This is a genomic window from Acinetobacter sp. YH12200 (assembly GCF_013418175.1).
Taxonomy (GTDB): domain Bacteria; phylum Pseudomonadota; class Gammaproteobacteria; order Pseudomonadales; family Moraxellaceae; genus Acinetobacter; species Acinetobacter pseudolwoffii.
Map to the genome: position 1 here is coordinate 1 of NZ_VPCO01000007.1, position 57671 is coordinate 57671.

Consider the following 57671-nt stretch of genomic DNA (forward strand, 5'->3'; position numbering starts at 1 on the left):
CTATTAGCGCAAGGTCCGAAGATCCCCTGCTTTCTCCCGTAGGACGTATGCGGTATTAGCATCCCTTTCGAGATGTTGTCCCCCACTAATAGGCAGATTCCTAAGCATTACTCACCCGTCCGCCGCTGAATCCAGTAGCAAGCTACTTTCATCCGCTCGACTTGCATGTGTTAAGCCTGCCGCCAGCGTTCAATCTGAGCCATGATCAAACTCTTCAGTTTAAAATCAGTAGTGCCTAAAGGACACCAATCTTGGCTCATCAATTTTCTGACAAATATTTCTCAAATAAACTTCGAGTCATTTCTACCATCAATCAATGAAAATAATTTCGATCGATCAACCAGTAAAAATCCACACAAGTTGTTCTTCATAAGCTCTTAATGATCTTCTTGCTGATTCGTCACCAGCAAGCTAGGTCGGCTATATTACACTGAATTTCTAAAGTGTCAATCCGTAATTCAAATTAATTTGAACTTAACCAACAAAACCCAATCTTAACACCTCGTGCTAAGTTACTGTTTTATCAGAAGTTTTAATCTTCATCACTGCCGATGGATGTGCATTCTACAGCATTTCAGAGCGCTTGCAACACCTTTTTCAAGAAAATTATTTTGCATGTACATTTTTTACTCTTTTTGTGTATTTTCATTCATTTTTTATACAAATTTGCTTAAATGATGTCTATTCGTGAATATAACGTTTATTATTTTTATACTAATAAGTAGTGCTCCTTACTCAGACAAGGCCTCGGGTTTCCTTATGCATCGTTCTATTTACTTATCTATATGCTTATTTTCTCTAGTATCAAGCGTACATGTTTTCGCAGAGGTCAACACGGATGTGGAAAATGAATCTTTGAAAACGCCACTCAGAACCAAAATATCGGCCAAGGCACAACAATTACAGACACAGCTAAAAGTCGATGCCAGTGCAGCACAGGCTGAAGAAGTCAAAGATCCTTTCCAACCGTTAAATAGAAAGATTTATCAGTTTAATGATGCGATTGACCGTACTGTGGTACGTCCTATAGCTGTTCAGTATGTTGAGAAAGTTCCACAGGATGTCCGCGGTAGCTACACCAATTTCCGTAATAACCTGGGGGAACCCTGGAATGTGGTCAATCAGCTGATTCAGGGTCGTCCGACCCGCGCAGCAAAATCCTTGGGACGTTTTACCATTAATACTTTAACGACCTTAGGTTTGGCTGATCCGGCACGTCGCCTTGGTTTAAGTCATGAAGACGAGAGATTTGGAACTACTTTGGGTTATTACGGTGTTGCGTCTGGTCCTTATATTATGTTGCCATTTTTAGGCCCAAGTTCAGTGCGTGGGGTGATTGGTACTGCTGTAGATAGTCAAACCCGCCCACAAAAATATCTTCTCGAAGATGAAGATGGGCTTTACTGGACCGACCAGTTCTGGCGTGCCATTGATAACCGCTCGGAAATACTGGATGTTGAAGGGGTGCTGACCGGTGATCGTTATGCCCAGATTCGGGATATTTACTTGCAACGCACCAATTACGCGATTGCTGAAAAGAAAGGTACAGAACAAGATACCCTATTCCTAGAAGATGACTTCGAAGAAGATAGTTCTGAAGATGTACCTTTTGATGAGAACAATATTGAATCTTCAGAAGAAGATCTTTAAGTTCATGCTTGATGTATGATTGCTAGTGAAATCTGTTCGCTAGCAATACCTTGCTTGTTATAGTACATCTTATAACCAACCCTGAGATCGAATCACTTTTTTATGTATTTCATTCAACCGACTCGTGATATTCCCTATTTAGATCAGGTACTTGATACGCTTCCGCATATTCAGATGATCTATCTGGATGATCATGAGCTGTATGATTCTACGATTATCGCAATTGCAGATGTACATGACTATCTGAAATATAAGTGGAATCTGCCTACCATTGTGCTGGCCTTAGAGCATGAAGGCACAGCGTTGGCTCAGGCTTGGGAGCAAGGGGCGCTGGCAGGCTGGATCTGGAATAAACTTCCTGAAAATCCTGACCTGGCGCTGCAAAAAATTGATGCGCAATATAAACGTAACCAGGATAGCCGTGATCTGCCTTCTGCGGCAGAACTACAAAAAAGATTGTTACCCAACCCGATTAAACTGACCAATTATGAGGTCGAAACTTATTTTCAGCCTTCAGCCTATCTTTCTGGAGATTGGTATGATTACTGGAAAATTAGCGACAAAGAAGTGATTTTCTATTTGGCCGATGTATCTGGACATGGCGTCACCAGTAGTTTACTCACGTCCTGGATGGCTGCTTTTCACGGTCGCTCCAAAACGCCGCGCGAGCTGATTAAAAAGCTTAACGGCATGCTAATGCAGGAAAATATTGAAAAGCACATCACCATGATTGCCGGGATTTTAAATCTGGAAACCCATGTATTAAAATGGTCCAGTGCCGGACATTATCCCCCACCGATTATATTTGAACCCAATCAAGAGCCTAAGATTTTCTCTACCAGCAGCTTCCCTTTAGGTCTGACCGAAGAGCTTGAGGTTGAAGAAAACGAATGGGTATTAAGCCCTAATGCCCGTTTTATCATCTGTTCAGATGGTGCACTGGAACCCTTTGATGGTGGATTAAATGAGCAATTTTCGCAATTATTACATCACTTGCAGAATGAGTCATTTCAGGCTCCAGAACATGTGGCCGACGATATCGCCTTTTTAAGCTTTATCCGCGTAAATTAGCAGTATATTTACAGACTTTATAAGCACTTAATTTGATTACCACTTTCAGCTACTTGAGTATCAATACACCCTATGGGATAATTTAATATCCTTCTCTGCAAATGGCATTTATATGTCAACAGGTCATGTTGAATATGCAAGTCTGAATGGAACGCATATTTTTAAGCTTATCGGCGAAGTGCGTGCCCAATCTTGTATTAGTCTAGACAAATTACTGAACAAAATTGAACAGCAGGACAACGTAGTTGGCGCTATCGTTGATCTCACCGAAACCAGTTTTATTGACAGTACCGTACTCGGTGTTTTGGCCAAGTTAGGACTGAAACTCAAGCAAGTACATAATATTCAAGCTGTTATGCTTTCTACCAATTCCGACATTACTACTTTGGCCAACAGTATGGGACTGAGCCAGGTGTTTGTGATTCTGAATTATTGTGGCGATCCGAATGTCTGCACCCGTGCGCTGATGGAAGAACATGTGACGCATCAAAATATGCTCAATACCGTTCTGGATGCGCATAAAACCTTGATGAAGCTAAATCAAAGCAACCAGAATATGTTTGAACCTTTAGTCAAACAGTTACAGAAAGAGCAAGACAATTTAGATAAAATCTCCGAGCAAAAGGTATAACGACTATATAAGAGGACCGCATGACTTTACTTTCTGTTGCACAAATGAATTCTCAAAATGAAATTGACGCCAATTTTGTGGAGATTGAGTCTTTAATTCAACAAAGTAAGGCCAATGGTGCTGAGTTAATTGTTTTCCCGGAAAATTTCGTCTGTTTCGCAGCAGGCAAACAACGCGAAACTGCTGCACAATTTGAAGTCATTCAACAACGTCTGGAACAACTTGCCCATCAATATCAAACCTGGATTGTGGCCGGGACTTTGCCCTGCCCTTATCGTCCGGATGGTTCAATCATTCAAGATGGCCGGGTGCGTACTGTCAGTCTGTGTATCAGTCCTGAACGAACCGAAGCGCGTTATGACAAAATTCATTTGTTTGATGTACAAGTCGGCGATGCTGTCGGTGGTTATCAGGAGTCCAAATTCTTTGAGCCTGGTACAGAGGTGGTCGTCGCGAAGACTCCTTTTGGCAATATCGGCTTGATGGTCTGTTATGACCTGCGCTTTCCAGAACTGGCTTTAAGCTTACGTGCTAAGGGTGCAAACCTGCTGACTGCGCCTTCTGCATTTACCTATACCACGGGTGAAATGCACTGGCAGTTATTGCTGCAAACCCGTGCCATGGATAGCCAGTGTTCGGTACTTGGCGCCGCTCAACAAGGCTGGCATGGTGAAAAACGTCAGACTTGGGGGCATGCAGCTGCCACCAATAGCCGCGGCCAACTTTTGAATATGATCCATGCTGATGGCGCACATTTGATTACGGTGGACTTTGATTTAAGTGAACAGCAAAAAATCCGTGAATCCATGCCTTTAATGCAACATCGTAAACTGCTACAACTTTCTTAAGAAACCTGCCCGGATACTTGCATAAATTAACAAAATCCCTGCTTATTCTTCAGGCAAAATCGCCGAGCATAGAAGCTCCATGAACAATAAATAGGGATTAAGCTCATGTCATTAGAAAAAGCCGTCTATACCGCACATGCCAAAGCCACAGGTGGTCGTGATGGCCGCGCCACCTCTGACGATCAGATTTTAGATGTACAATTGGCCGTGCCCAAAGAAATGGGGGGACCTGGTGGTGGAACCAACCCTGAACAGCTCTTTGCCGCAGGTTATTCGGCATGTTTCTTGGGTGCGATGAAATTTGTTGCCAATCGTGACAAACTGAATATGAGTAAAGATGCTTATATCGAGGGTGATGTAGGAATTGGTCCAATTCCGACCGGGTTTGGTATTGAGGTGACTTTAAATATCCATCTTGAAGGTATGGATCAGCAAGAAGCGCAAAAACTGGTAGATGCCGCGCATATTGTCTGTCCGTATTCAAATGCAACCCGCAATAATATTGATGTGAACTTAAACGTCATTACTTAATTTTTCGATTCAACCGCTATCCTGAAAAAATGCTTCAGGATAGCTAGAGCGCTATTATAAAATTTTAATCGCTGCATCTTCCCTTAAAGGCCAATTCTATTTTCAAAACAAAAGCAAAAATCTTAATACTTATATATAATGATTCTTATTTGCAATAATTTATTTTAAATCACCTTATGTTTAAATTATTTATTTCTAGTTCTCTCCTGTTCAGCATTGCGACTGCCTCTTTTGCAGAGCTGCAAATTTCAGAAAAAGTTCGCCCCCAAGTAAAATCTGTAGTTAATGCCGAGATTGAACGTCTGCCTATTCCTGCAACACCCAACAATATGATTCTGCCTGAATTTGGTAAAGGTATCATTGGTTGGGGTGCTGGCCCCAAAGATGCCGAAGTCCGTTTCCAGCGTGTCACCACAGCCGATGTTGAAAAAATGAAACAGGATGGGGTTACTTTAGAAATGGCGCAGGCCTGGCAGACCTTCTATGAAAATGAAACTCAGCGGAATCCGGGCAATCCGACTGCACCTTTTCGGGCCCAACTGATGAAAAAAATCGTCAGCCTCTGGTAAATATCCAGATATCCTGAGGATAAGTCATTAAAAGCAGCAGATTAAAAAATTATTCTGCTGCTTCATTGGTGACCCGTAATACTTCTTCAATGGTAGTTTTCCCTGCCAAAACTTTGCGCAGACCATCATCCCGAATCGAACCGGATTGCTGCCGTGCATAACTTTCTATTTCGTATTCGGCCGCATTGCCATGAACCAGACGGCGCATATGATCATCGACGGGCACAATTTCATAAATCGCAGTACGCCCACTAAAACCAGTATTGCCACAGCGTTCACAACCCTGTGGTTGCGGCAGTCTTAAATCCTGTGGATGTTCAATATTTTCAAACAGTTTCTTTTCAAAAGCATCTGCTTCATACCAGGTCGCGCAATGCGGACATAACGTTCTGACCAGACGCTGGGCAATTACCCCAATCAGGGAACTTGAAAGCAGGAACGGCTCAATGCCCATATCCTTCAAACGCGTGACAGCACCAATCGCGGTATTGGTATGCAGGGTCGACAACACCAGATGCCCCGTCAAGGAGGCCTGCACCGCAATTTCTGCGGTCTCCAGATCACGAATTTCACCCACCATCACCACATCAGGATCTTGGCGCAGCATGGCTTTTAAGGCACGTGCAAAGGTCATATCCACTTTGGTATTCACCTGGGTCTGACCAATACCTTCCAGTTGATATTCAATCGGATCTTCAGCGGTGAGGATGTTTTTGGAACCATCATTCAGGTCAGAAAGTGCGGCATATAAGGTGGTGGTTTTACCCGAACCGGTGGGGCCAGTGACTAAAATAATGCCGTGTGGACGATGCACCAGAGTTTTCAGTCGATCATAGTCATTATTCATCAAGCCCAAATGGGTCATATTTAAACGACCGGCCTGCTTGTCCAGCAGACGCATCACCACACGCTCACCATGAGAGGATGGCAAAGTAGATACACGGACATCGACTTCACGTCCGGCCAGACGCAAGGAAATACGACCATCTTGTGGAATGCGCTTTTCCGCAATATCCAGTTTGGCCATGACTTTAATCCGCGAGACCAAAAGCGGCGCAAGTTCACGGCGCGGCTGGACAATTTCACGGAGCTGGCCATCGACCCGTAAACGTACCGACAGTTTTTTCTCAAAAGATTCAATATGAATATCGGAAGCCCCGACCCGAATCGCTTCAGACAATAATGCATTGATCAGTCGTACAATCGGCGCATCATCTTCCTGATCCATCAGATCTTCAGCTTCAGGTACGGAATCGGCCAGACTGAGTAAATCCGGATGATCTTCCAGACCCGCAGCCACCTGTTGTGATTCGCCGCTATCTCCGGCAAAACTGGAGCTGAGTAACTGGTTAAATTCCTGTTCGCTGCACAGCTGAAAATGAGCCGGATAACCGAGCAGACGGCGCGCTTCCTGCAATGCAAGCATCGAGGTATTGTCACGACGCAGAATAAAGGCCTGATCTCCCTCATAACGCAACAGCACACCATGGCGCTTGGCGAAGCTATATGGGATTTGTAATTGTTTAAGTACTTGCATCGCGGATTATAATAATGATGAAAAAATTTAAATTGAGTGTACTCTAAGCATATGACAGCGTGAAGTATGTTTTCAAAGATTTAGCAAGAAAGGGTGCCAACATTGCCGCAAGATAAAGATGAATTAATCCCGAATACAGCGAAAATGCGCTGGTGGGGAGAACAGATTTTTGAAATAAATCAATCCAAAGCCTGGCAGTTTGGTTCCTTGCTGTTTCGTCTGACTCGAGGCATTCAGGAATGGCGACTGGAATACTATCGTCCTGTGGTGCAATATGATTATGAGCAGCAATGGCATCAGATTGATGATCCGAACTTTGCCTTTCCAGCGCCGGTGCACATTGAACGTTATATGTTCAAATCCACCCAAAATAAATTACAGTTGATGCCACGTTTAGCAAACCGTTCGGTGGTGATCAAGCCGGTTGATCCGATTTATATTCCTGCCGGACAACGTGGTACGCTTTATATCAGCACGCCCTTATGGATTGCCGGTTTTGTCGAGGGTCAGCGCGAACCAATTTTTGATCTCCCTGTGATCTTGCCAAAAGACACTTGGTTTGGGCCCAATCATCGCTCAGGTGAAATCTGCTATGCCACTGCAGTCGATGGCAGAACTGAACTGAAACAATTGCATCCACGCGCTTTTCGTGCGGTTACACCGATTGAATTTCACAATACCAGTAACCAGCAATTGCGCTTTGACCGGATGAATGTCCCGGTGCCTGCCCTGCCGTTATTTTACAGTGAAAGTACCGGGCGCTTATGGACCTCGCAAATCCGGGTCTTGCATGAAGGTTCGGACCGCCCACCGCGTATTCGGGTGGAGAACCGTACCCCGCCAAATGCCGGTGAAGTCGCCTATCTGCATCCACCGCGTGATCCGGCGGGCGCTTTATTTAATATGTTTGATTCATTTTTCTAAGGGCGTCTGATGCCAAGTTCAAATATTCCGACCGAAGTCACCAACAGCCTGAAGGGAGTATTTACCAATATCAATACCGACCGTTTAACCGAAATTTTGGTCGCGGTGGTGTTATGTTTTATTGGTTTCCTGATTGCGCGCTTTATTTCCAATACCTTTATTCGGACCATTGGTGTACGTTTTAATGCCCATCAGAAGCTGGTCTGGCGCCGCGGGATTTTCTATTTTATTTTCCTGCTGTTTGTAATGGCCAGCCTGAAAGAAGCCGGTTTTAAACTGAGTGTCTTCCTTGGCGCGGCCGGGATTCTCACCGTAGCCTTGGGTTTTGCGTCACAAACCTCGGCATCCAACCTGATCAGTGGTCTGTTCCTAATTGGTGAAGGTTCATTTGAAGTCGGTGATACTATTCAAATCACCTTGATTCGTGGGCATACCATTGAAGGTGAAGTGATTTCGATTGACCTGCTTTCAGTCAAACTCCTCACGCAGGATAATATCTATGTACGTTTGCCGAATGAACAGCTGATTCGGGCACCGGTACAGAACCTGTCAAAATTTCCGATACGGCGTATTCCGATTACGCTGGCGATCAATTTCCACGAAGATATTATTAAAGTACGAGAAGTGCTGCTGGATGTCGCCAATAAGTATCCATTAGTTTTGGCTGACCCGAAACCTGCAGTCACCGTTACCGCCTTTCGTGAATCATCCATCGAGTTGTTATTTGCGATCTGGTGCCAGCAGGAAAATTATCTGAAAGTACGCGATGAAATGCAGGAACGGATTCGTAATGGCTTTGTCGATAATCAGATTGAAATTCCAGTGCCGAAAATGGGCTTTGTCGACCATCCATTATCTCGCCCCTTAGAGAATGTTGATATTGACCAATATGCCAATGACAAGGCCCTCAAAAGAGAGCCTGATCTAAAATAACCCTTCGATTCCCTCTTCTTTTTAAAGGAGAGGCTTAGGGAGAGGATTCAATCAGTTTTCTCTGGCATCGGCGCAATATAAGCAATCAGCAGCATCACCCCACCTGCCAGCAAGAAGGAAATGACTCGCGTCAGGGTGCCAATATGCGACAGGTCAAAGAGCACCAATTTTAAGGTCACAACCACCAGAATACTGCCGCCTAAAATCCACATCGGCTTCAGGTTTTTTAAGGTTGCCGTCCACATGGTGATCCAGGCCAGTAATACCCAAAGTACAGTCAAGCTGAGTTGCACCGTCGCATTACCCCATAGCTCCATATCATTAAACGGCGTGTGTAAATACACATGTAAAGCTCTTAAAACCATATAACTGGAAAGCCATAACAGGCTCAACACCATCAAGACTGCGATCATGCCCTTATCACGGCCAACCTTAATCTGTTGCAACAGCATCCAGATAAAACTGGCAAACATGGCGATACTGATCAGGTCAAAAGGATTCAGAATCGGCAACCAGTAATACTGGAATGCTTGCTGACTAAATAACTGTGAACATACCAGCCAAGTGGCCATCAGCAATAAACAACACTTGGTTTGCCAAAGCTGCTGCCAGCCTGATTGCAGGTCCTGTCGATAGCACCACAGGCAAAACAATAAAGGTAAGATCACCATACTGAAATAAGGCATGCTCGGGATCAGACACAGACTGGCCAAAGCCAAACTGCTAAAAACGCCCAAACTCATCCATTCTTTGGATAGCTGCAAACCAGCCAGCGGTCTGAGCCACAGAATCGCTAATAGCATCGCCGAAAGGGCAAAAACCCCGCGCTCCAGACCGCTATCCCAGACAATCACCGCATTTTGACTGCGATCCAGTGTCAAAATCACTGCAATGACCAGCAAGGGTGAGATACCACTCCACTTCGGTAGCAACCAGGACCATTGCTGATTTTTGCGCAGAATCATTTCATTCAACAGCACATAGCCCAGTGTGATGATGAATAAACTCAACACATAGGCATGCTGACTCGAAAATTCATCTTCCAGCAAAGCAAAGAGCATTAAACTGGCTGCAACACTTAAACTACTTAAAAAACTGATACTCAGACTATCCAGTTGCTGCTGGTATTTTTCTTTGAGCTGACTGATCGCCACCACTACCACATAACACAGACTCAAAATCCAGAAAATCATCCGCGGTGTGGGATTGATTTCGACCAGATAATACAGGCTGCTAAATCCGGCCATCAACAATAAGCCCATACTTAAATAATGCGCCACCCGGACATTTTTCTCTAAGGCCCACAGATAAATTAGTACCCCTTCCACAGCCCAACCAACCACACTCCATTGTTCGGTCAATAAGATCGGTGGCACCAGTGCCAGAAAAATCAGCATCAGACTCAGATAACTTTGTGAAATAAGCTGAATCGTTTGTTTTTGGCGCAATAAAGTCCAACAAGTGGCAAAGACCCCTGCGAACAACAGACTTAGACCGGCTTGCCAGAGTTTTTGATCGGGCTGATTAAAGTGAATCAGATACAGAAAAATATAAGCAGTAATCGGTGCGGCAAAAATCAAGGCCAAGTCGAGTACCGGTTTTAGCTGAAAACGGGACAAATCCTGTCGTGCCAGCAACTGGCTAAAACGAAAACCCAGCCAGATAAACAGCGCACTATGCGCCAGAATCAGCGCAGTCATGGCATAACGCTCATGAGTATCACCATGAATCAGGCTATACATTCCACCGACAATCGCCGTAATTAAAAAGGCAATCTGATTGAGAATTTTCCAGGGGCGGAAGCTGCTCAGCACTGCCACCCCGACATTAATCAGCAAGTAATAACTGATCAGCTCAACAGCGGAAGCATCTCGGATTGGCAAGGTAAACGGCGCCAGATAAGCAATCAGCAAAGCCATTATGGCCAGTTCGATACTTTCCTGTTTCAGACTTAAATACAGCGTCATTGCCAAAATGATGATAAATACACATGCTGCCAGCGGTAGTGTTGGAATCACCAGATTGTAATAGGCAAAGAATAATGTCAGAAACAAACTCCCTAAACCTAATCCTTCCAGCGCCAGAGCAAAACTGCGGTTTTTAGGAATCAGCCGATAGCCCAGTCCTGTTACAAACAAACTGGCAAGCGCAACCAGACCTAATTTAGCAGCCAGACTCAGCTGCCAGTGCTCGGTGGCAAAACGCAGCAACAAAATAATCCCGATCACTAAAATACTAATGGCGACTTTTAAGACCGGATTGCCCTGAAAGATCCAGCGCTGCACTTGATCGATGAGATTAGGCGTGGACTGAGAATTTAGAGCCGGTTGAGCAGTCACAGGTGCAGCATCAGACCAGTTCGGTGGTGTCGAGGGTGGTGGATCGGCAGAATAAGATTGCGACTGTAACTGTATCAAGCGCCCTTCCAGACGTTGCAGCCATCGGAGTAAAAAGAACACCCAGGCGGTAATCCCGATGCCCATCAACCAGTCAAGCTCGGCCAGCCCACCGACAATGGCAATAATTGAAGAGACATATAAAGGAACTTTCGAATTGCGTTCCAGAGACCTCTGCTGCTGTGCAGCCAGTTGCTGTAGCGGGGCTTCTACTGCGCTGACATATTGCATCACACTGAAGAGAAAACCCACACCACACAGATAAGTCACAATCTGATAATCCAGATACCAAGCACTGATCCCAACAATTAGCAGAGTAATCAGCCAGATCATGCGTAACTCATTGCGTCCTGCAGCCATTCTTATATTTCTCTTTCCTGAATCATTCCATCATACAACAGCTTGTGCTGCTTATTTCATCTTCAGCCGATATTCGCTAAGCTGTAAACTCAGACTCGCCTCAGCGAGCGTAGTAAAAATCACGTACAATAGCGCTGTATTTTGAATAAGGAATTGATTACATGCCACCATTTGTCTTGGTCGATGGCTCTTACTTTTTATTTCGTGCCTTTCACGCACTGCCACCATTAACCACGTCAACCGGTTTACATACCAATGCAATTCGTGGTGCGATTTCTGCTATTCAAAAACTGATGCGTCGGATCCAACCGACCCATATGGCGGTGATTTTCGATACGCCAGAACCGACGTTCCGGCATGAGCTTTCACCGATTTATAAAGGTGACCGCCCGAGCATGCCGACGGAATTATCCGAACAGATTCCTTATTTGCATGCCTTGATTCGTGCGCTGGGTATTCCCCTGCATACCTTACCGGGTGCCGAAGCCGATGACATTATCGGGACATTGGCCAAACGTGCCGAAGCCCTGGGACATCAGGTGCTGATTTCGACTGGTGATAAAGATATGGCGCAATTGGTCACAGACAAAGTGACCCTGGAAGACAGCTTTAAAGAAAAGCCGCTGGATGTCGATGGCGTGTTTGAAAAGTTTGGCGTATGGCCAAATCAGATTATTGATTACCTGACCCTGATGGGCGATGCTTCTGATGGCATCATGGGCGTGCCAGGTGTCGGTGCCAAAACTGCGGCAAAACTGCTGACCGAATATGGTTCGATTGGCGGCATTTTGGAAAATGTCGACAAGATCAAAGGCAAAGTCGGTCAAAATATTAAAGAGCATGTGGATGGCATTGCACTGGACCATCAACTGGCCAGTATTGTGATCGATCTGGATCTTAACTTTGGTTATGACAATTTAAAACTGGGTGAGCCGAATGTCGAGACCTTACGTCATTTGTACACCGAGCTGGAATTTCGTAATCAGCTACAATCCTTAGATCACCCAAACAACCCGAATCATTCAAATTATAAACAGGCGGCAAGATCCATTACCGCCAAACCGGCAACTCTGCCAGACACCACAGAAGATCATGCTTCTGTGACCAGTGGCGATGATCAGCTGGGTCAAGCGACCTATCATAGCGTGTTAAGCCAGCAGGACTGGGACAAGCTGTTTGCGCGCTTAAGTAGCGAAAAACGTTTTGCCTTTGATACTGAAACCACCAGTCTGGATTATCGTATCGCGCAGATTGTCGGCTTCTCGGTCGCCTTTGATGCCAACGATGCCTACTATGTTCCTTTGGCCCATGATTATGAAGGCGCACCGGAACAGCTCAATCGTGAAGTCATCTTGGCACAGATCAAGCCGATTCTGGAAGATGACAGCGTACAGAAGATTGGTCATCATCTGAAATATGATGCGCATGTACTGGAAAACCATGGCATTCATTTGGCAGGCTGGTATTTTGATACCATGCTGGCATCGTATGTGCTGAATTCTGTGGCAACCCGTCATGGTATGGATGATGTGGCGCGTCTGTATTTGAGCCATCTGACCACGACCTATGAACAAGTTGCCGGTAAAGGAGCCAAACAGAAAACCTTTAACCAGATTCCGCTGGAAACCGCCGCACATTATGCTGCTGAAGATGCTCATGTCACTTATCGTCTTTATGAAGTTTTGGATGAAAAACTCAAAGTCCATCCTGAATTAAGTCAGCTTTTGCATCGCATTGAAATGCCGGTGGCACGTGTATTAACGAAAATGGAAGAAAATGGCATTCAGTTAGATGTGCATTTCCTTGACCAGCTCAGTGAAGAATTTGCACAAACCATTCAGAATCTGGAAAACCAGATTATTGAATTAGCAGGCCAAAGTTTTAATGTCAGCTCACCAAAACAAGTCGGTGAAATTTTGTTTGATAAGCTGGGCCTCAAAGGCGGCAAGAAAACCTCGACTGGCCAATACAGCACCAGTGAAAGTATTTTAGAAAAACTGGATCATCCGATTGCCGCATTGATTTTGGAATATCGTGGCCTGTCTAAACTGAAAAGCACCTATACTGATGGTTTATGCAAACAGGCCAATAATGACAGTGGCCGCGTACACACCAGTTATCATCAAGCACTGACTGCAACGGGTCGTCTATCTTCAACAGATCCAAATTTACAAAATATTCCCATTCGCGAAAAAATTGGCCGTCAAATTCGTAAAGCTTTTGTAGCACCGAAAGGTCGTGTGCTGCTCGCTGCCGATTATTCACAAATTGAATTACGCCTCATGGCGCATTTTTCCCAAGACGAAGCCTTGGTACATGCCTTTAATCACGGTCAGGACGTGCATCGTCGTACTGCAGCAGAAGTTTTGGGCATCGCTTTTGAAGAGGTGACAAATGATCAACGTCGCCAAGCCAAAGCCGTGAACTTTGGTCTGCTCTATGGCATGTCTGAATTCGGTCTAACCCGTCAGTTGGGCTTTACTCGTCAAGAGTCACAAGAATACATTAAACAGTATTTCCATCGTTATCCGGGGATTTATGAATATATGCAACGCACCCGTCAGGTGGCACTCGATCAAGGTTTTGTCGAAACCGTTTCTGGTCGTCGTTTATATACACCGGATATTGATGCTCGTAATATGATGGTGCGCAAAGCAGCAGAACGTGCTGCAATTAATGCTCCGCTACAGGGTTCGGCTGCAGATATCATTAAAATGGCAATGATTGAAGTCGACAAGATGTTGCCAAAAGATCAGGCCAAAATGCTGTTGCAAGTCCACGATGAACTGGTGTTTGAAGTCGATGAAGCTATTGCCGATGAATTGGCACCGAAACTGGCTGAAGTCATGCAATCGGTATTGCAGATTTCTGTACCGTTGCTGGTTGAAGTCGGTAAAGGTAAAAACTGGGATGAGGCGCATTAATGCGCCTTTAAGCCCCTTCCTCCCTATAGGAGATGAGGCATATATTCGGCAAGGGGATGCAGGTTGGTTTTAACCCCCTCTCCCCCTTGCGCAGCAATGCTTCTCATCCCAAAGGAAGAGAAAATTTCATTTACTTATTCCTATGCCTTTCTTGAAGTCCATAATTTTGAGTTGGAAGATGTAAGGTAAAGCCCCTCTTTGAAAAAGAGGGGTTTGGGGAAATTTAAACCCCTCCCAACCTCCCTTTAGAAAAGGGAGGCGCAAATAAAAAGGACGCCTCAGCGTCCTTTTTATTTGAATCCGATTAAAGTCCGGTCAACAATACAATTGCCACCTGATTCATGATCATTTCAATGATGATCAAGGTTAAAATAGCAAAAATTGGAGAGAGATCGATCATCCCCATATTTGGCATAATCTTACGGAAAGGTGCCAGCAATGGTTCAGCCAACTCCTGAACCACTTCAATATACGGTGAACGAGACTGGGTAAACATCACCACCCAACTTAAGATAATCGTAGCGAAAATCAAATAACGACAGAAACGGATCAAGTCCTGCATCATGGTGACAAAGGTCAAAATCAGTAAATGCACAGGACCATTCGGCATGCCACCAGAGAGATACATCATGCCGAAAATTTTCAGCAAATACAGTACCACCAATAATGCCAAAGCGGCAGTATTGACACGGCCTTTGGCCAAAGTTGGGAAAATTCGACCAAACACATCTACAATTTTAGTGGCTTTTACAGTCGAAAGAACCACGGGATTGTAGGGGCTGACAGCAGCCAATTGCATTAAAAATCGGAAGAATACGAGCAAAATCGCGACGTTAATGATAATGCCAAAAATTAGCGCAGAATTTGCACCCATACTTGAACGTTCCTAAAAATTAAACTGAAGATTTGCTGCTTTCACTGAGCTCTTGTGCCAGTTCTTGACTGCGTTTTTGTGCAGCGGCAAGTGCGGCCTGAATATTTTGAGAAATCTGGGCGCGATCGAAGACTTCAAGGGCTGCCTGTGTCGTTCCATTTGGAGAGGTCACATTTTTACGCAGCTCGGCTGGGGTGTTCGAACTGGTGATCGCCATTTGTGCCGCACCTAAAGCCGTTTGCAAGGTCAGCGCCGTAGCCACTTTTTCATCCAGCCCTAAATTTTTGCCCGCACGAATCATACTTTCCATCATATAGAAAAAGTAAGCCGGCCCCGAACCCGATACAGCAGTCACCGCATCAATTTGCGCTTCTGAATTCACCCAAATGGTCAAGCCCGTAGAGGCTAAAACCTGACTGGCCAAATCACGGTCACTATTTTCTACATCTTCATGGGCGTATAGACCATGCGCCCCGGTTTGTACCAAGGCTGGCGTATTCGGCATGACCCGTACAATACGCGCTGTCCCCAATAAGCTTGCCAATGTCGCTATTTCCGCACCGGCAACAATGGAAATAATCAGCTTATCATTGACCAGACCTTTTAAAGGCTGTAACACTTGTGCCAAAACTTGAGGCTTTACCGCAAACACCACAATATCTGCATCCTGAATTGCAGCGCTATTATCATCGGTCACATTGATTTCTTTTTCCGCAAGTAAGGCACGGACTTGTTCGACCGGATCAGAAACTGTAATACGTGTTGTTGGCAAACCACGCGAAATCAGGCCGCCAATTAAGGCTTGGGCCATATTACCGCCACCAATAAAACTAATATTACAATTTAAAGCTGCACTCATGTTTAATGCTCGTTGTTGAGTTCTAAAGTTGAAGAAACCGAAATCGGCAGCCATCCCCCTGCTTCACAATATGCAGATTGGGCCAACCAAAATCCTTTAGGGGTAAACACGCCTAGCATAACATTATCTGTGCTTAATATTTGAATAGTATGCCGAACCCAAGGAAATATTTGCGCTTCCTGAATGGCTTTTTTCAGCGGCCAGGCGCCAACACGACCATAGAGATGGATCTTTTCACCCCCCTGACGCTGCTGCAAGTATAAGGGCTGCTGCAATAATGCTGCGGATAAACCCACCTTTGCAGATTCAATGACATATTTTCCGGACAAGACCTGCACATGATCTTTTAACGCAATTTTCAAGGTTTTTAGGCCAGTTTGAAGCTGTTGCTGCTCGGCCAAATAAACCTCTTCTGTCAAACGATATAGTTGCTGCTGATAGCGTACATAGTAATAATCTTTCCAGTGTAAGGCCGCCTGCGCATCGGGTTTGGCATGAATTACCTCGCGTTGCAGACGCTCGACCATATCTAAAGAGGGGCGATACTGCGCTTCGCCTTTCATCCAGGCGGAGAGTAACTGGCGTTGCCGTGATCTTGACAGTTGTAGAAGTTTAGACAAATCAAGTTGCGTATCGGTTCCACACGCCTGTAAATCTTGTTGTAATACTTCTTGCAAAATTTCCTGGGCATCTTGCATCAGTTCACTGGTGCGTACCAGCGCAGACTGCATTTTCGGATAACGTTCACTCAAAACTGGCCACAAGGTCTGGCGTGCCCAGGCCCGGTCATAATGGGTATCAGCATTGCTCGGATCTTCAATATTTTGAATATTTAAGTGTTTTGCCCATTGGCAAATCTGCTCACGGGAAATATCCAGCAGTGGCCGCCAAATGGTGAGATTTTCACGTACATCAACCTGTTTCATGGCCGCCAAACCATCCACGCCAGCACCAGACAATAAACGTAGCATTAAGGTTTCTGCCTGATCCTGTTGATGATGCGCCAACACCAGAATTTCATCCGTTTGCAAATGTTGTAAATAAGCCTGATAACGGCAATGACGCGCTTGCTGTTCCAGATTGCCATTTTCGACCTGAACCGGCTGGATGATGCAGGGAATACTCAGTTGCTGGCATCGATCTGCCACGAACTTGCCCCAATCTGCACTAAAAGCTTGTAATTGATGATCGATATAAATCGCCCGAACTTTTTCCGGGCATAAAAAAAACATCAGATGCAGTAGCAGCATAGAATCTACGCCGCCACTGCACCCGATGAGAAATTTTGTCTCTGCAGGAAAGCCCTGCAGCTGTTTTAAGAAACCAGACCTAAATTGTCGCTGCCAAACTTCATTAAACGTTGGTAACGTGCTTCGCATCGTGCTTGCGCTTCCATTGGTTGCAGTTCATTCAAAGCTTCTTTTAACACTGCTTTCAAGCTGTTCATCACATGATCCGGATTTAAATGAGCGCCCTCACCTTCATCTACCACATATTCTACAATGCCCATTTTCTGCAATTTTTCTGCAGTCAGCGCCAAGGCTTCACTGGCCTGTTCGGCTTTTTCGGCAGTTTTCCAAAGAATCGATGCACAGCCTTCAGGTGAAATCACTGAATAGATACTGTGAGACAGCATCACCACACGGTCTGCCACACCAATACCCAGTGCGCCACCTGAACCGCCTTCACCGAGTACAGTTGCAATCACCGGTACTTTCAAATTAGAAAGCTGCGCCAGACTGGTGGCAATGGCTTCTGCCTGACCACGTTCTTCTGCACCAACTCCCGGATAAGCACCCATGGTATCAATAAAGGTGAAGACTGGCAGATTAAAACGTTCAGCCATATCTAACAGACGCTGCGCCTTACGATAACCCTCAGGGTTACTCATACCAAAATTATGCTGTAATTTTTCACGGGTACTACGACCACGATGCTGACCGACGATCATCACCGGTTGACCATCAAAACGAGCCAGACCACCAATCATCGCACCATCATCACCATATAGGCGGTCACCATGTAAAGCATCAAATTCAGTGAATATTTCACCCACATAGTCCAGAAATTGTGGACGTTCCGGATGACGTGCAATCTGCACTGTCGCCCATGCTTTTGATGGAGTCGCTTTATTTTTCATAGGTTAACCGTTTTCATCCCTATAAAGGTATTAATTAACAAACTGTTCGGATTGAATCGAGAGTTCAATCTCCCAATTTTTAAATTGCTGCTGTTCATCATGCAGTTCAGCCACCAGCAATGGCCATTGTCGGGCATCACCAGACACGCTGAGCTGCCATTGTTGCGCATTTTCAACCTTGAGTTCAATGGCAGGAAGCATCTCATCACTACGACTGTGATTGACCAAAACCGACAGACGAAGCAGCAAACATAACCATAAAAGTTTCGATCCACCGACTTTCATCACATCATGCTTGGCATCAACGCGCAATTTGCGGCGATGGTGTGCGACCAAATGTGACAAATGATTTTGGTCGACTTGTGAGAAACCGGCAATATCGGAGTGTTGTAATAAATAGGCACCATGACGATGATAACCACTATGGCTGATCGCCAAACCAATCTCATGCAGATAGGCAGCACGACGTAACAGATCGCTATCCTCTATCGTCAGGCCCAGTTCATGTTCCACGTCATTAAACAGTTTTTGTGCAGTCTGGACCACACGCTCGGCCTGTTTGGCATCGGCATTATAACGACCAATCAGGGCATGTACGGAACGATCACGGATATCTTCATGCTTGAAACGGCCCAGCAAGTCATACATCACGCCTTCACGCAGCGCACCATCCGAATAAACCAGATGATTAATTCCGAGCACATCAAACACAGCATAGAGAATGGCAATCCCAGCCGGCAATACCGCGCGGCGGTCTTCTTTGAGACCTTCGAATTCCATATCCGAGACATATTTATATTTGAGCAGTTTGTCTTTGAGTTTTTCCAGGCCTTCACGGGTGAGCTGTTCTTTGTCATTGCTCCAGCCCATATTGATACAAATCTGACGACAGGCCTTGATCGTGCCACTGGAACCGACCACCGCATCCCAGCCGGCTTCTTTATAGGTATTGGCAATTCCGGAGATTTCTTTACGCGCCGCAGTAACCGCTTTATCAAAAGCTTTGGCACTGATCTCACCATCCTGAAAATAAGCCTTGGTAAAGGCGACACAGCCCATCTGCACCGATTCAGTATGAATCGGCTCGAACTCTTCACCAATAATCAGCTCAGTCGAACCGCCACCGATGTCAACCACCAGACGACGACCACTGTTGGCCATGGTATGCGAAACCCCGAGATAAATCAGACGGGCTTCTTCACGGCCGGCAATAATTTCGATTGGCTTGGGTAGAATTTCTGCAGCTTTTTGAATAAATTCATGCCCATTTTTGGCTTGACGCAAGGCATTGGTCGCCACAATCCGTAAACGATTTGGCTGAACTGCACCTAAACGTCCGACAAAACGTGCCAGACAGGCCAAACCCCGTTGCTGTGCAGCTTCGGTTAAATTTTTATTTTCATCGAGTCCGGCGGCAAGCTGAACTTTTTCTGACATTGATGCCACTTTTTTAACTTCGCCATGATCTACACGTGCGATGGCCAAATGAAAGCTATTTGATCCCATATCGATGGCGGCAAGTAATTCTTCATCAATCAAAAAGTCAGACATTCCGGAAATAAACCTTTAACGAATTGTGCTTAGAGTAATTCACATGCATGCAATTTAAAAGCCATTTGTAGCGACAATTTGATGCATGATTCTTTTTATATCGGGAACAATAGTAGGACACGATCATCACTATCGTGATCATCCATTAGACAAAATAACATTAAGCATTGAAAATTTACAGATTCCCCTACATTGTTAAAGATGGCTATGTAATACTAATAATTAGTTATCTTTAAAATATTAATCTGGAGCACATTCCATGTCTGGCAACATCGTAAACACTACTGACGCAAACTTCGAAGCAGACGTTCTTCAATCAGACGTACCTGTACTGGTCGACTTCTGGGCGGGCTGGTGTGCACCATGTAAAGCAATTGCACCCGTACTAGAAGTGCTTGCTGATGAATACCAGGGCAAAGTTAAAATCGTGAAAGTTGACGTAACTTCTTGCGAACAAACTGCCGTAAATTTCAACATCCGTAATATCCCGGCTTTGTTGATGTTCAAAAATGGTGAAGTTGTTGCAACTCAAGTGGGTGCTGCGCCAAAATCTAAACTGACTGCGTTTATTGATGACAATATCTAAGCCCAGCATTTTCAGTAAAAAATACGCGACTGACAATCGCGTATTTTTTTCGGCTATAAATTGACAAAGCCGACATTTTCTCTTATATTTGCTACTCAAGAGATAAAGGATCTTAAATCCTGCCAATTTCTTACAAGACACATTACATAAGATGCCGCTCGGCAATAGAAATTGTTTTTCACATTTTTCTTTGAAACACTCAAACAGATCTCTGAATTGTTCTTTTGCAAATTCAATTGCTTTCGTTTGAATGCTTGTATGCGGCCGAATCTTACTCCCTTTCTAACCTGTACCTCAGAACTTTGATTCTATCTGACCACCTATGAATTTAACCGAACTCAAGAAAAAACCGATTGGCGAACTCATCAAGATTGCCGAGTTTATGGGCCTTGAAGGTATGGCGCGTAACCGTAAGCAAGACATTATTTTTGCCATCTTAAAACGTCATGCAATGAATGGCGAAGAGATTTTTGGTGATGGCGTTCTAGAAATTTTGTCAGATGGTTTTGGCTTTTTACGCTCAGCCGCAGGTTCTTATTTAGCAGGCCCTGACGATATCTATGTCAGTCCTTCTCAAATTCGTCGTTTTAACCTACGTACTGGCGACACCATTACTGGCACTATTCGTCCACCAAAAGAAGGCGAACGTTATTTTGCCTTACTTAAAGTTAATCAGATTAACTACGACACCCCTGAAAATTCACGTAATAAAATCTTATTCGAAAACTTGACCCCATTGTTCCCGACTGAACAGCTGGTGATGGAACTCGGTAATGGTACCACTGAAGATTTAACCACACGTGTGATCGACTTGGTGGCACCGATTGGTAAAGGTCAACGTTCAATCATTGTGGCACCGCCAAAAGCCGGTAAAACCATGTTGCTGCAAAGTATTGCGCAATCGATTGTTCGTAATAACCCAGAAGCTATTCTGATTGTGCTTCTCATTGATGAACGTCCAGAAGAAGTCACCGAAATGGAACGTACCGTTCGCGGTGAAGTGGTTGCGTCGACCTTTGATGAATCACCTGCACGTCATGTTCAAGTCGCTGAAATGGTGATTGAAAAAGCCAAACGTCTGGTTGAGCACAAAAAAGATGTGGTGATTCTACTGGATTCGATTACCCGTCTGGCACGTGCGTATAACACGGTGATTCCTTCATCAGGCAAGGTTTTGACCGGTGGTGTAGATGCGCATGCATTAGAACGTCCTAAACGTTTCTTCGGTGCTGCACGTAATATTGAAGAAGGTGGTTCACTCACCATTATCTCTACTGCCCTGATTGAAACAGGCAGCAAGATGGATGAAGTGATCTACGAAGAATTCAAAGGTACAGGCAACCAGGAAATTACTCTGGATCGCCGTATTGCTGAAAAACGTGTCTTCCCTGCGATGAATATCAAGAAATCTGGTACTCGCCGTGAAGAACGCCTGATGTCAGAAGACAATCTGCGCAAAGTCTGGATTCTGCGTAAGCTGCTGCATACTCAAGATGAATTGGCAGCGATGGAGTTCTTACTGGATCGTATGAAAGAAACCAAGACCAATGATGACTTCTTTGATCAGATGAAACGCAAAGCCTCGAATTAAAATTTCAAATGAAAGGTCACCTAAGCGGTGGCCTTTTTTTAGGTTGACATAAATTACACAATGAAACAATCGAGCCTCATTTATGTAAACTTATTTTTAAGTTTTTGATTAATAAAATAATCAAATTAAAAATTGTATAACTTTTAAAAACTTAACAAGCCTTTCTCCAATCTAAATGTTTCATTCCATTGTTATTTTCTGTTAAAAACTTATGATTTTTTAGCATTTTTCAGTACTTTTTTGAGTCTTGCTAGTAGCAATTAAAAAGGCGCAGTGATAGCATATTTGCAGACCAGTTAGACTGCTCCTGCGTTGTTAGTCCCTAACACAATTAGGAACAATAAAAGCACTTAACAGACTAACTTAGGTTTTTTTTAATCTCAATTTTTAGAGAGTGATGCCATGTTATTCAAAAAAATCGCTATTGCTGCTGCAGTTGCTACTACTCTAGCTTTCGTTGGTTGTGCTAAAAAAGCTGACGACGCTGCTGCTGACGCTAACCAAGCTGCATCTGAAGCTGTAGAAGCTGCTTCTGAAGCTGAAGCTGCTGCTGACGCTGCTGCTGTAGAAGCTACTTCTGAAGTTGCTGCTTCTGAAACTGCTGCTGTTGCTGAAGCTGACGCTGCTGCTGCTGTTGCTGTTGACGCTGCTGCTGACGCTACTGCTGCTTCTGAAGCTGCTGCTCAATAATCTTTTAGATTATTCAGTATAAAAAAAGAGAGCCTTGGGCTCTCTTTTTTTATTTTAAAAACTGAAATTTAGAAAAATAACAGAATTTAAAAAAAGCAGATCAGTTGATCTGCTCATTTCCCACACGTTGACGGAACTTCTGTCCCGCACGGAAGGTCACCACACGGCGTGCAGAAATCGGAATTTCTTCACCCGTTTTAGGATTACGGCCTGGACGTTGACGCTTATCACGCAACTCGAAGTTACCAAAACCCGAAAGTTTTACTTGTTCGCCTGAGATCAGCGCTTGGCTGATCTCATCGAAAAACAACTCAACCATTTGTTTTGCTTCACGACGGTTTAAACTCGTGAGCTCACTTAAATGATCAGCCATTTCTGCTTTAGTTAGTGCTGTCATGAAGCCCTCAATGTCGCTTGGTAAGTGTTTTCTAACACTTGAAGGATATTATCCATACCTGATTTAATTTCAGCATCTTCCAGTGTACGGCTTGGATGCTGCCAGAGAAGTGCAAATGCCAGTGAGCGTTTCCCTTCTTCTACTCCTTGTCCAGTGTACACATCGAATAACCACGTCGAGTCTAAAAGCTCCCCACCTGTTTTTTCGATAAGTCCCTGAATTTCGCTAACATTAATCTTATCACTAATTAAAAGCGCAATATCACGTCGAACCGATGGAAAACGTGATAATTCTGTAAAATTAGATACATAAGTTTGCAAAACAGCCGTTTGATCCAATTCTGCCACCCAAGTCGTTGCCAGATCAAGCTCGTCTTCCAGAGAAGGATGTAGACGCCCTAGGTAACCAATTGATTGACCATTCACGAGAATTTCTGCGGATTGACCTGGGTGTAACCAGCTACGCTCTGAACGTACATATTCCACTTTGACACGGCCGGCAGCCAGAATTTCTTCTACATCACCTTTAAAGTCAAAGAAGTCCATTGCAGCAGGTTTAGCATGCCAAGATTCAACATGACGTGAACCGGTTGCAATCAGCGCAAAGGTTGGAATCTGTTTTAAATCATGAATGCTGCTGGCTTCCTGATAGTCAAAACGTAAACCCAGTTCAAAGAAGCGTACACGGCTTTGCTGACGGTTAACATTGTACTGAACACAAGGGATCAGACTAGACAATAAGGTAGAACGCATGACAGCCAAATCACTTGAAATTGGATTTGCTAATGCTAATGGATTCACACCGGAATTAAGTTGCTTTTCAAGCTTCAAGTCAGCGAAGCTAAAACTGATCGCCTCTTGATAGCCTAAAGTCACCGCCGTTTGACGTAATTGACCCAGTTCAAACTGATCCTGGTATTTCGCCAACTTCACATCAATCACAGGCAGACTGATTTGAATGTTGTCATAGCCATGAATACGTGCAACTTCTTCAATCAAGTCCTGATAAATCGCCATATCATAACGATGTGATGGCGGAACTACAGACCATTCGCCTTCTGCTTTTACCGTCACCGTGCAACCAAGGCGTGTCAATGCATCAGTAATAAAGTCGCTTTCAACTTTATAACCTAATAACTGATCGACTTGAGCTTGGTTTAATTCAATCGCATCACGTTTTGGCAAAAGTTCAGCTTTTTCCGCCACGGTGATTGGTCCGAATTCACCGCCAGCCAGCTCAGAAATAAGCTGAGATGCACGGTGCATTGCAATTAATGGCAATTCAAAGTCCACACCACGTTCATAACGTTGTGAGGCATCCGTATGTAAACCAAAGCTACGGGCACGACCGGCAATATGTAATGGCGCGAAGAAAGCAGATTCCAGGAAAATTTCAGTGGTTGCATCACTGACTGCTGAAGACAGGCCACCCATGATACCGGCAATCGCCAATGCTTTTTCGTCATCCGCAATCACCATCACGTTGTCAGAAAGCTCAACGTCTTGCTCGTTTAAAAGCACAAGTTTTTCGTCCGCAGTGGCTTGACGTACATGGACTGCGCCTTGCACTTTAGCAGCATCAAATGCATGTAGCGGTTGACCCAGCTCCATCAAGACATAGTTGGTAATATCGACCAGAATACTGTGCTGACGAATACCTGAACGTGCTAATGCGCGTTCCATCCATACAGGAGTCGCTGCCTTGGTATTGACGTTTTTGATCACACGACCTAAGTAACGTGGACAGCCTTCAGTGCTGACTACAACCTGCTTTTCATCAGCAATGGTTGCAGTCACTTCTTTAATTTCAGGCGCAGTCACTGGCAATTGGTTAATCACACCAATTTCACGTGCGATCCCGCGAATGCTGAAACAGTCACCACGGTTCGGCGTGATACTGATGTCAATCACATTGTCATCAAGATCCAGATATTCACGAATGTTGACACCCACAGCTGCGTCGTCTGGTAGCTCTAACAGACCGTCAATTTTATCTTCGAGATCAATCTCAGAAGCGCCGCACAGCATCCCTTGAGACTCAATACCACGTAGCTTGCCTTTCTTGATTTTGAAATCATCCGGCAATACCGCACCAATGGTTGCTACAGGCGCTTTCATACCTACACGTACGTTTGGCGCGCCACATACGATTTGCAAAGGCTCAGCTGTACCGATATTCACAGTGGTCACACGTAAACGGTCTGCATCTGGATGTTGTTCTACTGTCAGAACTTCACCAACCACTACGCCTGTAAATGCTTTTGCTGCAGGAGCAAGTTCATCAACTTCAAGACCCAACATGGTCAATTGATCAGAAAGCTTGTCGCTATCGATGGCTGGGTTGACCCATGTGCGTAGCCAATTTTCGCTAATTTTCATTGATATAAAACCTGTAATTCAAATCTCTAGAATCCCCCTCTGACTCCCCCTTTTCTAAGGGGGAGAACCCCATTTATTTCGTGGAGTCCCTCTCCTTTCTTAAAGGAGAGGTTAGGAGAGGATTAAATAAAAAGTTTTAAGCAAACTGGCGTAAGAAACGCACATCATTCTGGAAGAACATACGTAAGTCGTTCACACCGTAGCGCAACATCGCAAAACGTTCTACGCCCAGTCCGAAAGCAAAGCCTTTGTATTTCTCAGGGTCAATGCCGGCAGCTTGTAGCACATTTGGATGCACCATACCGCAGCCCAAAACTTCTAACCAGCGACCGCGTTCATCCATGATATCCACTTCAGCACTCGGCTCAGTGAACGGGAAATAAGATGGACGGAAGCGTACTTTCAAATCTTTTTCGAAGAATTCATTCAGCAGGTTAATCAACAAACCTTTCAGTTCTGCGAAGCTGGTATTTTCAGCCACATACAAACCTTCGATCTGATGGAACATTGGCGAATGGGTTTGATCCGAGTCACAACGATAGACACGGCCCGGACACACGATCTGGATCGGTGGCTGTTGTGTTTCCATGGTACGGATCTGTACACCAGACGTATGCGTACGTAGCAAATGATTTACATCGAAGTAAAAGGTGTCATGCATGGCACGCGCCGGGTGATGCCCCGGAATATTCAGCGCTTCAAAGTTATGATAGTCATCTTCAACTTCAGGACCAGTGGCCACCGTAAAACCGGCTTTGGTAAAGAACTGACAAATACGCTCTTGTACCTGGGTTACAGGGTGGATACTGCCCACCTGTTGACCACGACCGGGCAAGCTAATATCAATGGTTTCGCTTGCCAATTTTTGTTCTAACGCCGCTTTATGCAGTTCAGCTTGACGTGATGTTAATGCAGCGGTAATGGCTTCACGCACAGCATGGATTTGTGCACCGAAGACTTTACGTTGTTCAGGATCCATTTTACCAAGCGACTTAGATTGTTCCGCGAGCTGGCTTTTTTTCCCCGTAAATTGCACTCGTACTTGATCAAGTGCAGCAAGGTCTTCTGCTGCTGCAATCGCAGCGAGCGCTTCAGTGGTCAGGGCTTCCAGTGACATAGTAACTCTCAAAGCAACAGGTTAAAAAATATTTTAAAACCCCACATTCTAACAGTTTTTAGACACTTTGATGAAGATACGTTTTAAGGAAAATTAGATTGGCATGATTAAATATAAAAAGTATAAGATAAACACAATATCAATCAGATCAAATCACTATGGCACTCGATCAAATTTGGAAACAGCAGCTGACCTTGGTCACTTATGGCAATGAGTATCTGACTCAGGACCTGAGTTTCAATCGTTGGATTCAACATTCCATTTTTAATCAGCATCAGTTTGCCTTCCGGGATCTGATGTCACAGCACCTATTGGCCCAGCATTTTCAGATTTGGCTGGAAGGACTGAAAAAACAAGGGGTTCGCCGACTGAGCTTGCATCGCTCGGATTTACTGGTTGATGAAAAAAATCCGAATGCCAATGTCGAGCTGCTACCTCTGGCGCATTTTATCGTCAGCCATGGTGCCAAAGCCAAAACTGCCTGGATTATTGGCAAAGAATTGCCGGAATGGTATAGCGCGGACAATGATTACGAAGCGCCTAAATCGCAGCAGTCCCCTTTACGTCATGAAACATTCTGGTGTTATGAGCTGAATCCCAAACTGGCCAAGCGTATTGACACAGATCTGGAAGCACCGAACTGGGACGATATCCAGGCTTATACCAATTATGAGTTATTTGAAAGCAGCCTAGCTCAAGATTTTATAGAACCGGCGTATACCAATCTTCCATACTACGGCACGATACCGGCAATTCAGGCAGATACAGAAAGTCATTTGGCCCTGATTCCGACCGACTATTCAGCTGATTATGCGCATCAGACTTTATACCGGCTAGATGCCTTAAATGAGTTTATTCAAACTAAAATTCAACATCCCTATACGTCAGATGGTGAAGTCCTGAGCCCAGATCAGCAGCTCAATTTACGCCACTTTTCACAAAAAATTGATGATTTAAGTGCCAAATTCATTAGCAAAGTTGCCAACCACTATAAAACTGCACAGCTCACCCCAAAAGTTGCGCCTGACCCATTTGTGGGTATGAGTACCGAACACCGTTCGCCCAAAATATCTAAAGCGGAAAAACCTCAAGATCCTGGCAAATCTAATTCTGCAAATGTACTGACCTTGATTGTGATTACCGTGATTATCTGTCTGATTGGCTACTATCTTGGTCTTTAAGATTTCAGCAAGAAAATATTAACTTCTTGGAGAAAACTTAGCCGAATCCAGTGGATATATTGATATTCGACAGCAGAGATGAGCTTGAAATAATGCTGTCGGTTTTCGCGATGAGTTTTGATCATTCATCAAACAATTGAATTTCAACTCAACCAGGGTTTGATATTTTTTCGATTATTTGAATTTAACCGCAATTATTTTTTACTCAGCGCTCGAGATAATGCTCTTTTTATTGCTCAGTAAAGATGGAAATAAAAGGTTAAATTCAAGCAGATTACAGTATTAGTTTCAGCCCATTTTTCTGAAATAGTATCGGTGTCGTTATTCGCAAACTTAACTTTTTTTAGTCTGATCGATGGGCGACCATATTTCACGAAAATCGCGCATTAGCTATTTCCCATTTTTCAGGCAAAAAAAGACCGCCAAATGGCGGTCTTTTTTCAAGTCATAAAGACTTATGCAGCCAACGCATCTTTTGCTTTTTGAGCAATCGCAGCAAACGCAACTGCGTCATGCATAGCGATGTCAGCAAGAACGCGACGGTCAATGATTACTTGAGCTTTTTTCAAGCCAGAAATCATGCGGCTGTATGACAAACCGTTTTGACGTGCACCAGCATTGATACGTGCAATCCACAAAGCGCGGAATTGACGTTTCTTCTGACGACGGTCACGGTATGCATATTGACCAGCTTTGATTACCGCCTGGAACGCTACGCGGTAAACGCGTGAACGAGCACCATAGTAACCTTTAGCGCGAGCAAGAATTTTTTTGTGACGGCGATGAGCCTGTACACCACGTTTTACACGAGCCATTTATAATCTCCTTAGATGTACGGGCACATACGACGAACTGAAGCAACGTCACTTACGTGAACCATTACACAGCCGCGCAATTGACGAATACGCTTAGCAGATTTTTTGGTCAAAATGTGGCGTTTGAACGCTTGTTTACGCTTAAAACCGTTAGCAGTCGCTTTAAAGCGTTTAGCTGCACCACGGCGAGTTTTCATCTTAGGCATAACAACCTCTTTTGAACACCTGTTCGGCTCGTTTGCACCATTACAAAACGACCTGCAGGTAAGGGAGCGAGTATTCTAAAGCATCTTTGTTTAAAACAAAAGCATCTTCATCCAATAAGCGAATTTAAACAGGATGGTTTTATGATTTCACTTTAAAAATAGTGCGCAAAACAGAATCAGAAAAATCGCTTCAGGTTTAGAACAGGGCAAAAGCCGCATAAATAAACAGATAACGTCCAATTTTCGCCAGGCTGACAATGAACAAAAATCGGGCAAAGTTTTCTTTCAGTAGTCCTGCAATTAAAGTAATGGGATCTCCAATAATAGGCACCCAGCTCAGCAGCAAAGACCAATAGCCATATTTCTGATATATCATTTGTGCCTTGAGCATCTTGTCTTCTGACACCGGAAACCATTTTTTATTTTTATAATGCTCGATTTTGAGCCCCAGATACCAGTTGACACAGGAACCCAGAATATTCCCCAGACTGGCCACCGCAATTAACAGTGCCACACTATGGCTTGCCTGTACCAAAAGACCAAGCAGCACAGCTTCAGACTGTAAAGGCAGTAATGTCGCTGCACCGAAGGCTGATAGAAAGAGCAGAAACAGGCTCATGCCAGTATTAATGGCTTAAACGCAGTTTTTTCTTGGCTTTGCTATATTCCCAGCTGGACCACAGTACTGCTGCCACCATTGCCATGATCCGTCCCCATTTATACTGCTGAGTAATGGGTTCAATCGCTGCACGCAAAATCTGCTGATCTTTGGTATTGAGAGCAGCAATTACCTGATCAATATGTACAATTTCAGCAATATAAAGCACTAAACATGCAGCAATACCGAAGAGAATACTCCAGTAAATTCGGGTATTGCTTTCAACAATCTTGGTAAAATTCAGAAGAAAATCGTTCATATATCCATCCAATAAAAAACCACCTTAAGGGTGGCTTTATTTATTTAAGGCTATTTTAGCATAAAGGCTGCAGCTTAACTGACCTGTATGGCGAGCGCTTTCTGAACTGCAGGACGTGCATTCAAGCGATCGATATATTTAGCCACTTCAGGATAATCTGCCAGGTTAATCTGCTGCCAGTCGTGTCGCAACAACCACGGGAATATCGCCATATCGGCAATCGAGTATTCACCAGCCACATAATCCTGCCCGACCAGCTGCTTGTTTAGCACGCCATACAGACGTTTGCTTTCATTGACATAACGCTCGGTGGCATAGGCGATACGCTCAGGCGCAAAACGGCTAAAGTGATGATTTTGCCCAAGCATCGGGCCTAGTCCACCCATTTGCCACATCAGCCATTGTTCTACCTGAATACGTTTGATTTCATCTGTCGGATAGAACATGCCGGTTTTACGACCTAAATACTGCAAAATCGCACCCGATTCAAAGATTGAAATCGGCTGGCCATCTGGCCCTTCCTGATCGACAATCGCCGGAATTTTATTGTTAGGAGAAATAGCCAGAAAGTCAGACTGGAACTGGTCATTTTCCAGAATATTAATCGGAAAAATTTGATACTTCAGCCCCATTTCTTCCAAAGCAATGCTAATTTTATGGCCGTTGGGGGTGCCCCAATAATATAAATCGATCATTTTTTTAATACTCCCTGCACTTTATCTATGCCATGATGCATTCAACATAGAGGATTCAGCCAGAAACAACAAGCCTGTATTTCAAAAATATTTTTATATAAATATCATTATCTTAATAAAAATTCATGTATTTTTTTATTTTTTATCTTGAAAATTTTTACAGCAGACACATATTTATTTGTGCATAAGGATTGCGTCAATCTTATGTACTGTCGATGTCTGACATGACAGATCTTATTTTCTTGTTTTTATAACTTTGCTTAATCGAGAAGGTTCTAATCATGAGCAACTTAAATCTTCATCCTCTGTTTCGTCGTAGTATCGGTTTTGATCGCTTGAATGACTTTATTGACTATGCCATGCAAAGTGATGCGCCGAATTATCCCCCGTATAATATCGAAAAGCATGGCGAAAATAATTATCGGATTGTGGTCGCAACTGCGGGTTTCCGTCAAGAAGAACTCGACATTCGTCTGGAAAATAAGTTACTGACCATTTTAGGTAAGCCTGAAAACCAGAGCAATGACCATACCGAATTCTTGCACAAAGGCATTGCACGACGTACATTTAAATTGTCTTTGCGTCTGGATGAATATATTGAAGTACAACAGGCAGATTATGAAAATGGTCTATTGATCATTGACTTGCAACGTATCATTCCAGAAGAGAAATTGCCGCGCCAAATTCCGATTGGCAATAAACTGCTGATCGAAAATGATGAAAAATCAGTTGAATAAGCTGGATTTGACTTAAAAGAAGGGCCCAAAAGGGCCTTTCTTTTTGACTCCAGATTCTCTAAGCTCATTAAAATAATACGCTTTATGATCATAAAAATAAGCTATGAACGCGTCAGAAAAAATCCTGTTTCATCAGAGTAGTCCGATCATGCGCGCTATCGGATATTTACTACTCTGTTATCCGGTTGGCATATTCAGCATTTTTTATTTAAGCAGTCTGCGTAGCAATTCCAGCTTTCTGCAAGGATTGTTATTTTTATGGCAGGAGTCGCCTGGCTTTTATGTTTATATCGGCGGCTTTCTTGGTCTTTCGCTGCTCATGCTGGGAACCAAACTAAAAATAACGTCTCAGGCAATTTATTATACTTTGGCCGGTTTCCGGATCAGCCTCTGCTTAAAACGACACTCGGTACACTATAGCTTTCTGAATCCGCGATACGATTCTCTCAAAGCCCATCTCAAGCGCTGGCTGAGTAGAACTCCAGCGCATCTCATCAGTCAACGCGATGGCACGCTAGATTTTAGATTATGCCAGCCTGATCTGATCAATCAAATCTGTCTCGGATTTTTCCGGATTCAATTGTCAATGTTTTCCCGGCAACAGGCTCAACAGATTATGCAGGCCATACAAACTGCCTGGAATTTTAGGGCATAAAAAAAGCCCTGCATCTGCAGGGCTTTTTTCGCTTCATGAGTGCTTACTTTTTCTTTTTAGGACCAAGCAGCATACCCATTTGACGGCCTTCCATTTTCGGCATCTGTTCAACAGTACCGAATTCAGCCACGTCAGCTTCAATTTTTTGCAATTGAGCCAGACCCAACTGTTGGTGCGCCATTTCACGGCCACGGAAACGAAGGGTGATTTTCACCTTGTTACCTTCTTCAAGGAACTTGATGATTGCACGTAGTTTTACGTTGTAATCACCAACATCAGTACCCGGGCGTAGCTTGATTTCTTTCACCTGGACTTGATGTTGTTTTTTCTTCGCTTCTTTCTGCTTTTGCTTAAGATCAAACAAATGCTTGTTGAAGTCCATGATCTTACATACTGGTGGCTCAGCATTGGCTACGATCTCGACAAGATCAAGTTCCACACTTTCTGCTGCGCGCAGGGCTTCAGCTAAGCTTACAATCCCTTTTTGCTCACCATTTTCGTCTACAAGACGGACTTCTTTCGCACGAATTTCATCATTCAAGGCAGGACGGTTTGATTTGTTACCGCCCTGTTGATTACGGTCAGGCTGTTTAATCGCTGTTACTCCACAATGTACCGGCCGCGTTCGGCAACGGCTGCTTTTACTAGGTCAACGAAAGCATCGATTGACATAGTACCCAAATTTTTTCCTGAGCGGGTACGGACGTTTACTGTACCTTCTTCAACTTCCCGGTCCCCAAGTACCAGTAAGTAAGGAATACGCTCTAAAGTACGTTCACGAATCTTAAAGCCGATTTTCTCATTTCTCAAGTCAGAAATTGCACGAATACCGTTTTCTTTAAGTTTTGCGACAACTGACTCACATGCTTCTGCCTGAGAATCGGTAATATTCATCACACACGCTTGCATCGGCGCCAACCAAGGTGGCATGAAACCTGCGTAGTGTTCAATCAGTATACCAATAAAACGTTCAAAACTGCCAAGAATTGCACGATGTAACATTACTGGCTGATCGCGGTCGTTATCTTCTGTGACATAAGACGCATCTAAACGTTCTGGCAAGTTAAAGTCACACTGAATGGTACCACACTGCCAGACACGCCCCAGACAGTCTTTCAGAGAGAATTCAATCTTTGGACCATAGAATGCACCCTCGCCCGGCTGAAGCTCCCATTCAAGACCCGCAGCATCTAAAGCATCTGCTAAAGATTTTTCAGCCATATCCCAAAGTTTGTCATCACCGACACGTTTTTCAGGACGTGTTGATAATTTCATTTGTACTTCTTCGAAGCCAAAATCTTTGTATACGTCGAGTGTCAATTTGATAAAGTCTGCAACTTCAGGCCCAATCTGTTCTTTGGTACAGAAGATATGCGCATCATCTTGGGTAAAGCCACGTACACGCATAATGCCGTGTAAAGAACCTGATGGCTCGTTACGGTGACATGAACCAAATTCTGCCAGACGTACCGGAAGATCACGGTATGATTTTAAACCCTGGTTGAACACTTGTACGTGACAAGGACAGTTCATTGGTTTAACCGCGTAGTTACGGTTTTCAGAATGCGTGGTGAACATGTTGTCTGCATAGTTGGCAGCATGTCCTGATTTTTCCCACAGCGTGAAATCAACCACTTGCGGGGTACGGATTTCTTCATAGCCGTTGTCTTGCTGAACTTTACGCATGTATTGTTCAAGTACCTGGTAAATGGTCCAGCCGTTCGGATGCCAGAACACCATACCCGGTGCTTCTTCTTGCATATGGAACAAGTCTAGCGCTTTACCAATTTTACGGTGATCGCGTTTTTCTGCTTCTTCAATACGTTTTACATAAGCTGCAAGCTGTTTCTTGTCTGCCCACGCTGTACCATAAATACGTTGTAATTGTTCGTTTTTCGCATCACCGCGCCAGTAAGCGCCCGAGATTTTAGTCAGCTTGAACGATTTTAAGAATTTGGTATTTGGAACGTGCGGACCACGGCACATATCCAAGTAATCTTGATGGTAGTACAAGCCCATTTGTGTTTCTTCAGGCATGTCGTTGATCAAGCGTAATTTGTATTCTTCGCCACGCGCTGTGAATTCTGCAATCACTTCGTCACGCGGGGTCATTTTTTTCACAACATCATAGTCTTGATCGATGAGCTTTTTCATACGCTCTTCGATGGCTGCCATGTCGTCTAATGTGAATGGACGTGGCATCCAGATGTCATAGTAGAAACCTTCTTCAATGACCGGACCAATGACCATCTTTGCTTCTGGGAACAGTTGCTTAACCGCATGACCCACCAAATGCGCGCAAGAGTGACGAATAATTTCGACACCGGCTTCGTCTTTAGGCGTAATAATTTGTAAGGTTGCATCTTCAGTGATGAGATCAGACGCATCCACTAAACGGTCATTTACACGACCAGCAACGGTATTTTTTGCAAGACCAGGACCAATGCTGAGTGCAACGTCCATCACAGATACGGCTTGATCAAACTGTTTTTGATCGCCATTTGGCAAAGTGATAATTGGCATAAGAAATCCTTAAGGAGTGATGCCCCGTACCATGGAGCATGTCACCGCGAGATTATGATCGAGGAAAACCTCAAAAGATAAAAACGGTGGATAAATAAAATCGATTCGAATTTTACACGGCTTGGCCGCATGATTAAACCTTTTCCCCAATAAAAATCAGATTTACCCCCAAATCTTTCCCTGATCTTTAAAGACTTAGGCTCATCTCTTAATTCAAAATGTGGTTATTCCCGGAAAGTCTGCCACTCAATAAATGTTCTCTCACGATAAACATAGAGCTGGGCAAATTGTGGAATGATGGCTTCACTTTGTGTCGGCCTTAAAAACACATAATCATTGACATGAATATTGCATTGCCTAGGTACCTGAAGCATTTCCTGATTACTACTGCGACCATACAACAGATGCGGCCGGCTTTTTTCAGGATAAATATAATCTGCCTGCCAATAGCCACCATAGATAAACAGTGCTTTATGCCGATGCGGCAAATGATTCAGCATTTCCAGACCCGGAATCTGGCTATAAGACAATACCTTCAAAATCGGTGTGGCAATCCAGAGCGCACATTTTAAAGCGGATAAATTGTCCAGATCGAAGTCACTGGGTTTGAGCAGCATCGAGCCAAAAGCCAGATCATTACAGACACTCTGCTGGCAATGCTGCATAAAGGTCGGACTGCCACCACCGTTAAAACACAAATCTGCCCGCCATAAATCTGGGAATTGCTGCTGAATAGTATTTTTATATTGTTGATAAATCTGCTGCGATTGCTGATAACTTTTTTCGGGGCTTTTCAAAATATTCGGCAATTTGGCGACATGTGCATCATAGCCCATCAACCCCGAAAGCCTGAGAGCGTCGGGATGTTGCTGAATGAGTTTGAGTAAGGCTATTAACTGTTGCTGGCTACTCACCCCACCACGATGTAAGCCGACATCAATTTCAATATTGATATTTAACTGAAGATTAGATTCTTGAGCGAATTGCAGATATTGCTTCAAGCGTTTTATGTCATCGACCAGCCATTGAATATTGCTTTGATCATTTGCTTTATTTTGTTCAGGAACGTTTTGATAAAAACCTTGTACCGCATGAATCGGCATTGGCTTACCTAGCAAGATATCGGCCTGTTCAAATGCTCTCATCATTTCTAAAAGATGGGGTAAATGAAATACCATAAATCGTCGGGTATTCAGCTTTTCACTGGCCAGTTTGAGTAGCTGGATACTGGCTAGAGACTTCACCACCAGACGCGGCTTGAGCTGCGCAGGGATTTTTGCCTGTACAATCTCCAGATTCTGCTGATATTGAGCCAGATCCAGAATCAGTTGCGATGTACCAGTTCCCTGCTGCTGCAAATCTCGGGTCAGTTGCTGAAAATACTTCGATTGCATAATTCGCTCCTGCTATTCAGACAAAAATAACTGCTGTAAATGCGGATTAAGCCATTTTTGCTGCGGATCCAGTTGCTGCCGCAATCTCATAAAATAATCCCATTTTGGGTAAAGATCACACAGCGAAGCGGCTGTCATGCTGTGCAACTTTCCCCAATGTGGCCGTCCCTGATATTTCTGAAAAATCGGCTCGACCAGATCGAAAATAGCTCGGCAATCCTGTTTATAAAATTGATGAATCGAAATCGAAACCGAATCACGCTGATAAAAAGGACTCAGCCAGATCTCATCGCCTTTAACATAACGGAATTCGATCGGGAAAAACATCGGCACATTCTGCTTCCTTAAGGTGGCTAAAACCTCCTGCAGACATTGCAAGCCGGAATCGACCGGAAGCTGATATTCCATTTCATTAAATCTGGTCTGACGCGGAGTCGGAAAAATCCGGGATGACCAATCTACATAACAACTCGGTTTAACAAAAACACCCAATAATTTTTGCAGATAAGGATTAGATGCAGGAATAAATCGGGTCAATTCAGAACACAAAGTCAATAACGCATCTTCAGATGGCCAGTTCTCCTGCCTTGGCTGAATTTCATCCTCCGTTTCATCCAGGGTTTTTAGCATGACCTGATCGGCATGCAGAAAAGCCCAAAATTCAATATGCCGGTGCTGATGTTTCCATTGATCGATATGCGCAAATACTTCTTTTAATGGACACAGCCGAATCTGTTCTTTTAATTTATAGCGCGGACGATTTTGCAGGGTAATTTTGGTCAATATCCCCAGACTACCTAACGCCACACGCCCCGCTTGAAATATCTCGGTATTCTGCTGATGATCACATTGCAACAGCTCTCCATCTGCAGTCAGCAATTCAAAACCGTCCACAAAAGCAGATAAACAGGGTAAATCGATGCCGGTGCCATGCGTTCCCGTGGAAATCGCTCCCGCCAGACTTTGCTGATCAATGTCACCCTGATTGGGTAAAGCTTGATTGATCGGGGCAATATATTCACCTAAATCATATAAACGCGTACCAGCGTGCACGGTACATTGAACTTTTGCCTCATCCAAAGCCACCACACCTTTTAAATGATCGAGATGAAGCAGCACATCATTGGTTTTAGCCAAAGCACTAAATGAATGCCCCGCACCTACTGCACGAATCTTTGCCTGTGACTTCACCAAACCTTGTAATTCGCTTATTTCTCTGGGCTGAAAAACTTGAGGAGCGCTGTGCTGACTCCCTGACCAGTTTCGCCAGACTGCATTCGCCTGTTGTATTTTCATTATTATTCTCTGGCTCATATTATTTTACTGACTCAATTAGAGTAAAATACCTAAAAAATCAAATATGGGAACCCACGGGTTCAAAAAAATCAAATAGGGCTAAATATTTTAATTAATATTCAATGACTTAAAATTTATATTAATTTACTCGACTAAAGCATAAATGCAAGATTTCGAAGAAGTGCATATCTTTTCAAAAGGATATGAAAATAACGATACAACGGAGTTTTACCATGGTTAGCGCATACGATGAATTACCGCGTACCCCCGCAAATTTTGTAGCCTTGTCACCTTTACGCTATCTAGATCGTGCAGCTTATATCTATCCGAATCAAAATGCGATTATTCATGGTCAGCGCCGCATTACCTGGCGTGAAAAATACAATCGCTGCCGTCAGTTTGCCAACCAACTCCAAAAATTAGGCATCGGTAAAAATGATACCGTGTCTGTCCTGCTGCCTAACGTCCCTGCCATGATTGAAGCGCACTTTGCTGTGCCGATGGCAGGTGCGGTACTCAATACCTTAAATACCCGTCTGGATGCCAAGACTCTCGCCTTTATGCTGGAACATGCTGAAAGCAAAGTCTTATTGGTCGACCCTGAATTTACTGCACTTGCGACCGAAGCACTGGCGCTGGTTTCACAAGAGATCTATGTGATTGATGTGGCCGATGCAGAGTTTGAAGGTGAAGACAGCCGTATTGGTCAAATCGAATATGAAGACTGGATTGCCCAAGGCGATGCAAATTTTGACTGGCATTTGCCTCAAGATGAATGGGATGCCATCAGCTTAAGTTACACCTCTGGAACTACCGGCAATCCCAAAGGTGTGGTTTATCATCACCGCGGTGCCTACATTAACGCAGCCAGTAATATCATTGCTTGTGGCATGATGCCGCGTGCCACCTATTTATGGACACTGCCACTGTTCCACTGTAATGGCTGGTGCTTCGCCTGGACTATGGCGGCCAACGGCGGAACCAACGTCTGCCTGCGTAAAGTCGATGCCGAACTGATTTTCAAACTAATTGCTGAACATAAAGTCGATTACTTCTGTGGCGCACCGATTGTCCTGTCAATGCTGATCAATACCCCTGAAGAGAAAAAGACCAAAATTGACCATCGGGTCGAAGTGATGGTGGCCGGTGCTGCACCACCGGCTGCAATTATTGAAGGCATGCGCAATATTGGCATTAATGTGACGCATGTCTATGGCTTGACTGAAACCTACGGTCCTTCTGCCCTGTGTGCGTCACAAGCCGGCTGGAGCGATCTGTCTATTCAAGAACAGGCGCAGCTGCATTCCCGGCAGGGCGTCCCCTATCCGCTACAAGATGGTATGAAAGTGCTTGATCCTGACACCATGCAGGAAGTTCCGCATGATGGTCAGACCATGGGCGAGATCATGTTCCGTGGCAATATCGTGATGAAAGGTTATCTGAAAAATCCGGAAGCGACCGCAGAAGCCTTTGCCGGTGGCTGGTTCCATACCGGCGATCTGGCCGTGTGTCAGCCTGATGGCTATGCCAAAATTACTGACCGATCTAAAGACGTGATTATTTCCGGAGGGGAAAATATTTCCTCACTAGAAGTCGAAGAAGTGCTGTATCAGCATCCTGCCATTTTAACGGCAGCTGTTGTGGCCAAGCCGGATCCACGCTGGCAGGAAGTACCATGTGCCTTTGTAGAACTCAAAGCAGGACAAACTGCAACAGCGGAAGAGATTATGGAATTCTGCAAACAGCATCTGGCACGTTTTAAAGTGCCTAAAGATGTTGTGATTACCGAAATTCCAAAAACCTCGACCGGAAAATTGCAGAAATTTGTTTTACGCGAATGGGCCAAAGAACGCGCGCAAAGTGAGTTTTCTTAAAAGATTACACTCCTCCCGAATAGATCTATAGATTGTTAAGATCAATCGGGAGCACGCGGGTTTATTCATTTAAAGCTTATCCAATAAAAAATCGTGCCAGGAAGACCTGGCACGATTTTTTTATTTATCTCTGGTGAGATTCAACCTCTCCCAAACCCTCTCCTAAAAGGAGAGGACTTAAGGAAATTACATCTCAACCATTTCCACGCCATCAATACGCGCTACAGTCATCAAGTCCTTATCACCACGACCTGAAACCGTCGCAATAATAATTTGATCCTTGTCCATGGTCGGTGCAAGTTTAGACACATAGGCCATCGCGTGCGCACTTTCCAGTGCAGGAATAATCCCTTCAATCTTGGTCAAGTCACGGAAGCCTTGTAGGGCTTCATTGTCCGTGATCGGTACATAGTTCACACGTTCCATATCTTTCAGGAAGCTATGTTCTGGCCCCACACCCGGATAATCCAGACCGGCAGAAATTGAATGCGTTTCAATGATCTGACCTTCTTTATCAGACATCAGGTAAGTTCGGTTTCCATGCAGTACACCGACATGACCGGCATTCAATGGCGCTGAATGTTTACCGCTTTCAATACCCAAACCCGCGGCTTCTACACCGTACATTTGCACATCTTGATCGTTCAGGAATGGATAGAACAAGCCCATTGCATTGGAACCACCACCAACACAGGCTACCAAGGCATCAGGCAGACGACCAGCTTGCTCCTGAATCTGACGGCGTGCTTCACGGCCAATAATCGACTGGAAATCACGTACCAGCTGCGGATATGGATGTGGGCCTGCCACGGTACCAATCACATAGTAAGTTGAATCGACATTGGTTACCCAGTCACGCATGGCTTCGTTCATGGCATCTTTCAAGGTTTTAGAGCCACTTTGTACAGGCACAACTGTCGCACCGAGCAAACGCATACGGTACACGTTCATGGCCTGACGTTTGACATCTTCAGCGCCCATAAATACCACGCACTCAAGACCTAAACGTGCTGCAATTGTGGCGGTTGCTACACCATGCTGACCGGCACCTGTTTCGGCAATAATACGCTTTTTACCTGACAATTTTGCAAGCAAGGCCTGACCAATAGTGTTGTTGACCTTATGCGAACCGGTATGGTTCAGGTCTTCACGTTTCAGATAAATTTGCGCACCACCCAACTCTTTCGACCATCGTTCAGCATGATATAAAGGACTCGGACGACCGACGTAAAACGCCAGATCACGGTCAAATTCTGCCAAAAACTGTGCATCATCTTTCATACGGAAGTAGAGCTTTTCCAAGTCTTCTAAAGCCGCCATGAGTGTTTCTGACACAAAACGTCCGCCATGAATACCGAAATGCCCGCGTTCATCCGGGAATTGGGTATAGTCAACTGCCTGACTGTTCTGGCTAGTACTTTGCTGATCCACGATGGACTCCTTGCATAAAGCGTTCTATGAGTTGTTGGTCTTTAATACCTTTTGCGGACTCGACACCGCCACTCACATCTACGGCATAGGCCTGTGTGGTGAGAATTGCCTGTTCGATATTGTCAGGATTTAAACCGCCTGCCAAGATCAAGGGAATATCAAGTTTGGGAAATGTCTCCCAATCGAAGCTGTGGCCCGTACCACCTTTCAGATCAGGATGCCATGCGTCTAACAGCACTGCACTCGCGCCAGCATCTTGATAACGTTGAATTTCTACAACTACGTCAAGATCAGGTTTGACCTGAATGGCCTTGTACCAGCGGCGTCCGACCTGTTGAGCGATTGTCTGACATTGTTCCGGCGTTTCATCACCATGGAATTGCACAATATCAAGATGAACCGTTTGCAAGATATCCTGAATCTCATTAGCTGAATGATTCACAAACAGTCCAACCACTTGCACATAAGGTGCAATGGCTTGAACCAGTTGAGCAGCTTGAGCGGCTGTAACAGCTCGGGGACTCGGTGGATAAAATACGAATCCTATCGCATCTGCACCTGCGTTCACCACAGCATGAACATCTTCGACTCGGGTGATTCCACAAATTTTGGCACGGGTTCGCATATTATTCTGGCTCTAGATCTACCAATGTCTTGAACAATCTATAAGATTGGGGCAAATCATTGTAATGCAATTTTTCCGGCTTGCGTAAAGTTCATCCGGATTATTCTTGCTGTAGATTGTGTATAAGGCATACAAACTTTATACTGCGCCCATCTTGCAACGAGCCAAAGCAGCCTCCTGCTTTAGGGAAGCTGGTGTAAATCCAGCACTGCCCCCGCAACGGTAAAAATGAAACGTCTATCAAATAAACCGCTTCGGTTTACACCACTGCATCTTGATGTGGGAAGGTGGATAGACAGCAAAGCCTGTACTTTGCACATTTAAGTCCGGAAACCTGCTTGTTGTGTTCTATCACCCAATCATTCACGGGGAAGTGAATGTATGGAGCATTTCATGTCTATTCAATTTCAACCTACTGCCTTGGTAGGTGCGATCGCACTTGCGTTGGGTACCACTTCATCTGTTTTTGCTGCCGAGCAAAAAGTTGCAAAAGCATCTTTGGATACCATTGTGGTGACTGCTTCTCGTAGTGAACAAAATATCAAAGATGTACCCGCGCGTATTTCGATTATTGAGCCTGCAATTCTTGAGCAATCTCCCTTAGCCTCATTACCACACTTATTAAGTAATGAAGCATCTCTAAATATGGTGCAGTCAGGTGGCTATGGTCAACAATCATCTATTTTCCTAAGAGGCACAAATTCAACACACACTCTTGTTTTACGTGATGGTGTGAAACTTAATAGTGCAACAAGTGGTGTTGCATCTCTAGCATATATTGATACAACAGACCTCAAACAAATCGAAATACTTAAAGGTCCTGCTTCAGTTTTATATGGTACGAATGCTATTGGTGGGGTCGTACAGCTTGTTTCTAAAACTCCTGAAAAAACAGGTGTATTTGTTACAGGTGAAGTTGGTGAAAATAAAACTTATAAATCTATTGTCGGTGCTGACCTCGCTGAAAATGGGTTTTATGCCCAAATTCGTGGTCAACGCCTAGAATCAGATGGAACTCAAGTGACCAACGCTGAGCAATCTGATATTAAAACTGGTGATTTCGAACAAAAAGGTTTTAGTACTAAATTTGGTTTTGAAGATGAGCAAGTCGCTCTTTCTTTGGATTATGCACAAAACGAAGGTCAATCCACTTATGTTTCAAGTGTTTTTGCATCAGCTCCCTCTTATGCATTTTTAAATTTAAAAAATAACGCTGTCGATTTCAAAAATGAAAGTATCAATGTGAAAGCAAAATATAAACTTTCTGATCAACTTGAATTAAATGCACGTTTATCTCAATTTAAAGATGAAAGTGATCAATTAGATTCAAAAGATTTTGTAAATAGTAAAACCCAAGAAGCTGACCTATACACGAAAGTCATTTTACCAGCTCACCAAAACATCCTATTAGGTACCACTTTCCAAAATACCAAAGCCGATGCTATTTCTAGCGGATCTCCATATAAAGGAGACGTTGATTCACAAGGTTATTATATTCAGCACCAATACAGCAATCACGGTTTAAATACTCAAATTGGTATTCGTGTAGAAGACAATGACCAATTTGGCACGCATACCGTCGGTCAGGTGGCAGCTCGCTATCAAATATTGAAAAACACAAGTATTTACACTAATTGGGGCACAGCATTTAGAGCACCTAACTTAAATGAGCTCTATGTTAACTATTATGGCAATCCAAATTTAAAACCTGAAGAAAGTGCATCTTTTGAATTCGGTATTGATCAGAAGCTCCCTCTTGGATTTACCACTGGTTTGTCTGCGTATACTAACCAAGTGAAAAACCTCATTGATTATAATGATAAAAATGGCTACATCATTGACAACGTGAGTAAAGCAAAATTTGAGGGTATCGAAAGCTACGTTCATTGGGAACAAGATCAACTGTTTGCAAAACTTTCACACAACTATGTGAAAGCTACAAATGAAGAGATTCATAAGGAATTAGCTCGTCGTCCTCGTCAAAGCCTAACCTTGACAGCTGGATTACAAAATTCAGTTTATGGCATTAGCACATCGGTATCATCCAAATCAGCACCTAAAGACAATTCAAAAGTTGCTGGTTACGCAACGATTGATTTGAATGCGTATTGGAATGTAAATCCATCTGTCAAACTTTTCACTAATATCGACAATATTGGTGATGTAAAATTTGAAACCGCATCATACGGAGATGATCTTTTCTATATCAACGGCGGTCGCCTCGCTTCTGCCGGTGTAACCTTTACATACTAAGTTCAGCGTTTCAATAAATACTTTTGAGCATCATGTCATGCCTATGGCATGATGCTTTTTATTTACAGCATTTAAAAATCAAGGAAATCACATGGGTCACCGTTTAAGTAAGATTTATACCCGCACAGGCGATTCAGGCACCACAGGTTTGGGTGATGGTTCTCGCGTTGCCAAAGACGATTTACGTATTGATGCGCTCGGTGATGTGGATGAACTCAATGCCGTGATTGGTGTATTACGTGCACAGATTTCAGCAAGCACGATTGAAGATAAAGCCACTTGGGACAAATCTTTAAGCCTGATTCAACACTGGTTATTTGATCTCGGTGGTGAAGTGTGTATTCCGGGTTTTAATCTGGTACAACCTGTGTCGATTGATTTTTTAGAAAATGATATCGACCGTATGAATGAAGCCTTGCCAATGCTCAAAGACTTTATTCTGCCTGCTGGCACTTTAGTCTGCAGCTTTGCCCATCAGGCGCGCGCAGTCTGCCGCCGGGCAGAACGTAGCGTGATGTCAGTCCACTCTCGCGACCAGAATATTCAGGCAGCGTCGCTACAACTGCTGAACCGTTTATCAGACTGGCTATTTGTAGCATCGCGCACCTTGCAACGCAGCGAGGGCGGTTCAGAAGTGCTGTGGCAAAAAAATATCAATGACAGCATCGAAAACTAGAATTATTTCTTGATTCTAAATCTAAAAATACGCGTCAGATGTATCTTGATTTTACAGTGCATCTGACGACAATAAGCCTTATCATCTTTTTGTCACATAGCACGCATACAATGAAATCAACTTCTCAATTTATGGGCAGTCTATGCGCATAATTGGTCATCGTGGTGCACGTGGCGAAGCCCCTGAAAATACCCTAGGCGGTTTTCAATATATTCAAGACATCGGTATTCGCGCCGTTGAGTTTGATGTGCGTCAGCTCAAAGACAATGCCTTAATCATCATGCATGATGATGATTTTGTGCGAACCACAGGTTTGCAAAAGCATTTATATGAATGCAATCGTCAAGATCTTGCACACTATAATCATGCTGTGACCTGGTCAGACTGGAATAAAGTCGAAGCCACTCCCCTTTTAAATCAGACCTTAAATGTCATTCGAGACTTTGAGCATATTGAAGTCGAAATCAAAAGTGTCGATTCCGAAGCTGCGGCTGAGAAAATTGCACTGGGCGTTGCACAGCAACTGCAAGGCTATGAGCAGGCGGCCATCATTACCAGTTTTGATGCCAAAGTCCTGCAAGCCTTCAAACAGCAAAATTCCCGGCTAAAACGCGGTTTACTCATCGAAACCGACCTAAAATATCAAGCGATTGATCAGGCGCTAGAACTGGATTGCTGTCATATTGGCTGGATGAATGAGCTGGCCAGCAAAGACCTGATTCAGGCCACCCAGGCTGCTGAATTAAATATCAGTGTCTGGACGGTCAATGATGTGAGCCGAGCCAAAGAGCTGCGTGATTGGGGAATTCAAGGGCTAATTACCGATTACCCAAAACTGATGCTGCAGCAACTCTAAAAAACACCCTGATTATTGATCAGTTCAAATCGTTTTATTTAAGACAGCTCGATTTCATGTCAAGCTATTAAAGCGTGTCTGACTTTTAGATTGATTCGACTTGAATGTTAAATTAATTTTCTATGAGATATATTCTGCAAATTTTCTGGCAATATTGTAGAAATGATGAACAGTTAAATCGCTTAATATTAGCCCAATTAAATAGTCTAAAAGACCGATAATCCTCAGTCACTTAGTCGGAAATCAAGCCCCGTCTAGACTGGCAAAATGGTCGTTTTTGCCCTACTTATCCTGTTACTGACAAGTACAATACAACCGTACAATAATGCTAGTGATGCTATAGGCCACATGCTAATATAAACAAGATAGGCTGCTGTTAAAATCAACAGTGGTTTCTGCTTTTTGTTAAACCTTCCGAGGTTCTAGGAGTGCTGTTGGAGATGAATGCTCCCTTACCCAAAGCCCCCATTAACTGGATTGCGGTGTTTGCATTGGTGTTATTACCCATTGTCGCCCTGATTGCAATTCCGTTATATGCGTATCACCATGATTTTAGCGCCGCCGCTTGGATCAGCATGTTTGTTTTACTGGGCGTAAGCAGCCTTGGCATTACAGCAGGATACCATCGCCTGTGGGCACATCGTGCTTATGAAGCCACTCTACCATTAAAAATCATCTTAATGATTATGGGTACATTTGCTGTACAGAATAGTATCTTGTTCTGGGCATCTGGTCACCGTACTCATCATCGTCATGTCGATGATGTGGATCAAGATCCGTACTCGATCAACAAAGGTTTCTGGTATGCACATATCGGCTGGATGTTACGTGATTATCCATCAGGTGTGGCAAACTATAAAAATGCGCCAGATCTGTTAAAAGACAAAGTCGTCATGTTTCAGGACAAATACTATATTCCATTAGTGATTGCCGTTCATGCTGCTATTTTGCTTCCAATTGGCTGGGCAGTCGGCGATGTCTGGGGAGTCTTGCTGCTGGGTGGATTAGTGCGTTTAATCCTAAGCCATCATGTGACTTTCTTCATCAACTCGCTGTGTCACATGTGGGGCAATCGTCCTTATACCGACGAGAACACTGCACGTGACAACTTCGTACTTGCGATTGCCACCTGGGGTGAGGGTTATCATAACTATCACCACATTTTCCAGTACGATTACCGTAATGGCGTGAAATGGTGGCAATACGATCCAACCAAATGGTTGATCTGGACCTGTTCTAAACTGGGTTTAGCCAAAAACTTACGTCGTATTCCTAGCTTTAATATCAAAAAAGCGGAACTGGCAATGAAGTTTAAATATGCTGAACAGGATCTTGCGGTCTATGGCCATGATGTTTCTGAAGACATCATTACTGTGAAAACCAAGATTGCACAGGAATATGATGCCTTTACCCAAACCTTAAATGACTGGGCCAAACTAAAAGAGCAAGAAATTCAGGTGAAAAAGGCTTCTATGGCAGAAAAAATTCACCAGATGGATGACAAACTGAAAGTTGAATTCCAGCTGGTTGAACAGCGTTTATCCCATCACCGGGCAACCTTGAATTTACTGGTTCGTAATTTGAAAAAATCAGCAGTATCTTAATAAAACTGCTCACAAAAAAGCCCCAATCGGGGCTTTTTTTATGTCTGAAAGATAACTTGAACTCTCGTTTATACAACAGTTTTCTACAGGCAACTTTGTTATAGTCAAGGTATTCCAAGCCTGTACTAAGTGCCATGTATTTTAACTCTCGTTATCAAACCCTTCCTGCTGCCCTTTACCACCATCAAGTTCCGCTACCGTTGAAAGGCACAAAAGCCGGGCATTTTAACGTAGCTTTGGCAGAACAACTGCAATGGTCAGATGAAGACAAAGCGCAATGGGTCGAGATGTGTAGTGGTCAGAAAGTCTTTGCTGAGTTTCAACCCTTGGCCATGGTCTACGCAGGTCATCAGTTTGGTCAATGGGCTGGACAATTGGGAGATGGTCGCGGCCTGTTAATTGCACAGATCCTTGATCAGGAAGGTCAGACTATTGACCTGCATTTAAAAGGTGCGGGTGCAACGCCCTATTCGCGTATGGGTGATGGGCGTGCAGTGCTGCGTTCAGTGATTCGTGAATATCTGGCGGGTCATGCTTTAAATTCTTTGGGTGTAGCGTCGAGCAATGCGGTTGGCTTTACTTCCTCAACGCAAGGCATTCAACGCGAAAAGCTCGAACCCGGTGCAATGATGTTACGTACCTCAGACTGTCATATTCGTTTCGGGCATTTTGAATGGATCAATCAGTATCAGTCGGATCTGCTGGCTGAATTTACCCAGAAATGTATTGAATGGCATTATCCGGAATGCCTGCAAGCCGAACAGCCGATTCTGAGCTTTGCCACCAAAGTTATTCAGCGCACTGCCGTCATGATTGCCAAATGGCAACTGGTTGGTTTTGCACATGGCGTGATGAATACTGACAATCTGAATATTACCGGCTCGACTTTGGACTTTGGTCCTTATGGCTTTATGGAACGCTTCCGTCCGAACTGGATCAATAACCATTCGGATTATCAGGGGCGTTATACCTATCAGCAACAACCAAGTATCGGGCACTGGAACTTGTGGCAATGGTTAAACAATCTGGTTCCCCTCTGCCCTGTGAATTATGACAAAGAACAATGGAAACAGGATCTGGCCGGCTGTCTGGAACATTATGAGCCGACATTCTTGGAACATTACAAACACGGTTTAAACCAGAAAATGGGTTTACCAGGTTTCCATAAAGACAGTTTTGACTGTGCGATGGCATTTTTACGAATCTTGCAAAGTGAGCAACTGGATTACACCCAGAGTTTTATCCGCCTGCAAAATAAAGACTATGACGCTATTAAAGATGATTGTCTGGATCGCCGTCAGTTTGAAGCTTTCCTGACACAATATGAAACTATTCGTGCACATCAGGATATTGAAGAACTGGATGCCGCCATGAAGCAAGCCAATCCGCATTACATTCTGCGCAATCACATGGCACAGAAAGCCATTGAACGGGCAGAGCGTGATGATTTTTCCGAAGTCGATCGTTTGTTTAAATTGCTCAGCCAGCCTTATCTGAAACAGCCAGATCTGGAACATGCTGAAGATTTAGCACCATTGCCAAGTGATGTACCGGAAGTGATGGTGAGTTGTTCGTCTTAATTTATTCACATCAAAAACAAAAACTGTGGATAATTTAAGCGTTATCCACAATCTAAACAACATACTATCCTCTGAATGCATCATAATTTTGAGCAATATTTCGTATAACAGCCATTATATTAAATTTGGCAAGGATCTCTAAGAAAATCAGTATAGTGTTAATATTTATTGATTAAAAAAGAGAGTTAAATTAGTGAAATACTCAAAAGAAAAAATAGTAAAAGCGTTATTACTTGCTCCGCTACCATTACTTTTCTTTGCAGCATTGTTCTTTATCATAATGAATCGTGAATACAGCCTATATTCAATTTTTGTGATTTTTGTAGGACATGCTCTTGTTTACTTAGCTTATTGTATTTTAACTGTACCTTTCAGCTTCATGTTTTCAATTCTTTTAAATCGCTATAGCCTCCTTAACTTGCTGACCATCTGTATTAGTTCTCTAATTATTGCTACACCATTTTTTGTTCTTTTAGGGTGGAGTCATACAGGAGAAATTTCGAAAGAATGGTGGAAGATGTATACCGATACTTGGACTATTCTTATGGCTCTATTTCCAGGTTTGTCTTATTGGTTATTTTTAACTGATTTCAAAGTTAAAGAATTTTTTATGAAAAAAATAATCTATTTTAATTGTTTAGCATTTATTTTGACTTATTTATCTTTGTTTTATCAGAAATATATATTGGTTGAACGCACAGGAATAGATGAAGTTGCAAAGGTTAAAGTCATAGCCGGAGGATTTCCTCTACAGTTCTTAGTAGATGGTGAAATATCTCCAGTCGGTAGTATAGCCATCGATCCTTTAAATATTCTTATAGGATTAGATCAATTTGTTTTTTTCAATTTTTTTATTGATTATTTGTTTTGGCTTGGGTGTCTCTTAGCCTGCTACTTATTTTTTCGAAAGATGAAAGTGAAATGACAGGATCTAGAATATTTATAAAAATAGGAATCTTGCTTATATTTCTATGCTTTTTTTTAGGCTTGATCTCGTATAAACAAAAAACTGTTCATGACAAAGAGGTGGCTAAACAGACAACAGTTTTTTTCTTAAATTCGCTTTCCATGGGAGATTTGAAATCAGCACTAAAGAATGTTTGGCCTGATAGACAACTATATTTGCAAATGCAAAGTCCTAAAAGAGTCCACTTTTTCAAAGAGGCAAAAATTTTAGAAATTATAAAAGTTGACTATGACTCAGCAAAATATAGACCTGAATACTATCAACAATTCTATAAAATTATTTCATTGATGATTAAATTAAAAATAGTACATACGGATGATGCCGGAAATCCGCCCGGAGACTATATTTTCTTTATTAATATTATGCAAAAGAATCCTAACTCTAATTGGCTCATTACAGAATTAGGTAGTGGGCCTTAAAGTAATAATTATTTATTTTCCCTAAAATTAACACAATACACCCTATATGAAATCATATTTTTTATTTATATAATTCAAAATTTTAAGTTTATTTTAAAAACACTATCACCATTAATTAGGTTTTTTAGTGATTTTTACCGTTTCATGCTCATTGATTAAGCAATGTTCCACGAGTTTGTGTAGCCAAAATTATTTTCAAAGTATAAAAAAGCGAACCCTTCCGGATTCGCTTTTTTCATTGCCTTAGACTCAGTCTTCAGGATATTCAAAACGGTAGCCAACACCATAGACCGCCTGAATCCACTCATGACGGTTGCCGGTTTCAGCAGCATCCGAAATTTTACGGCGCAAATTCTTGATATGACTGTCAATCACGCGATCCGCGACATCAAAACTGTCTGGATTGATATGATCCAGCAATTGCGCACGTGAATAGACCTGCCCGACATGTTCCAGGAATAACTCCAGTAAACGGAATTCAGTCGGGGTCAGATTCAAGGCCTTTTGTTGATACCAGATACGCTGTTGGGATTTATCCATACGGAACAGATCATTACTTTCCGGTTCTGATTTACGGTCCAGACGACGTAAGACTGCCTGTACCCGTGCAACCAACTCTTTTGGACTAAATGGTTTACACAGATAATCATCTGCACCCATATTCAGACCCAACACACGGTCAATTTCTTCAGTACGCGCGGTTACCATAATAATCGGCAAGTCTGACTGTTCACGTACCTTACGGCAAATGGTCAGGCCGTCCATACGCGGCACCATCAAGTCCAGAATCATCAGACTTGGTTTACGCTGGGTAAAACTGTTATATGCTTCCTGCCCATCATGAAACATACTGACCTCAAAACCAGCAGCTTCCAGATAGTCTCGCACCAATTGTGCAAGTTCGATTTCATCTTCAACCAGCATGACATGTTTCATCAATATATTTCCTTTAGGGTTTCATTTGTTTAGGAAAACTCAGTTTGCAGCGTAAACCACCGAGTGGTGAATGCGCAAAGCTTAAGCTGCCACCCAGCGCCTGCGTAATTTTACATGATAATGCCAAACCAAGCCCAGTTCCGCCAGTCGCCCGGGTACGCGAATCATCGACACGGTAGAAACGCTCGCCAATCCGCGCCAGTTGCTCATCGCTCAAACCAAATGGACTGTCATCGACATATAAGGTCCATTCTTTCTCATCCTGCGTGCTATGAATATGCACCTGCCCACCCGCTTCAGTATAGCGAATACTATTACTCAGCAAGTTGGCCACAATCTGTTTAAAGCGGTCCAGATCCAGATTTAACTCAGTATCTTCGCCATTTGCGGTGACCGTCAATTTAGCCTGTTCAAAGTTTGGCTGGAAGTTGATCAGTTCCTGCTGTACCACCTCCCACGGATTCACCGTCGAGAAGTAAAATTGCAATTGCTGCGCATCGGCCTGTGCCAATGCGGCCAGATCCTGTGTCAGTTTTTTCAGGCTGGTGACCTGCGCCAGCATGGAAGCAAAATGTTCAGGGGTGGGTTTACGAATCCCATCCTGCATCGCTTCAATCTGTGCCTGTAAGACTGCTAGTGGCGTTTTCAATTCATGTGAGGTATCTGCCACCCATTGACGGCGTGAGGTTTCATGCTGATCCAGAATCACAGCCAAGGCATTTAATTCATTGGACAAATCACCCAATTCATCATTGCGGTTGACTTTGACCTGATACTGATAATTGCCTTGGGTCAGAGCACGCGTACCATTCAGCAAACGTTGAATTGGTTTCTTGAAATAAGTCGCCAATAACAAGGAGGCAATCAGACTGGCCAAAATACTGAGCGCATAGACCAAAAATAAATAACGCTTTTGATTACTAAAAAAATTAATACTTAAGGCATCATCCTGATCCAGAACCGGCTTTAAGCCCAAATAGCCGACAATCTGATTATTCACCATAATCGGACGATAGGAAATCTGCTCATCTGAAGCCTCACCGACCACAAAACGACGTTTTGCATCATACAGCGAAAGACGTGAACTGAGACCAAGACGGTCCGGCATCTGGATAAACTGCTTCTTGCCGGTCGGCTGCTGTGCTGCTTGTTCGCCATTCTTACGGTCAGTTCTAAACAGATTCTGATTGGAACTCAGCGGGAATTTTAGGCCTTCAAAGGGCTGAAACTGCGAGGGTAGATTGGAAGCCAGGAGGCGTAACTCTTCTTCATTGACCTGACGCGGTGGCAAAGCCGGATCGACCATACTGGGTGCGACTTGAACCAGGGTCTGTTCCTGAAAATAGCGCTGCTGCAAGGCAATATCATACTGACGGCGTAGCCACCAGCGTGATAAACGGTCATAATCATCTGGCGCAGCCTCCCCTTCCATTTGTAGAATCTGGGCCTGAATCGCATTGCCCCAGTCCTGATACACCGCATAGACATCCGCCAGATTTTTAATCACATAATCCAGTTTCTGCATTTCGACATCAGCCACATAGCGGGCGAAATTACGCTGCATATTCAGATGCAGTACACCCAGACTCACTGTGGTAATAACCAGCGTGGTCAACAGTACAGTCAAAAATAGACGTAATGCAATCGGAATACGGCGAATGTTCAAAACAGAAATCTCAATTTTTCTTCTATATTCATTATTGTAGCGAACATGGCATCAAAAAACTCTTCATTGTTTCTTCATCTTTATTGTTTAATCTTTACCTGACATAAAATCAGGTTCTTGACGGGAATAAATACAATGCAAGCCATGACAAAAATAGCCTTAATCAGTGCCAGTGTTCTTTCTATGGGTGCTTTGACTGCCTGTCAATCTACCAGTAATGTACCGAACAATGAGCATCGCCAAATGATGAAACATCATCATGAGGGTAAAAAACAGCATCATCTTTCACCTGAACAGCGCGAGCAGTTTAAAGCAAAGCGTGCGGAACGTCTGCAATTTGCCAAACAGCTGCAACAGGCCTGTGACAATAAAGCCGTAGGTTCAGCGGTTCAAATCAAGGCCGGTGATAAAACCATTGATGGCAGCTGTACTATCGTTTTTAAAGCCGATCGTAAAAACATGCAAGGCCAGCGCGGCGAACACCGCGGCATGAAAGGTGAACATCGCCTGATGCGTGCCGATGTCCGTGGCGGCATGATGCGCGGTGAAGCATTAACTGATGCAAAACGTGCAGAATTGACCAAACAGTTTGATCAACGTCTGGCTCAGCGTCAGGCACAACAACAAGCGATGCTGCAAGCCTGTCAAGGCAAGAAAGATGGTACTGCTGCACAGATCAAAGCAGGTGAACAAACAGTGAATGGTCAATGTCATGTTCGTTTCCAGCCCAAAACATCTGCCTATTAATGCATAGGAATCAATGATTCACGACAAGCACCTTCGGGTGCTTTTTTATTGGGTGCTATTTACCCTGGATAGTTGACTATTCGTATCATACAAAATATGACTAAAGCCTTTATACTCAATATGTTTAATACGTCATGCATATTAATCTTTGACTTTACAGTCACCAAGAAATCCCCCTGAAAAGCTTGTACCGCAGGGGAAGATGTTGCAGGATTAGAATCATTCCAAACCGTGTCAGTGAAGATACGTTTTTAGTTCATCTAAGATTATAACGCTGGTTAAACCAGTATTGAGGAAACCGATATGCCACAATACAAAGCGCCTTTACGTGATATGCAATTTGTGTTGCATGAATTATTAAATGCTGAACAACACTATGCAAATCTCCCTGCATTCCAAGAAAACGTAAGCCGTGAACTGGTAGATCAGTATTTAGAAGCTGCGGCTGATTTCTGTGAAAATGAACTCTCTCCGATTAACCAGGCGGGCGACCGTGAAGGTTGTACCTGGAATGACGGCGTGGTGACTACACCAACAGGCTTTAAAGAAGCGTATCAAAAATACATCGAGCTTGGCTTCCCTTCACTTTCTGCTGAAGAACAGTATGGCGGTCAAGGTTTACCAAATTCTTTAGGGATTACCATTTCTGAAATGGTCGGTACTGCGAACTGGGCATGGGGCATGTACCCTGGCCTGTCTCACGGTGCAGTTCGTACTTTAGAACACCACGGTTCAGCTGAACAAAAAGATGCTTACCTGCCTAAACTGGTTTCAGGTGAGTGGACGGGTACCATGTGCCTGACCGAATCGCATGCAGGTTCTGACCTGGGTATTATCCGTACCAAAGCCGAGCCACAAGCAGATGGTAGCTACGCCATTTCTGGCGAGAAAATCTTCATCTCTGCGGGTGAACACGACATGGCTGAAAACATCATCCATATCGTACTGGCACGTTTACCGGGCGCACCGAAAGGTACCAAAGGTATTTCATTATTCATCGTACCGAAGTTCAACCTAAATGCCGATGGCTCTATTGCCGATCGCAATGGCGTACGTTGTGGTTCAATCGAACATAAAATGGGGATCCACGGTAACGCAACCTGTGTGATCAACTTCGATAACGCGAAAGGCTTCCTGATTGGCCCTGAAAACCGTGGTCTGAACTGCATGTTCACCTTCATGAACACCGCACGTATCGGTACGGCAGTACAAGGTCTGGCAGCGTCTGAAGGTTCTTTCCAGGGTGCACTTGCCTACGCAAAAGACCGTCTGGCGATGCGTTCACTGTCTGGCCCTAAAAACCCGGAAAAAGAAGCAGATCCAATCATTGTGCATCCAGCTGTACGTAACATGCTGCTAACCCAAAAAGCATATGCAGAAGCAGGTCGTGCACTGGTTTACCTGTTGGCGCAATATGCGGACGTGGTTGAACATGCTGTAGAAGAAGCCGATCGTAAATTTGCAGACAATATCCTGTCTCTACTTACCCCAATCGCAAAAGCATTCCTGACTGAAACCGGTTCTGAAGCTGCGAAACACGGTGTGCAGGTCTTCGGTGGTCATGGCTTCATTTCTGAGCATGGCATGGAGCAAATCGTACGTGATACACGTATTGCCTGTTTGTACGAAGGTACCACTGAAATTCAGGCGCTGGACTTGTTAGGTCGTAAAGTGTTGGGTACTCAAGGTGCGATGTTGAAAGACTTCACCAAGATGATCCACAAATTTGCTGAAGCGCACAAAGACAATGCTGCAATGAAAGAATTCGTTGAGCCATTGGCTGCCTTGAACAAGGAATGGGGCGACCTGACCATGCAAATTGGTATGCGTGCGATGCAAAACCCTGAAGAAGTCGGTGCAGCTGCGGTCGATTACCTGTACTTCTCTGGTTATGTCACCCTGGCTTACCTATGGGCACGTATGGCACTGGTTGCTCAAGAGCAACTGGCTGCTGGCACCACTGAAGTTGACTTCTACAATGCCAAAGTGACCACTGCACGCTTCTACTTCAAGAAAATCCTGCCACGCGTTCGTTCACATGTTGACGTGATCGCAACAGGTGTAGAGCCATTGATGAACCTGGATGCAGAACATTTCGCATTCTAAGTTAGAATCAGACTAATCGCATCACAGAAAAAGGACGGTCAATGAACAGACAGTCCTTTTTCTTTATAACGAGTTACAGAATTAACCTTTAGTCGTCTAACATTCAGATTTTGAGTGTTTTAGACTGATTAAAACTTATTTAATCAAACAATAAACAGGTGACACACCATGCCAATTTATAACGCGCCACTTGCCGATATGAAATTCATCCTCAACGATGTCTTTAATGCAGAACAATTCTGGCAAGCCAATGAAAATTTAGCGCACCTCGATGCTGCAACAGCAGAAGCTATTCTGGAAGAAATGGCGAAATTTGCGCAAAACGTGACCCTGCCACTCAACCGTAGCGGTGATGAAGAAGGCGCAAAATATGAAAATGGCAATGTGACTACCCCTGCTGGCTTTAAAGAAGCCTTTAAACAATATGCCGAAGGCGGCTGGATCGGGTTGGGCGCAGATACCGAATGGGGCGGCCAGGAAATGCCGAAAATGCTAACGGTACTTTCTGATGAAATGCTGTTTGCCACCAACCCGTCTTTCATGCTGTATCCGCTGCTGTCTGTCGGTGCAGGTATGGCCTTAAACAGCTATGCTTCACAAGCGCAAAAAGAAACCTATTTACCTAAAATTTATTCGGGTGAATGGTCGGGCACCATGTGCTTAACTGAACCACATGCCGGTACTGATCTGGGGATTATCAAGACTAAAGCTGAACGCAATGAGGATGGTAGCTATAGCATCAGCGGCACCAAGATTTTCATCACTGGTGGTGACCACGACCTGGCGGAAAACATCATTCATTTAGTTCTGGCCAAAACACCAGATGCACCTGCGGGTTCACGTGGTATTTCCCTGTTCATCGTACCGAAATTCCTGGTCAATGAAGATGGTTCTGTTGGCGAACGCAATCCTGTAGGGCCAGGTTCTATCGAACACAAAATGGGCATTAAAGCTTCTGCGACCTGTGTCATGAATTTTGATGGCGCTAAAGGTTATCTGGTGGGTAAAGAAAACGAAGGTCTGGCTGCGATGTTCGTGATGATGAACTACGAACGCCTGTCCATGGGAATTCAGGGCTTAGGTGCTTCTGAATTTGCTTATCAAAATGCTGCACAATACGCGACCGATCGTTTACAGGGTCGCAGTGCGGCTGGTGTTCAATCACCAAGCAAACCGGCGGACAGTATTCTGGTGCATGGTGATGTACGCCGTATGCTGCTGAATGTACGTGCCAACAATGAAGCGTCTCGTGCCTTTGCAGTCTATGTCGGTCAGCAACTGGACATTACCAAGTTCTCTACCGATCCAGAAGCGGTGAAAAAAGCCAATGACCGCGTGGCACTACTCACGCCAATCGCAAAAGCCTATTTAACCGATACTGCCTTCCAGGCAACATTAGATGCGCAAATGGTGTTTGGTGGTCATGGCTATATCCGTGAATGGGGCGTGGAACAATGTATCCGTGACCTGCGTATTTCCCAGATCTATGAAGGCACCAACGGCGTACAGTCACAAGATTTAATCGGTCGTAAAACCATTAAATGTGGCGGTGAATATATCTCTGAATATATCTCTGAAATCCGTGACTTTGCCAACAGTCTGGATGCAGACCTAAACTTCATTAAAGACGCCACTTTGGATGCAGCGACTGAAGTCGAATCGGTGACTCAGTTTATTCTGGAAGCAGCAAGAGAAAGTCATGATTTCCCGAACTCGACCGCGGTCGACTATCTGCACGCTGTCGGTCTGCTCAGCTTCTCGTATATGTTCGCGCGTATTGCCAATGCTGCGAAAAATAAAGAGGGCGAGTTCTATCAAAACAAACTGGCTTTGGCGAATTATTTTGTGCAACGCATTCTGCCTGAGCTGGCTCTACGCATCACCAAAGTAAAATCAGGTTCTGACCTGATCATGAACTTCTCTGAAGATTACTTCACGACTCAAGCTTAAGCTGAAACAGCCATAATCAAAAACGCCTGCTTGATGCAGGCGTTTTTGATTGCAATTCGAAACTTAAACTTTCTGAATCATTAAAGAATCCGGTTGATTATTGCTTTTCGGATTCAGATGTTTATTCACAATTTTGATATTCCCCTCTGACTCTAAAGACTCGCAGAGTTCCACCACCTTTTGCATATCTTCAGCCTTAATGCCTACGCCGAGGATTAATTTTTTTCCGGCTTCTAATTGGTCAATTTTTGTTTGAATTTTATCTAACACTTTTTTCTCCTATTTATTCAATGTACCACCCATACAATATAGCAATTTAGTCTAAAAAAAGCGCAAAAGTTCAAATAATTTAATCTTTATTTTTCATCCAATCATTCTGTGCATAATTTTTGCAGGTTATTCTATAAGTATTGTTTATATCACATAAAAATCAGGAGGATCTTATGCCGAAACCCCATCCCAAAGTTGAAAAACTTGAAGCCCTCCTCGACCGTTTTGGTAATCTTGCTGTAGAAAGTTTTCATTATATTGCGCTGTTTATTATTGGCTGTATGGTGATCTGGTCCGCTGGCCATACCGTCATCGATATTCTGACCGTGAAACAGTTCGCCACCATTGACGATATTCTTTTACTGTTCATCTATCTCGAACTCGGTGCCATGGTGGGGATCTATTTTAAAACCAATCATATGCCGGTACGCTTCCTGATTTATATTGCCATTACCGCACTGACCCGCTTGCTCATTGCGGACATTCAGCACACGCATAAAGCCAGTATGGATCTGGTGATTATTACCGGTTCGATCCTGATTATGGCATTTGCCATTTTAGTGGTGCGCTATGCGTCATGGACCTATCCATCGGTAATTCGTGACAAACACAGCGAGAAACCAGTGCCACAAGGCAAAACGCCTCGTCCGGAAGATGATGAGTTGGCTTGATATAAAAAATCCCCCTTGAATAAAGGGGGATTTTTAACTTAACGATTCGGCACCAGCACATAAC

At 43.8% G+C, this 57671-nt stretch carries 52 protein-coding genes, 1 rRNA gene, 1 pseudogene and 1 riboswitch (1 of these 55 running past the window's edge); of the genes and pseudogenes, 28 read left to right on the forward strand and 26 right to left on the reverse strand.

Annotation, left to right across the window (positions count from 1 at the left end; all coding sequences use genetic code 11):
* Positions 1-221: ribosomal RNA gene (locus tag FTU90_RS06185) — 16S ribosomal RNA — on the reverse strand; the annotation flags it as partial.
* Positions 222-759: 538 nt separating this feature from the next.
* On the opposite strand from FTU90_RS06185, the gene FTU90_RS06190 reads away from it, so the two are divergent.
* From FTU90_RS06190 to FTU90_RS06215, 6 genes are all read left to right on the forward strand, one after another.
* Positions 760-1650 carry a VacJ family lipoprotein gene (locus FTU90_RS06190; protein ID WP_005095841.1) on the forward strand — a complete coding sequence of 297 codons (891 nt, stop codon included), beginning with the start codon at positions 760-762 and terminating at the stop codon, positions 1648-1650.
* A gap of 102 nt (positions 1651-1752) precedes the next feature.
* Complete coding sequence (gene gigA / locus FTU90_RS06195; RefSeq protein ID WP_005095839.1) at positions 1753-2721, forward strand: RsbU family protein phosphatase GigA; 969 nt, start codon at positions 1753-1755, stop codon at positions 2719-2721.
* 112 nt (positions 2722-2833) lie between these two features.
* Entirely contained in the window at positions 2834-3352 is a 519-nt protein-coding gene (gene gigB, locus FTU90_RS06200; protein ID WP_004647542.1) for an anti-anti-sigma factor GigB, read from the forward strand.
* A 20-nt stretch (positions 3353-3372) separates the two neighbouring features.
* Positions 3373-4200, forward strand: coding sequence for a carbon-nitrogen hydrolase family protein (locus tag FTU90_RS06205; RefSeq protein WP_074384078.1), 828 nt, complete (start codon positions 3373-3375; stop codon positions 4198-4200).
* A gap of 105 nt (positions 4201-4305) precedes the next feature.
* Positions 4306-4731, forward strand: coding sequence for an organic hydroperoxide resistance protein (locus FTU90_RS06210; protein ID WP_005095836.1), 426 nt, complete (start codon positions 4306-4308; stop codon positions 4729-4731).
* A gap of 176 nt (positions 4732-4907) precedes the next feature.
* Positions 4908-5300: a DUF4951 domain-containing protein gene (locus FTU90_RS06215; RefSeq protein WP_005095834.1), complete on the forward strand. Its 393-nt coding sequence runs from the start codon at positions 4908-4910 to the stop codon at positions 5298-5300.
* A gap of 49 nt (positions 5301-5349) precedes the next feature.
* Here the strand turns inward: FTU90_RS06215 and gspE are convergent, their stop codons facing one another.
* On the reverse strand, positions 5350-6837 hold the full coding sequence (gene gspE / locus FTU90_RS06220) for a type II secretion system ATPase GspE (protein WP_159138729.1): 1488 nt from the start codon (positions 6835-6837) through the stop codon (positions 5350-5352).
* A 144-nt stretch (positions 6838-6981) separates the two neighbouring features.
* Between gspE and FTU90_RS06225 the strand changes: the two genes are divergently transcribed.
* On the forward strand, positions 6982-7761 hold the full coding sequence (locus FTU90_RS06225; RefSeq protein ID WP_167381259.1) for a hypothetical protein: 780 nt from the start codon (positions 6982-6984) through the stop codon (positions 7759-7761).
* A 9-nt stretch (positions 7762-7770) separates the two neighbouring features.
* Entirely contained in the window at positions 7771-8694 is a 924-nt protein-coding gene (locus FTU90_RS06230; RefSeq protein WP_005095828.1) for a mechanosensitive ion channel family protein, read from the forward strand.
* Positions 8695-8741: 47 nt separating this feature from the next.
* Here the strand turns inward: FTU90_RS06230 and FTU90_RS06235 are convergent, their stop codons facing one another.
* Complete coding sequence (locus FTU90_RS06235; RefSeq protein ID WP_159138728.1) at positions 8742-11450, reverse strand: DUF2339 domain-containing protein; 2709 nt, start codon at positions 11448-11450, stop codon at positions 8742-8744.
* Between the two features lie 161 nt (positions 11451-11611).
* Here FTU90_RS06235 and polA point away from each other — a divergent pair, with 161 nt between their 5' ends.
* Positions 11612-14374 carry a DNA polymerase I gene (gene polA, locus FTU90_RS06240; RefSeq protein ID WP_159138727.1) on the forward strand — a complete coding sequence of 921 codons (2763 nt, stop codon included), beginning with the start codon at positions 11612-11614 and terminating at the stop codon, positions 14372-14374.
* A 304-nt stretch (positions 14375-14678) separates the two neighbouring features.
* Here the strand turns inward: polA and FTU90_RS06245 are convergent, their stop codons facing one another.
* Genes FTU90_RS06245 through ppx form a run of 5 tightly spaced genes read right to left on the reverse strand, consistent with a single transcriptional unit; the run spans position 14679 to position 19798 of the window.
* Positions 14679-15248 (reverse strand): YggT family protein, encoded by a 570-nt coding sequence (locus tag FTU90_RS06245; RefSeq protein ID WP_005095820.1) that lies wholly within the window; start codon positions 15246-15248, stop codon positions 14679-14681.
* Positions 15249-15267: 19 nt separating this feature from the next.
* On the reverse strand, positions 15268-16107 hold the full coding sequence (proC, locus tag FTU90_RS06250; protein ID WP_005095818.1) for a pyrroline-5-carboxylate reductase: 840 nt from the start codon (positions 16105-16107) through the stop codon (positions 15268-15270).
* 2 nt (positions 16108-16109) lie between these two features.
* Entirely contained in the window at positions 16110-17486 is a 1377-nt protein-coding gene (tilS, locus tag FTU90_RS06255) for a tRNA lysidine(34) synthetase TilS (protein WP_159138726.1), read from the reverse strand.
* Positions 17423-18247, reverse strand: a complete 825-nt coding sequence (locus tag FTU90_RS06260; protein ID WP_005095813.1) for an acetyl-CoA carboxylase carboxyltransferase subunit alpha — start codon at positions 18245-18247, stop codon at positions 17423-17425. Before FTU90_RS06260 ends, tilS begins: the two co-directional genes overlap by 64 nt.
* A 30-nt stretch (positions 18248-18277) precedes the next feature.
* Positions 18278-19798: an exopolyphosphatase gene (gene ppx / locus FTU90_RS06265; RefSeq protein WP_074384073.1), complete on the reverse strand. Its 1521-nt coding sequence runs from the start codon at positions 19796-19798 to the stop codon at positions 18278-18280.
* A gap of 259 nt (positions 19799-20057) precedes the next feature.
* Between ppx and trxA the strand changes: the two genes are divergently transcribed.
* From trxA to FTU90_RS06280, 3 genes are all read left to right on the forward strand, one after another.
* Positions 20058-20384: a thioredoxin gene (trxA, locus tag FTU90_RS06270; RefSeq protein ID WP_004278266.1), complete on the forward strand. Its 327-nt coding sequence runs from the start codon at positions 20058-20060 to the stop codon at positions 20382-20384.
* 322 nt (positions 20385-20706) lie between these two features.
* Positions 20707-21975 (forward strand): transcription termination factor Rho, encoded by a 1269-nt coding sequence (gene rho / locus FTU90_RS06275; RefSeq protein WP_005095808.1) that lies wholly within the window; start codon positions 20707-20709, stop codon positions 21973-21975.
* Between the two features lie 402 nt (positions 21976-22377).
* The gene (locus FTU90_RS06280) at positions 22378-22665 is read left to right on the forward strand and encodes a hypothetical protein (RefSeq protein WP_004647530.1); all 288 of its coding nucleotides are present in this window, start codon (positions 22378-22380) and stop codon (positions 22663-22665) included.
* A gap of 100 nt (positions 22666-22765) precedes the next feature.
* Here FTU90_RS06280 and FTU90_RS06285 read toward each other — a convergent pair whose 3' ends face one another.
* The 3 genes from FTU90_RS06285 to pheS all read right to left on the reverse strand — a co-directional run bounded on the left by FTU90_RS06285 (position 22766) and on the right by pheS (position 26557).
* Positions 22766-23062, reverse strand: a complete 297-nt coding sequence (locus tag FTU90_RS06285) for an integration host factor subunit alpha (RefSeq protein WP_004783565.1) — start codon at positions 23060-23062, stop codon at positions 22766-22768.
* A complete protein-coding gene (gene pheT / locus FTU90_RS06290; protein ID WP_159138725.1) occupies positions 23059-25440 on the reverse strand; it encodes a phenylalanine--tRNA ligase subunit beta in 2382 nt (793 codons plus the stop codon). The genes FTU90_RS06285 and pheT overlap by 4 nt, the downstream gene beginning before the upstream one ends.
* Positions 25441-25576: 136 nt before the next feature.
* A complete protein-coding gene (pheS, locus tag FTU90_RS06295; RefSeq protein WP_159138724.1) occupies positions 25577-26557 on the reverse strand; it encodes a phenylalanine--tRNA ligase subunit alpha in 981 nt (326 codons plus the stop codon).
* Between the two features lie 158 nt (positions 26558-26715).
* Here pheS and FTU90_RS06300 point away from each other — a divergent pair, with 158 nt between their 5' ends.
* The gene (locus FTU90_RS06300) at positions 26716-27738 is read left to right on the forward strand and encodes a hypothetical protein (protein ID WP_159138723.1); all 1023 of its coding nucleotides are present in this window, start codon (positions 26716-26718) and stop codon (positions 27736-27738) included.
* Between the two features lie 455 nt (positions 27739-28193).
* Here the strand turns inward: FTU90_RS06300 and rplT are convergent, their stop codons facing one another.
* The 5 genes from rplT to FTU90_RS06325 all read right to left on the reverse strand — a co-directional run bounded on the left by rplT (position 28194) and on the right by FTU90_RS06325 (position 30371).
* Positions 28194-28553, reverse strand: coding sequence for a 50S ribosomal protein L20 (gene rplT, locus FTU90_RS06305; RefSeq protein WP_005095799.1), 360 nt, complete (start codon positions 28551-28553; stop codon positions 28194-28196).
* 11 nt (positions 28554-28564) lie between these two features.
* A complete protein-coding gene (rpmI, locus tag FTU90_RS06310) occupies positions 28565-28759 on the reverse strand; it encodes a 50S ribosomal protein L35 (protein WP_004278281.1) in 195 nt (64 codons plus the stop codon).
* A gap of 196 nt (positions 28760-28955) precedes the next feature.
* Positions 28956-29378 carry a YqaA family protein gene (locus FTU90_RS06315; protein ID WP_159138722.1) on the reverse strand — a complete coding sequence of 141 codons (423 nt, stop codon included), beginning with the start codon at positions 29376-29378 and terminating at the stop codon, positions 28956-28958.
* A 7-nt stretch (positions 29379-29385) separates the two neighbouring features.
* Entirely contained in the window at positions 29386-29676 is a 291-nt protein-coding gene (locus FTU90_RS06320) for a hypothetical protein (protein WP_005095794.1), read from the reverse strand.
* Positions 29677-29750: 74 nt separating this feature from the next.
* Complete coding sequence (locus FTU90_RS06325) at positions 29751-30371, reverse strand: glutathione binding-like protein (RefSeq protein ID WP_005095793.1); 621 nt, start codon at positions 30369-30371, stop codon at positions 29751-29753.
* Between the two features lie 281 nt (positions 30372-30652).
* On the opposite strand from FTU90_RS06325, the gene FTU90_RS06330 reads away from it, so the two are divergent.
* A complete protein-coding gene (locus tag FTU90_RS06330; RefSeq protein ID WP_005095791.1) occupies positions 30653-31108 on the forward strand; it encodes an Hsp20 family protein in 456 nt (151 codons plus the stop codon).
* 103 nt (positions 31109-31211) lie between these two features.
* A complete protein-coding gene (locus FTU90_RS06335; protein ID WP_074384065.1) occupies positions 31212-31763 on the forward strand; it encodes a hypothetical protein in 552 nt (183 codons plus the stop codon).
* 43 nt (positions 31764-31806) lie between these two features.
* On the opposite strand, the gene infC is transcribed toward FTU90_RS06335, so the two are convergent.
* The 4 genes from infC to FTU90_RS06355 all read right to left on the reverse strand — a co-directional run bounded on the left by infC (position 31807) and on the right by FTU90_RS06355 (position 36976).
* Positions 31807-32304, reverse strand: coding sequence for a translation initiation factor IF-3 (gene infC, locus FTU90_RS06340; RefSeq protein ID WP_004647518.1), 498 nt, complete (start codon positions 32302-32304; stop codon positions 31807-31809).
* Positions 32305-32363: 59 nt separating this feature from the next.
* Complete coding sequence (gene thrS / locus FTU90_RS06345) at positions 32364-34286, reverse strand: threonine--tRNA ligase (RefSeq protein ID WP_005095787.1); 1923 nt, start codon at positions 34284-34286, stop codon at positions 32364-32366.
* 224 nt (positions 34287-34510) lie between these two features.
* Positions 34511-35680, reverse strand: coding sequence for an alanine racemase (locus FTU90_RS06350; protein WP_159138721.1), 1170 nt, complete (start codon positions 35678-35680; stop codon positions 34511-34513).
* A 12-nt stretch (positions 35681-35692) separates the two neighbouring features.
* Entirely contained in the window at positions 35693-36976 is a 1284-nt protein-coding gene (locus tag FTU90_RS06355; protein WP_180072058.1) for a D-arabinono-1,4-lactone oxidase, read from the reverse strand.
* Positions 36977-37209: 233 nt separating this feature from the next.
* On the opposite strand from FTU90_RS06355, the gene FTU90_RS06360 reads away from it, so the two are divergent.
* Positions 37210-38850, forward strand: a complete 1641-nt coding sequence (locus tag FTU90_RS06360; protein ID WP_159138719.1) for an acyl-CoA synthetase — start codon at positions 37210-37212, stop codon at positions 38848-38850.
* A 186-nt stretch (positions 38851-39036) separates the two neighbouring features.
* On the opposite strand, the gene trpB is transcribed toward FTU90_RS06360, so the two are convergent.
* Complete coding sequence (trpB, locus tag FTU90_RS06365) at positions 39037-40281, reverse strand: tryptophan synthase subunit beta (protein WP_005095779.1); 1245 nt, start codon at positions 40279-40281, stop codon at positions 39037-39039.
* Positions 40262-40906 (reverse strand): phosphoribosylanthranilate isomerase, encoded by a 645-nt coding sequence (locus tag FTU90_RS06370; RefSeq protein WP_159138718.1) that lies wholly within the window; start codon positions 40904-40906, stop codon positions 40262-40264. The genes trpB and FTU90_RS06370 overlap by 20 nt, the downstream gene beginning before the upstream one ends.
* Before the next feature lie 144 nt (positions 40907-41050).
* Positions 41051-41263, forward strand: a riboswitch (cobalamin riboswitch).
* 36 nt (positions 41264-41299) lie between these two features.
* Between FTU90_RS06370 and FTU90_RS06375 the strand changes: the two genes are divergently transcribed.
* From FTU90_RS06375 to FTU90_RS06405, 8 genes and pseudogenes are all read left to right on the forward strand, one after another.
* Complete coding sequence (locus FTU90_RS06375) at positions 41300-43159, forward strand: TonB-dependent siderophore receptor (protein ID WP_159138717.1); 1860 nt, start codon at positions 41300-41302, stop codon at positions 43157-43159.
* A 91-nt stretch (positions 43160-43250) separates the two neighbouring features.
* Positions 43251-43835: a cob(I)yrinic acid a,c-diamide adenosyltransferase gene (locus FTU90_RS06380; protein ID WP_005172582.1), complete on the forward strand. Its 585-nt coding sequence runs from the start codon at positions 43251-43253 to the stop codon at positions 43833-43835.
* Positions 43836-43977: 142 nt separating this feature from the next.
* Positions 43978-44691 carry a glycerophosphodiester phosphodiesterase gene (locus FTU90_RS06385; protein ID WP_005095772.1) on the forward strand — a complete coding sequence of 238 codons (714 nt, stop codon included), beginning with the start codon at positions 43978-43980 and terminating at the stop codon, positions 44689-44691.
* A 440-nt stretch (positions 44692-45131) separates the two neighbouring features.
* Positions 45132-46295, forward strand: a complete 1164-nt coding sequence (locus tag FTU90_RS06390) for an acyl-CoA desaturase (RefSeq protein ID WP_005095770.1) — start codon at positions 45132-45134, stop codon at positions 46293-46295.
* A gap of 134 nt (positions 46296-46429) precedes the next feature.
* The gene (locus tag FTU90_RS06395) at positions 46430-47875 is read left to right on the forward strand and encodes a YdiU family protein (protein ID WP_159138716.1); all 1446 of its coding nucleotides are present in this window, start codon (positions 46430-46432) and stop codon (positions 47873-47875) included.
* Between the two features lie 193 nt (positions 47876-48068).
* Positions 48069-48479 (forward strand): annotated as a pseudogene (locus tag FTU90_RS15970) (hypothetical protein); the annotation flags it as partial.
* Positions 48480-48485: 6 nt separating this feature from the next.
* On the forward strand, positions 48486-48800 hold the full coding sequence (locus FTU90_RS15975; protein ID WP_218945072.1) for a hypothetical protein: 315 nt from the start codon (positions 48486-48488) through the stop codon (positions 48798-48800).
* On the forward strand, positions 48797-49261 hold the full coding sequence (locus FTU90_RS06405; protein WP_005095764.1) for a hypothetical protein: 465 nt from the start codon (positions 48797-48799) through the stop codon (positions 49259-49261). Before FTU90_RS15975 ends, FTU90_RS06405 begins: the two co-directional genes overlap by 4 nt.
* A gap of 249 nt (positions 49262-49510) precedes the next feature.
* Here FTU90_RS06405 and FTU90_RS06410 read toward each other — a convergent pair whose 3' ends face one another.
* Together FTU90_RS06410 and baeS are read right to left on the reverse strand one after the other, a co-directional pair.
* Positions 49511-50197 carry a response regulator gene (locus FTU90_RS06410; protein WP_004278304.1) on the reverse strand — a complete coding sequence of 229 codons (687 nt, stop codon included), beginning with the start codon at positions 50195-50197 and terminating at the stop codon, positions 49511-49513.
* Between the two features lie 13 nt (positions 50198-50210).
* Positions 50211-51863 (reverse strand): sensor histidine kinase efflux regulator BaeS, encoded by a 1653-nt coding sequence (baeS, locus tag FTU90_RS06415; protein ID WP_159138715.1) that lies wholly within the window; start codon positions 51861-51863, stop codon positions 50211-50213.
* A 135-nt stretch (positions 51864-51998) separates the two neighbouring features.
* On the opposite strand from baeS, the gene FTU90_RS06420 reads away from it, so the two are divergent.
* The 3 genes from FTU90_RS06420 (at position 51999) to FTU90_RS06430 (ending at position 56666) form a co-directional block, all read left to right on the forward strand.
* A complete protein-coding gene (locus FTU90_RS06420; protein ID WP_159138714.1) occupies positions 51999-52610 on the forward strand; it encodes a hypothetical protein in 612 nt (203 codons plus the stop codon).
* Between the two features lie 303 nt (positions 52611-52913).
* A complete protein-coding gene (locus FTU90_RS06425; protein ID WP_005095752.1) occupies positions 52914-54716 on the forward strand; it encodes an acyl-CoA dehydrogenase C-terminal domain-containing protein in 1803 nt (600 codons plus the stop codon).
* Between the two features lie 168 nt (positions 54717-54884).
* Entirely contained in the window at positions 54885-56666 is a 1782-nt protein-coding gene (locus FTU90_RS06430; protein ID WP_180072059.1) for an acyl-CoA dehydrogenase C-terminal domain-containing protein, read from the forward strand.
* 63 nt (positions 56667-56729) lie between these two features.
* Here FTU90_RS06430 and FTU90_RS06435 read toward each other — a convergent pair whose 3' ends face one another.
* A complete protein-coding gene (locus FTU90_RS06435) occupies positions 56730-56936 on the reverse strand; it encodes a hypothetical protein (protein WP_005095746.1) in 207 nt (68 codons plus the stop codon).
* A 173-nt stretch (positions 56937-57109) separates the two neighbouring features.
* Here FTU90_RS06435 and FTU90_RS06440 point away from each other — a divergent pair, with 173 nt between their 5' ends.
* Positions 57110-57607: a phosphate-starvation-inducible protein PsiE gene (locus FTU90_RS06440; RefSeq protein ID WP_005095743.1), complete on the forward strand. Its 498-nt coding sequence runs from the start codon at positions 57110-57112 to the stop codon at positions 57605-57607.
* 38 nt (positions 57608-57645) lie between these two features.
* Here the strand turns inward: FTU90_RS06440 and FTU90_RS06445 are convergent, their stop codons facing one another.
* A protein-coding gene (locus tag FTU90_RS06445) for an RcnB family protein (protein WP_005095740.1) crosses the window boundary here: on the reverse strand, positions 57646-57671 show its end. 430 nt of this gene lie beyond the right edge of the window; only the last 26 of its 456 coding nucleotides appear in the window; its start codon lies off the right edge, out of view; it ends in the stop codon at positions 57646-57648.

Bases quoted from the DNA above. Each gene is read 5' to 3' on its own strand.
- FTU90_RS06190 (WP_005095841.1), top strand. From the start codon at position 760: ATGCATCGTTCTATTTACTTATCTATATGCTTATTTTCTCTAGTATCA.
- gigA (WP_005095839.1), top strand. From the start codon at position 1,753: ATGTATTTCATTCAACCGACTCGTGATATTCCCTATTTAGATCAGGTA.
- gigB (WP_004647542.1), top strand. From the start codon at position 2,834: ATGTCAACAGGTCATGTTGAATATGCAAGTCTGAATGGAACGCATATT.
- FTU90_RS06205 (WP_074384078.1), top strand. From the start codon at position 3,373: ATGACTTTACTTTCTGTTGCACAAATGAATTCTCAAAATGAAATTGAC.
- FTU90_RS06210 (WP_005095836.1), top strand. From the start codon at position 4,306: ATGTCATTAGAAAAAGCCGTCTATACCGCACATGCCAAAGCCACAGGT.
- FTU90_RS06215 (WP_005095834.1), top strand. From the start codon at position 4,908: ATGTTTAAATTATTTATTTCTAGTTCTCTCCTGTTCAGCATTGCGACT.
- gspE (WP_159138729.1), bottom strand. From the start codon at position 6,837: ATGCAAGTACTTAAACAATTACAAATCCCATATAGCTTCGCCAAGCGC.
- FTU90_RS06225 (WP_167381259.1), top strand. From the start codon at position 6,982: ATGCGCTGGTGGGGAGAACAGATTTTTGAAATAAATCAATCCAAAGCC.
- FTU90_RS06230 (WP_005095828.1), top strand. From the start codon at position 7,771: ATGCCAAGTTCAAATATTCCGACCGAAGTCACCAACAGCCTGAAGGGA.
- FTU90_RS06235 (WP_159138728.1), bottom strand. From the start codon at position 11,450: ATGGCTGCAGGACGCAATGAGTTACGCATGATCTGGCTGATTACTCTG.
- polA (WP_159138727.1), top strand. From the start codon at position 11,612: ATGCCACCATTTGTCTTGGTCGATGGCTCTTACTTTTTATTTCGTGCC.
- FTU90_RS06245 (WP_005095820.1), bottom strand. From the start codon at position 15,248: ATGGGTGCAAATTCTGCGCTAATTTTTGGCATTATCATTAACGTCGCG.
- proC (WP_005095818.1), bottom strand. From the start codon at position 16,107: ATGAGTGCAGCTTTAAATTGTAATATTAGTTTTATTGGTGGCGGTAAT.
- tilS (WP_159138726.1), bottom strand. From the start codon at position 17,486: ATGCGAAGCACGTTACCAACGTTTAATGAAGTTTGGCAGCGACAATTT.
- FTU90_RS06260 (WP_005095813.1), bottom strand. From the start codon at position 18,247: ATGAAAAATAAAGCGACTCCATCAAAAGCATGGGCGACAGTGCAGATT.
- ppx (WP_074384073.1), bottom strand. From the start codon at position 19,798: ATGTCTGACTTTTTGATTGATGAAGAATTACTTGCCGCCATCGATATG.
- trxA (WP_004278266.1), top strand. From the start codon at position 20,058: ATGTCTGGCAACATCGTAAACACTACTGACGCAAACTTCGAAGCAGAC.
- rho (WP_005095808.1), top strand. From the start codon at position 20,707: ATGAATTTAACCGAACTCAAGAAAAAACCGATTGGCGAACTCATCAAG.
- FTU90_RS06280 (WP_004647530.1), top strand. From the start codon at position 22,378: ATGTTATTCAAAAAAATCGCTATTGCTGCTGCAGTTGCTACTACTCTA.
- FTU90_RS06285 (WP_004783565.1), bottom strand. From the start codon at position 23,062: ATGACAGCACTAACTAAAGCAGAAATGGCTGATCATTTAAGTGAGCTC.
- pheT (WP_159138725.1), bottom strand. From the start codon at position 25,440: ATGAAAATTAGCGAAAATTGGCTACGCACATGGGTCAACCCAGCCATC.
- pheS (WP_159138724.1), bottom strand. From the start codon at position 26,557: ATGTCACTGGAAGCCCTGACCACTGAAGCGCTCGCTGCGATTGCAGCA.
- FTU90_RS06300 (WP_159138723.1), top strand. From the start codon at position 26,716: ATGGCACTCGATCAAATTTGGAAACAGCAGCTGACCTTGGTCACTTAT.
- rplT (WP_005095799.1), bottom strand. From the start codon at position 28,553: ATGGCTCGTGTAAAACGTGGTGTACAGGCTCATCGCCGTCACAAAAAA.
- rpmI (WP_004278281.1), bottom strand. From the start codon at position 28,759: ATGCCTAAGATGAAAACTCGCCGTGGTGCAGCTAAACGCTTTAAAGCG.
- FTU90_RS06315 (WP_159138722.1), bottom strand. From the start codon at position 29,378: ATGAGCCTGTTTCTGCTCTTTCTATCAGCCTTCGGTGCAGCGACATTA.
- FTU90_RS06320 (WP_005095794.1), bottom strand. From the start codon at position 29,676: ATGAACGATTTTCTTCTGAATTTTACCAAGATTGTTGAAAGCAATACC.
- FTU90_RS06325 (WP_005095793.1), bottom strand. From the start codon at position 30,371: ATGATCGATTTATATTATTGGGGCACCCCCAACGGCCATAAAATTAGC.
- FTU90_RS06330 (WP_005095791.1), top strand. From the start codon at position 30,653: ATGAGCAACTTAAATCTTCATCCTCTGTTTCGTCGTAGTATCGGTTTT.
- FTU90_RS06335 (WP_074384065.1), top strand. From the start codon at position 31,212: ATGAACGCGTCAGAAAAAATCCTGTTTCATCAGAGTAGTCCGATCATG.
- thrS (WP_005095787.1), bottom strand. From the start codon at position 34,286: ATGCCAATTATCACTTTGCCAAATGGCGATCAAAAACAGTTTGATCAA.
- FTU90_RS06350 (WP_159138721.1), bottom strand. From the start codon at position 35,680: ATGCAATCGAAGTATTTTCAGCAACTGACCCGAGATTTGCAGCAGCAG.
- FTU90_RS06355 (WP_180072058.1), bottom strand. From the start codon at position 36,976: ATGAAAATACAACAGGCGAATGCAGTCTGGCGAAACTGGTCAGGGAGT.
- FTU90_RS06360 (WP_159138719.1), top strand. From the start codon at position 37,210: ATGGTTAGCGCATACGATGAATTACCGCGTACCCCCGCAAATTTTGTA.
- FTU90_RS06370 (WP_159138718.1), bottom strand. From the start codon at position 40,906: ATGCGAACCCGTGCCAAAATTTGTGGAATCACCCGAGTCGAAGATGTT.
- FTU90_RS06375 (WP_159138717.1), top strand. From the start codon at position 41,300: ATGTCTATTCAATTTCAACCTACTGCCTTGGTAGGTGCGATCGCACTT.
- FTU90_RS06380 (WP_005172582.1), top strand. From the start codon at position 43,251: ATGGGTCACCGTTTAAGTAAGATTTATACCCGCACAGGCGATTCAGGC.
- FTU90_RS06385 (WP_005095772.1), top strand. From the start codon at position 43,978: ATGCGCATAATTGGTCATCGTGGTGCACGTGGCGAAGCCCCTGAAAAT.
- FTU90_RS06390 (WP_005095770.1), top strand. From the start codon at position 45,132: ATGAATGCTCCCTTACCCAAAGCCCCCATTAACTGGATTGCGGTGTTT.
- FTU90_RS06395 (WP_159138716.1), top strand. From the start codon at position 46,430: ATGTATTTTAACTCTCGTTATCAAACCCTTCCTGCTGCCCTTTACCAC.
- FTU90_RS15975 (WP_218945072.1), top strand. From the start codon at position 48,486: ATGAAAAAAATAATCTATTTTAATTGTTTAGCATTTATTTTGACTTAT.
- FTU90_RS06405 (WP_005095764.1), top strand. From the start codon at position 48,797: ATGACAGGATCTAGAATATTTATAAAAATAGGAATCTTGCTTATATTT.
- FTU90_RS06410 (WP_004278304.1), bottom strand. From the start codon at position 50,197: ATGAAACATGTCATGCTGGTTGAAGATGAAATCGAACTTGCACAATTG.
- FTU90_RS06420 (WP_159138714.1), top strand. From the start codon at position 51,999: ATGCAAGCCATGACAAAAATAGCCTTAATCAGTGCCAGTGTTCTTTCT.
- FTU90_RS06425 (WP_005095752.1), top strand. From the start codon at position 52,914: ATGCCACAATACAAAGCGCCTTTACGTGATATGCAATTTGTGTTGCAT.
- FTU90_RS06430 (WP_180072059.1), top strand. From the start codon at position 54,885: ATGCCAATTTATAACGCGCCACTTGCCGATATGAAATTCATCCTCAAC.
- FTU90_RS06440 (WP_005095743.1), top strand. From the start codon at position 57,110: ATGCCGAAACCCCATCCCAAAGTTGAAAAACTTGAAGCCCTCCTCGAC.